This is a genomic window from Kytococcus sp. Marseille-QA3725 (genome assembly GCF_054950055.1).
The window spans coordinates 1,700,499-1,751,899 of sequence record NZ_JBUCLA010000001.1; the positions used below are offsets into that span (position 1 = coordinate 1,700,499).

Here is a 51,401-nt window from a genome sequence, read left to right on the forward strand (position 1 = left end):
GGACGCCTGGCCGTTCCTCGCCCTGGCCCTGGGGGCCGCCGAGATCGCCGGCACCACCAAGGAGGCCGACCCGCCCCGTCGCGAAGAGGCCCTCGGGTCGAGGACCTGAAGGGGCGCACCACCTCGCACGCACGGCGGGCACCGTCGGGGTCTCCCCCCGGCCGGCGCCCGCCGTCGGCGGGCCAGCCAGTGCGTCGGATCAGCCGGTGACGGCCCCCTGCGAGGCCGACCCGACGAGCCGCGCGTACTTGGCCAGCACGCCGCGCCGGGCCCGCTCCGGGGGCTCCGGCGGCTGCCAGGCCTCGCGGCGGCGGGCCAGCTCGGCCTCGTCGACCCCGAGGTCCAGCGTCCCGCGCCCCACGTCGAGGGTGATCGGGTCGCCGTCGGCCACCAGCGCGATCGGCCCGCCGTCCACCGCCTCGGGCGCTATGTGGCCGACGCACAGCCCGGTGGTGCCGCCGGAGAAGCGCCCGTCGGTCACCAGCAGCACGTCCTTGCCCAGCCCGGCGCCCTTGATGGCCCCGGTGATGGCGAGCATCTCGCGCATGCCCGGCCCACCGCGCGGGCCCTCCTGGCGGATGACGACCACGTCACCCGCGGTGATGGTGCCGTCCGCGAGCGCCTCGAGCGCCCCGTCCTCCCGCTCGAACACCCGGGCGGTGCCGCGGAAGACGTCGGACTCGAAGCCGGCGGACTTCACGACCGCGCCGCCGGGGGCGAGCGAGCCCTCGAGCACGGTGATGCCCCCGGTGGGGTGCATCGGCTCCTCCAGACCGCGCAGCACGGTGCCGTCCAGGCCCGGCAGGTCGAGCGCGACCAGGTTCTCGGCCACCGTGCGGCCGGTCACCGTGAGCGCGTCGCCGTGCAGCAGCCCGGCGTCGAGCAGCGCCTTCATGACCACCGGGATGCCGCCGACGCGGTCGACGTCCACCATCACGTGCTGACCGAAGGGCTTCACATCGGCCAGGTGCGGCACCCGGGCACCCACCCGGCGGAAGTCGTCGAGCGTGAGCTCCACCTCCGCCTCGTGGGCGATGGCCAGCAGGTGCAGCACCGCGTTGGTGGACCCGCCGAAGGCCATGGTCACGGCGATCGCGTTCTCGAAGGCCTCCTTCGTGAGCACCTGCCGGGCGGTGATGCCCTGGCGCAGCATGCCGACCACGGCCTCGCCGGAGCGGCGGGCGACGACGTCGCGCCGCCGGTCGGTGGCAGGCGGGGCCGCCGAGCCGGGCAGCGCCATCCCGAGGGCCTCGGCCGCGGCCGCCATCGTGTTGGCGGTGTAGAACCCGCCGCACGCGCCCTCACCGGGGCAGATCGCCCGCTCGATGGCGTCGACGTCCTCGCGCTTCATGAGCCCGCGCTGGCAGGCCCCCACCGCCTCGAAGGCGTCGATGATCGTCACCTCGCGCTCGGAGCCGTCGGAGAGCCGCGCCTGCCCCGGCAGGATGGTGCCGGCGTAGACGAAGACCGCGGCCAGGTCGAGCCGCGCGGCGGCCATGAGCATGGCGGGCAGCGACTTGTCGCAGCCGGCCAGCAGCACCGAGCCGTCCAGGCGCTCGGCCTGGGTGACCGTCTCCACCGAGTCCGCGATGACCTCACGGGAGACCAGCGAGTAGTGCATGCCCTCGTGGCCCATCGAGATGCCGTCGGAGACCGAGATGGTGCCGTACTCCAGCGGGTAGCCGCCGGCTGCGTGCACGCCGTCCTTGACCGCCTCCGACAACCGCTCCAGCGAGAGGTTGCATGGGGTGATCTCGTTCCAGCTGCTGCCCACGCCGATCTGCGGCTTGGCGAAGTCGTCGTCGTCCAGCCCGACCGCGCGGAGCATGCCGCGGGCCGCGGTGCGCTCCAGGCCGTCGGTGACGTCCCGGGAGCGGGGCTTGACGTCGGGGGCATCCGTCGCGTCGTGGGGGGTGCTCATCGGGCGGCCGACCCCTCGGTGTAGTCCTCGTCGCCGGCGGAGATCCACGCCATCGTGCTGCGCAGCTCGCGCCCGACGGACTCGATGGGGTGGGCCGCGGCCTCGGAGCGCATGCGCTGGAACTCCGGGCCACCGGCGGCCTGGTCGTCCATGAAGCGCTGGGCGAAAGCCCCGTTGCGCACGTCCTCCAGCACGGCCTGCATGTTCTGCTTCACGCGCTCGTCCACCACGCGCGCCCCGGAGACGTAGTCGCCGTACTCGGCGGTGTCGGAGACCGACCAGCGCTGCTTGGCGATACCGCCCTCGTACATGAGGTCCACGATGAGCTTCATCTCGTGCAGGCACTCGAAGTAGGCGACCTCGGGCTGGTAGCCGGCCTCGGTGAGGGTCTCGAAGCCCGCCTGGATCAGCTGCGAGACACCACCGCACAGCACGGCCTGCTCGCCGAACAGGTCGGTCTCGGTCTCCTCGGTGAAGGTGGTGCGGATGCCACCGGCTCGCAGCCCACCCAGCGCCGCGGCGTAGCTCAGGGTCAGCGCGTCGGCGTTCCCGGTCGCGTCCTGCTCGACGGCGACCAGCACCGGCACGCCGCGGCCTGCGTCGTACTCGCGGCGCACCAGGTGGCCCGGCCCCTTCGGCGCCACCATGCAGACGTCCACGCCCTCGGGCGGGGTGATGTAGCCGTAGCGGATGTTGAAGCCGTGGCCGAAGAACAGGGCGTCGCCCGGCTGCAGGTTCGGCTCGATGGCCTCGGCGTAGACCTTCGCCTGCGCCGGGTCCGGCACCAGCACGACCACCAGGTCGGCCTCGGCGCACGCCTCGGACGGCGTCACCACGCGCAGGCCCGCGGACTCGGCCTTGGGGCGCGAGCGGCTGCCCTCGGGCAGGCCCACCCGCACGTCCACCCCCGAGTCGCGCAGGTTGAGGGCGTGGGCGTGGCCCTGGCTGCCGTAGCCCAGCACCGCGACCTTGCGCTGCTGCACCAGGGACAGGTCGGCGTCGGCGTCGTAGTACATCGTGGTCATCTCGGTTCTCCTCCGTGGGTGGTGCGGATGGGTGGGGGTGGCCCCGTGGAGCCGGTCTCGGGGGCGGGGCGGGTGGCCCCGCCGGATTCAGGCGCCGGCGGTGGAGAGCACGGCGGTCGGGTCGTTGGCCTCGAGGAGTCGGCTGCGCACGGCCTGGACGTCCTCGATCTGCTCGATGGTGATCACCTCGACGAGGCGGTCGAGCTGGCTGACCACCTGCGGCACCTTCTGCGGCTCGCAGTCCACGACGATCGTCATGCGCGAGACGGTGGGGTCGGCGGTGGGGCCGACCGCCAGGTGGTCGATGTTGTAGTCGCGCCGGGCGAAGAGCACGGCCACCCGGGCGAGGACGCCGGGGTTGTTCTGCACCTGCACGGTCAGGGCGTGGCGGGGCGTCATGGCCTGCTCCTCACTCGTCGTCGAAGTCGGGGCGCTGGTCGCGCGCGTACTGGATGGCGTCGTTGCTCGTGCCGGCCGGGACCATCGGCCAGACCATCGCGTCGCTGCTGACGCGGAAGTCGACGACCACGGGTCGGTCGGTCACCGCCATCGCGGCGCGCAGGGTGTCGTCCACGTCGTCCTCGCTCGTGCAGCGCAGGCCGACGCAGCCCATCGCCTCGGCCAGGCCGACCACGTCCGGCACCTGCTCCGAGGGGAGCACCGAGTGGCTCAGGCGCTGGTCGTAGAAGAGGGTCTGCCACTGGCGGACCATGCCCAGCCCGGCGTTGTTCACCACCGCCACCTTGATGGGGATGCCCTCCACCGCGCAGGTGGCGAGCTCCTGGTTGGTCATCTGGAAGCAGCCGTCGCCGTCGATGGCCCAGACGGTCGCCTCCGGCCGGGCGGCCTTGGCCCCCATCGCGGCCGGGACGGCGAAGCCCATGGTCCCCAGGCCGCCGGAGTTGATCCACGTGTCGGGGTGCTCGTGGTCCAGGAACTGGCTGGCCCACATCTGGTGCTGGCCGACGCCGGAGCAGAAGACGGTGTCCGGGCCGGAGCCGGCGATCGCACCCAGCCGCTCGATGACGTACTGCGGCGACATGCCGCCGTCGGTGGTCGGCTCGTAACCGCGCGGGAAGCGGGCCTTCCAGGCGCCGGTGCGCTCGCGCCAGGCGGTGTGCGCTGCAGCCGTCGCCTCGTCGGTGGGGCGCTCGCGCCAGGCCGAGCAGAGCGCTCCCAGGGTGGCGCGGGCGTCGCCCGGCAGGGCCACGTCGACGGCGCGGTTCTTGCCAATCTCCGAGGGGTCGACGTCCGCGTGCACCACCCGGGCGCCGGGGGCGAAGGAGTCCCGCGCACCGGTGACCCGGTCGTCGAAGCGGGCGCCCAGCGCCACCAGCAGGTCGGCCTTCTGGAGGGCGGTCACCGCGGCCACCGTCCCGTGCATGCCCGGCATGCCCAGGTGCTGCGGGTGGGAGCTCGGGAAGGCGCCCAGCGCCGTGAGGGTGGTGACCACCGGCAGGCCGGTCAGCTCGGCCAGCTCGCGCAGCTCGGCCGTGGCGCCGCTGCGCATCACGCCGCCGCCGACGTAGAGCACCGGGCGCTCGCTGGTTCGGATGAGCTCGGCCGCCTCGGTCACCGCGCCCGGTGGCGTCACCTGCGGCGGGTGGTAGCCCGGCAGCTCCCGCGGGGTGGCCTCGGTGACGGCGGTGAGCCCGGCCAGCGCGTCCTTGGTGACGTCCACCAGCACCGGGCCGGGGCGGCCGCTGGCGGCCAGCTCGAAGGCGCTGACCACGGTGGGGACGATGTCGTCGGCATCGGTCACGAAGAACGAGTGCTTGGTGACCGGCATGACCACCGAGCGGATGTCGGCCTCCTGGAAGGCGTCCGAGCCGATGGCGCTGCTGGCGACGTTGCCGGTGAGCGCGACGACCGGGACGGAGTCCATGTTCGCGTCGGCCAGTGGGGTGACCAGGTTGGTGGCGCCCGGGCCGGAGGTGGCCAGGCAGACCCCAACTCGGCCGGTGGCCAGCGCGTAGCCGGCGGCGGCGTGGCCCGCGCCCTGCTCGTGGCGTACCAGCACGTGGCGCACGTCGGGGGCCGAGTAGAGCGCGTCGTAGAGCGGGAGCACCGCCCCGCCGGGGAGCCCGAACACGTCCTGCACACCGAGCCGCTGGAGCGTGGCGACCAGGGCCTCGGCGCCCGTCAGGGGGCGGTCCGCGATGGTCGCGGTGGCGGTCCGGTGGTCGGTGGTCTCGGTGCTGGTGGTGGTGCCCATGAGGTGCTCCCTGCGAGGTGTCGGCTGCGTCCGGGTACGAAAAAACCCCTCGGCCCGAAGGGCGAACGAGGGGTGGACGCGTCGGCGGTGGTGGTTACCGCTCGGCGCGTCCTGTCATGAGAATTACGGCGACGTAGTGCATGGAGCGAGTATGCGCACGGCCCGATCCGGAGGGTCAAGTGATGACGATCACAACGCCGGGGGCTTTACGGAGCTGTGACCTGGTGGGACGGGCCGGCGCCCGCCCTCACACCTCCAGCGCGTGCACCACCGGCACACCCATGCGGTAGGGGATGTGCATCCAGCTCGGGGCGGCCACCGAGGCCAGGTCGGCCCGCGCACCGACCTTCACCACACCGACGTCCTCGCGGCGCAGCGCCTCGGCGCCGCCCAGGGTGGAGGCCCGCAGCGCCTCGGCCGGGGTCATGCCCATGTCGCGCACGGCGCTGGCGATCATCCACGGCATCGAGGACGAGTAGCAGGTGCCCGGGTTGCAGTCCGTGGCCAGCGCCACCTTCACGCCCGCGTCGATCAGCCGGCGCACGTCCGGGTAGGGCTGCTTGGTGGAGAACTCCACACCCGGCAGCAGGGTGGCCACGGTGCCGCGCCCCGCGGCGTCCACCGAGCCTGCGAGCGCCTCGACGTCGGCGTCGGTCAGGTAGGTGCAGTGGTCCACCGCGGCCGCGCCCATCTCGACGGCCAGCTGCGCGCCCGGCCCCTCGCCGAGCTGGTTGCCGTGCACGCGCAGCTGCAGCCCGGCGTCCTTGCCGGCCTGCAGGATCTGGCGGGACTCCTCCCCGGTGAACGCCCACTGGCTGTGCGGCTCGCAGAACACGTCGATCCACTTGGCGTGCGGCGCGACCGCCTGCAGCATCGGGCCGGAGACGAGGTCCACGTAGTCCTGACGGCCGCCGGCGGGGCCGTCCCGGTACTCCGGCGGCACGGTGTGCCCGCCCAGGAAGGTGACCTCCTCGGTCAGCTCGGTCAGCCGCCGCACGGCCGCGGCCTCACGCTCCACGTCCAGGCTGTACCCGGTCTTGACCTCCACCGTGGTGGTGCCCTGGGCACGCATCTCACCCAGCCGGGCCTCCACGAGCGCGAAGAGGTCGGCGTCCGAGGCCTCGCGCGTGGCCTCCACGGTGGTCAGGATGCCGCCGCCGTCGTACTTCTGCCCGGCCATGCGGGCGGCGTACTCGGCCGAGCGGTCACCGGCGAACCACAGGTGCGAGTGGGAGTCGACGAACCCGGGGATGACGGCCTTGTCCTCCATCGAGACCGACCAGTCGGCGGCCGGCGCGTCGGCCGCCCGGCCGACCCACTGCACCCGGGTCGGCTCCCCCGGGGCCTCGGCGCCCACGACGACCGCGGCGTCGCGGATGGTGCCCAGACCGGCCTGGCCGGCGTCGTGCCCGGTGGCCGCGCCGAGGGCGTCCAGGCTGTCCGGGTGGGTGGGGTCGTTGGTGACCAGTTCAGCGATGTCGGTGATCAGCATGCCCATGCCCGGAAGTGTCTCAGGCGCGGGCACCCTCGCCATGCTCAGGCGTGGCGTCCTCGACATCCGGGTCCTGCCCGTCCGCGGCGCGTGTCTGCCGCTGCCGCTCGCGGCTGGCCGTGGGTGATGCTGCGGACGTCCGTGCGCGAGTCGAAGCTCGACCCCAGCGCACCGGCGATGACGCCGGTGAACAGCAGCCGCCACCACGACAGCGCGTCCGACATCTGCCAGATGGAGTTGTAGAAGATGCCGAACGCCCCGGTCGCCGCCGCGGCGAGCACACCGGAGAGCTGCGGGGCGGTGCGCCAGGGCTGGTTGGTGAGCACCATGCCCTTCATGAGGCGGAAGGAGCCCCAGACACGGCGCGAGACGAGCCGCCTCCCACCATCCGGTTCGTCCCGCCACGAGGCCCACATGAGCCCCTTCAACGGGGGCCGCCGGGTCACGGCGGGCGGCCCCATGGCCATCACACACTCGGCGATGGTCCGCTCGAGGAAGCGCAGGAGACCCACCGCACCGAGGGCCGGGCAGGACACGATCGAGATCTGGTGCCCCCGGGAACACCTCGGCCACGACCGGGACGCCCTCGTCCTGCCGCGGCATCTCGGTGACCATCACCACCACGTCGGCCCGCTGGTGCTCACGCGCCACGGCCTGCGCCGCCTCCATGTCCAGGATGTTGTCCTGGCTCACCCGGATGAAGGACGACTGGATCTCCAGGAGGACCGGGTCGCCCGTCAGCTGCAGCAACCGTGTCTTCACCCGGTTGGCCACGCGGCGCACCGTGCGCTCGGTGAAACCCGGATCGGTGATGAGCAGGACGTGGAGCTCGTCGTTCGCGGCGTCCACAGTCCCCTCCTGGGGCTCGGTGCCGATCGGAGGACCAGTCCGGCACCGAGCCCGCCAGGGCGAACCCACGGCGATACCAACGACGACTGCCCAGCGCGCGGTGAGCGGGGGCCGGTCCGTGGGTGGTCTCGGACCAGCCCCGCTCCCCCTCGACTCAGGCAGCGACGAGGCTGCGCTCGGCCCAGGCCCGGGCCGCGACGGTCTCCGGGGTCACGCCCCGCAGACCGGACTCCGCGAGCACCTGGAGCGCCCGCGACTCGATGGTGCGCATGACGTACTGGTCCACCGCCGCCTGGTCCAGCCGGTCGTAGAGCTCCCGGTCGCGCCACTCGAGCGCGTCGCAGAGCACCGCACCGGAGTTGGCGACGTAGTCCGGCAGGTAGCGGACGCCCCGCTCCTCGGCGATGCGCTGGGCGGCGGGCGTCGCGAACGGCGAGTTGGCCGAGGCCACCACCCAGGTGGGGTTCATGGTCACCGCGATCTCCTCGGTCACCACGCCCGACAGCGAGCAGAGCACCACGACGTCGTAGCCGCCGGTGAACAGCTCGTCGGAGTCGATGCTGCGCACGCCCAGCCGCTCGGCGGCCTCGGGGCGCACGTCGAAGCCGGCGACCTCGTACCCGGCGTTACGGGCCAGGCGCGCCACCTGGCCGCCCACCTTGCCCAGCCCGTGGACGGCGACCCGGGGCTTCTCCCCAGCCACGACGGTGCTGGTCATGGCCGCGAACACGCCGCTGCCGGTGGCGGTGGAGGTGTCGACGGCCTGGTTGGTCAGCGAGTCGAGGACCGCCGGAAAGCGCCCCGCGACCTCCCGCATGTCCGCGCTCGTGGTGTTGAGATCGCACCCGGTGTACAGGGCCCCCTCGTGCTGCCGCAGCACCTCGGCCAGGGCCTCGTGGACGACGCTGCGGTCCTCGAGGTCGGTGGGCCCGTCGACCACCAGCTTGGTGCCGCAGAAGCCGGTGTCGTAGAGGGAGTGCTTGCGCGTCATGCACTGGGCCAGCACCAGCGCCTCGGCCTCGGCCTCCTGCGTGGAGGCGTACTGCAGCCAGCGCGTGCCGCCGTTGCCCGGCAGCTCCGGCGTGGCCCGCGCCTCGTGCGCGACGGTGACGGTGTGCTCGTCGGTGAACCGGTAGGTGGCCACCACGTACCCGGCGGCCTCCCGACGGTGGATCAGCTCGATCATGTCGACCCCTTTCTGCTGCGCCCCTCGGGCCCTTCATGTGTTGTGCGTCACATCGAGGTGATGCGCCACCGTGACACGGGACGGTCGGGGCGTCAATGGTCAGGTCACAGGAGATCCTCCGTCGTTGCCCCGCTCCTCCCGGAAGATCTCCCGCAGGCCACGCACGACGGCGGACACGCTCGGGCGGTCCGCCTGGGCCCGGGTGGTCAGCGCGACGACCGAGCGCGTGCCCGAGCGCTCCGCCGGTCGCAGCGCGAGATCCCGGGAGTGCACCCGGAGCATCAGCGGCGTGAGGAGGGCCCGCCCGACGCCGGCCTCCACCAGCGCCACCATCAGCGCGGTGTCGGTGACGACGTGCACCCCCTCGAGGGCCTCCCCGGCGCGACGCAGGGCCGCCTGCGCGGCCAGCCCGAAGGTCTCGGTCACCGGCGGCACGATCCACGTGGCCGACCCGCCGGGCCCTGCCGACCGGGCCTCCACGAAGGGCTCGGTGAGCAGCTCGATGACCACCACGTCCGCCGGCAGCGCCACGGGCACCAGCTCGTAGTGCACCGACAGCGCGACGTCCACCGTGCCCGCGCGCACCGCGTCCACGCTCGCCTCGACGTCGACCTCCTCGAAGGCGAGGTCGACCGGCGGCGACGCCTCGGCGGCCCGGCGCAGCGCGGGGCGGCAGGCGACCGCGCCCGCGGTCTCGAACACCCCCACCCGCACCGTCGCCCGCCCCGTGTGCAGCTCCGCGAGCGCCCTCCGGGCGGAGCGGTCCTCGGCCAGCACCCGGCGCGCGTGGGGCAGGAAGCCGCGCCCGGTGTCCGAGAGCAGCACCCCGCGCCCGGAGCGGATGAACAGGTCGGCCCCGACGCTGCGGGAGAGGGCGGACATCTGCTGCGACACCGCGCCGGGCGTGTACCCGAGCTCGACGGCGGCGGCGTGCATGCTGCCGGACTCCGCGACGGCGGAGAAGGTCTGGAGCTGCGTCAGGGTCCAGGACACGTCCACTCCTCAGTTCTTCTGATGATTCCCGTCTACTTCTTCTCGCTTGTGTTGATGGTATGGCGCAGATCACGGTGTTCGTACTCGTTCCCCGACCAGCCAGGAGATGCGCCGTGACCGTGGCCCAGCACGAGCTCCGAGCGAGGTTCGCCGCTCGCATGTCCCAGATGTACGGGCAGGAGGTGCCCGCCTACACGACGCTCGTCGAGGTGTCCGAGGGCGTGAACCGCGACCACCTGGCCCGCCTCGGCGGCGAGGCCGAGCGGCTGGGCAGCATCGAGCGCGTGACGGCCGAGCGCCACGGCGCCATCCGGGTGGGCACCCCCGAGGAGCTGGGCCACGTCGCCCGGGTGTTCGCGGCCTTCGGCATGCACCCCGTGGGCTTCTACGACCTGCGCGACTCCGCCTCGGCCGTCCCGGTGGTGAGCACGGCCTTCCGCCCGATCGACCGCGACGAGCTCGCCCGCAACCCGTTCCGGGTGTTCACCTCGATGCTGGTGGCCACCGACCCGCGCTTCTTCGACGAGTCCCTGCAGCAGGAGCTGGCCGACTTCCTGGCGAAGCGCCGGCTGTTCGACGACGAGCTGCTGGAGCTCGCCGACCGCGCCGCCGCGCAGGGCGGGCTGCCCGAGGCCGAGGCCGAGCAGCTGGTGGACCGCGCCACCGCCGTGTTCGAGCTGTCCGAGGAGCCCGTGGACGAGGAGTGGTACCGCCGGCTGGAGGAGATCTCCTCGGTGGCCGCGGACATCGGCGGCGTGCCGACCACGCACATCAACCACCTCACCCCGCGCGTGCTGGACATCGAGGCCCTCTACGAGCGGATGGAGGAGCGCGGCATCGAGATGATCGACCAGATCCAGGGCCCGCCGTCCTGGGAGGGGCCGGACGTCCTGCTGCGCCAGACCTCCTTCCGCGCCCTGGACGAGGAGCGGCAGTTCCTCAAGGCCGACGGCACCGTGGGCCCCGGCACGCTTCGTGTGCGCTTCGGCGAGGTGGAGCAGCGCGGCGTGGCCCTGACCCAGGCCGGCCGCGACCTCTACGACCGGATGCTGGCCGAGGCCGACGAGCTGCTGGCTGCCGAGGGCGGCGAGCGCCCCGACGTGCTGCGCCGCGTGTGGGCGCAGCACCTGCCGGACAGCGAGCTGGGCCTGGCGGAGGCCGAGCTGGCCTACTTCACCTACGAGCTGGCCGAGGGCGTCACCGCGCTGCCCGCCGACCGTCGGGCCCCCGAGCTGGTGGCCTCCGGGCACCTGGTGGCGACCCCGGTCGTCTACGAGGACTTCCTGCCCCGCTCGGCCGCCGGCATCTTCCAGTCCAACCTCACCTCGGCCGGCAGCAAGGACGAGGAGCAGCAGGCCGTCGCCTACGACATGGGCCGGCTGGCCGAGATCTGCGGCGTGGAGATCCACGACCCGTACGCGCTCTACTGCGCCGCGCAGCAGGCCTCTCTCGACGAGATCGAGGAGCGCACCGGGGTGACCGTGCGTCCCTGAGGCGCCCTGGACCCACCCCGACCACCCCGACCACTGAACGACCAGACCCCGAACAGCACCCCAGGAGGGACACCGATGACCCACCCCATCCACGACCAGGTCCGCAAGGCGCTCGAGGCGTGCGGCGCGACCGTGCCCGAGGGCGGCGACCTGACCGCCCGCACCCCGATCACCGGCGAGGAGCTCATGGGGCTGAAGGGCACCACCTCGGCCGAGCTCGACACGATGATCGGCACCGCCGCCGACACGTTCACCACCTGGCGGGACACCCCCGCCCCGGCCCGCGGCGCCATCGTGAAGCGCTGGGGCGAGCTGCTCACCGAGCACAAGGACGACCTGGCCGTTCTGGTGACCGCCGAGGCGGGCAAGATCCCGTCCGAGGCCGCCGGCGAGGTGCAGGAGATGATCGACATCTGCGACCTGGCCCTGGGCCTCTCCCGCCAGCTCGAGGGCCGCACCATCCCCTCCGAGCGCCCCGGCCACCGGATGATGGAGACCTGGCACCCGCTGGGCGTGGTCGGCGTCATCAGCGCCTTCAACTTCCCCGTGGCCGTGTACGCGTGGAACACCGCCATCGCCCTGGTCTGCGGCAACACCGTGGTGTGGAAGCCGTCGGAGGGCACCGTGCTCAGCGCCCTGGGCACGAACGCCCTGCTGGCCCGCGCCGCGAAGGAGGTCGGCGCCCCCGAGGGCCTGCACCACGTGATCGTCGGCGACCGCACGCTGGGCATGCAGCTGGTGGACGACGAGCGCGTGGCCCTGGTCTCGGCCACCGGCTCCACCCGCATGGGCGCCGAGGTCGGCCCGCGCGTGGCCGCCCGCTTCGGCAAGAGCCTGCTCGAGCTCGGCGGCAACAACGCCGCGATCGTGGCCCCCTCGGCCGACCTGGACCTCGCCCTGCGCGGCGTCGCCTTCGCCGCGGTGGGCACCGCCGGCCAGCGCTGCACCACCATGCGCCGCCTGATCGTCCACGAGGACGTGGCCGCCGACTTCACCGACCGCCTCGTGAAGGCCTACGGCACCCTCACCATCGGCGACCCGAGCACCGGCAAGGACCTGGTGGGCCCGCTGGTGAACAAGGCCTCCTACGAGGGCATGCAGAAGGCCCTGGAGGACGCCAAGGCGCAGGGCGGTGAGGTGCTCTGCGGCGGTGGCCGGGTGCTGACCGACGAGTTCCCGGACGCCTACTACGTGGAGCCGGCGATCGTGAGGATGCCCTCGCAGACCGAGGTCGTGAAGACCGAGACCTTCGCCCCGATCCTCTACGTGATGACCTACACGGACCTCACCGAGGCCATCGCGATGCAGAACGACGTGCCGCAGGGCCTGTCCTCGGCGATCTTCACCACCGACGTCCGCGAGGGCGAGCGCTTCGTCTCCGACGCGGGCTCCGACTGCGGCATCGCCAACGTGAACATCGGCACCTCCGGCGCCGAGATCGGGGGCGCCTTCGGCGGTGAGAAGCACACCGGCGGCGGCCGCGAGTCCGGCTCGGACGCCTGGCGCGCCTACATGCGCCGGGCCACCAACACCGTCAACTACTCCGACGAGCTGCCGCTGGCGCAGGGCGTCGAGTTCCTCTGAGGGGGTAGCCGTGTTCGACCTCGTGGACGAGTGGGGACCGGAGAAGGTCGTCACCGTGAGCCACCAGCGCAGCGGCATGCAGGGGGTGCTCGTCATCGACAACACCTCCCGCGGCCCCGGCAAGGGCGGCACCCGCATGCGCGCCGACCTCACGGTGGAGGAGGTGGCCCGCCTCGCCCGCGTGATGACGTGGAAGTGGGCGGCCGTCGACCTCCACCAGGGCGGCGCGAAGGCGGGCATCCGCTTCGACCCGGCCTCCCCGCACAAGGAGGAGGCGCTGCGGGCCTTCGCGCGGATGCTCCGCAACGAGGTGCCCAGCGAGTACGTCTTCGGACTCGACATGGGGCTGAACGAGGCCGACGCGGCCGTTCTCTGCGACGAGCTCGGTGACCGGGGTGCCGCCACCGGCACCCCGGCCGCCCTCGGCGGCGTCGCCTACGACGCCCTGGGCATCACCGGCCACGGGGTCGCCGAGGCGGTGGACGCCGCCGTGGCGCACACCGGCCTGGACGACCGCCGCGTGGTGGTGCAGGGCTTCGGGGCCGTCGGCCACGCCACGGTCCGCCACCTGGCCGAGCTCGGGTACACGGTGGTGGCCGTCTCCACCGCCCACGGCGCGCTCCACGCCCCCGACGGGCTGGACGTCGAGGAGCTGCTCCGCCTGCGCGAGGAGCACGGCGACGCCCTCGTGGACCACGCCTCCGGCGAGCGCCTCGAGGCCGGGCAGGAGCTCACCCTGGACACAGGGGTGCTCGTGCCCGCCGCGCAGCAGGGCGTGCTGGACGCCACCAACGCCGGCGAGGTGCGCGCCCGCCTCGTCGTGGAGGGCGCCAATCTGCCCACCGACGCCGCCGCCCAGCAGGTGCTGGCCGAGCGCGGTGTGACCGTGGTGCCCGACTTCATCGCGAACGCCGGCGGGATCATCGCCGCCGCGTTCGGCATGCGGGACCGCTACTCCCCCTTCGGCGTCGAGACCGAGCAGATCGTCCCCACCGTCACCGAGCGGATGCGGGCGAACACCCTCACCGTCCTGCAGACCGCCGCCGAGACCGGCAGCACCCCGCACGCCGCGGCCGGGCAACTCGCTCGCGACCGCGTCCACGAGGCCATGCGCCTGAGAGGACAGCTGCCCGCCAGCCGGCTCGGCTGAGGCCACCGGCAGCCACCCCATCCACCCCACCGGACGTCGCAGGGCGTCGTCCGGGTGGTTCCGCACACCCGCCCACCACCCATCGCACCCGTCCACCGAGGGGGACCCTGATGATCCTCATCCAAGCCCAGGAGCAGTCCGGCATCGACGCCGCCATCGAGTCATGGTTCGGCCCGGTTGTCGAGTGGCTCTCCTCCGTCGTCTTCGCGACCTTCCCGGTCGGCGGCACCGAGGTGCCCTTCGTGGTGGCATGGCTGCTCCTCGGCGGCCTGGTGATGAGCGCCCTCATCGGCCCCCAGTTCCTGTACGGCATGAAGCAGGTGCCCGGCATCGTCCGCGGCCGCTACAACCGTCGGGACGACCCCGGTGAGATCACCAGCTACCAGGCGCTGGCCACCGAGCTCTCCGGCACGGTCGGGCTGGGCAACGTCGCCGGTGTGGCCGTGGCCATCACCATCGGCGGGCCCGGTGCCACGCTGTGGATCATCCTGGCCGGCCTGCTGGGCATGTCCTTGAAGGCCGGCGAGGCCACGCTGGGTGCGAAGTACCGCCGCATCAACGACGACGGCACCGTCTCCGGCGGGCCGATGTACTACCTGCGTCACGGCCTGGCCGAGAAGGGTCTGGCCCCGCTGGGCATGGTGCTGGCCGGGCTGTACGCGGTCTCCATGGCCATCGGCGTGCTGGGCGCCGGCAACATCTTCCAGGCGAACCAGGTGGCCGTGCAGCTCACCAGCGTCACCGGTGGCGACTCCAGCTTCCTGGCCGGCCGCGGCTGGCTGGTGGGCGTGGTGCTCGCCGTGCTGGCCGCCGCCGTCATCCTCGGCGGCATCAGCTCCATCGCCCGCTGGACCTCGCGCCTCACCCCGGTCATGTCCGTCGCCTACGTCCTGTGCGTGCTGGTGATCCTGGCCGCGAACATCGGTGCCCTGCCCGGGGCCGTCTCGGCCATCTTCGAGGGCGCCTTCACCGGCAAGGGCGTCGAGGGCGGCATCATCGGCGTCGCGATCGTCGGCATGCAGCGCGCGCTGTTCTCGAACGCCGCCGGTGTCGGCTCGGCCGGTATCGCCCACTCCGCGGTGCGCACCCGGCGCCCCGCGCAGGAGGGCATCATCGCCTCGCTGGAGCCCTTCATCGACTCGGTGGTCATCTGCACGATGACCGCGCTGGCCATCATCGTCACCGGGCTGCACACGTCCTCGGAGTCCGACGGCGTGGCCCTGACCTCCGAGGCCTTCGGCACCGTGCACGCGCTGTTCCCGTGGCTGCTGACCATCATCGTGCTGCTGCTGGCCTTCTCCACGGTGCTCAGCTACTCGTACTACGGCAAGAAGGCCGCCGGGTACGTGTTCGGCAACAGCCGCGTCGCGGAGCTGGCCTACGACGTGCTGTGGCTGCTGATGATCGTCGTCGGCGCCGCCGTCTCGCTCGACACCGTCGTCGGCTTCTCCGACTCGATGTTCTTCCTGCTCACGCTGCCGAACCTCCTCGGCCTCTACCTGCTCTCCGGCGTGCTGCGCCGCGAGATGACCTCCCACACGCGGGCGTACGCCAAGGGGGAGATCCCCGAGGTGCCCGAGCACGAGCGCAGCGTCCCCGACCACGTCGCCGCACGCTGACCGACCCCGACCCCATCCAGGAGTGACCATGTCGGACAAGACCTTCCCCACCCGCGCCTCGGTCGTCGTCATCGGCGGCGGAGTGATGGGCCTGAGCACCGCCTACCACCTGGCCAAGGGCGGAACCACCGACGTCGTGCTGGTCGAGCGCGGTGAGCTCGGCGAGGGCTCCACCTGCAAGGCCGCCGGGGGCGTGCGCGCCCAGTTCAGCGACGCGGTGAACGTGGAGCTGGGCATGCGCAGCCTCGAGGTCTTCCGGAGGTTCCCCGAGCTGTTCGACCAGGAGATCGACTACCACGAGTCCGGGTACCTCTTCCTGCTCGAGAAGGAGGAGGACCTGCGCACCTTCGAGCGCACGGTGGAGTTCCAGAACTCGATGGGGCTGGCCAGCCGCATCGTGAGCGTGGAGGAGGCCAAGGCGCTCTCCCCGCTGGCCTCCAGCGAGGACCTCATCGCGGGCGTCTGGTCCCCGGAGGCGGGGCACTGCACGCCGGAGTCGGTGGCGCAGGGCTACGCCCGGGCGGCCCGCGAGCTGGGCGTACGGATCGTGCGCCAGTGCGAGGTGACCGGCATCGTGCGCGAGGGCGACGCCATCACCGCGGTGGAGACCTCGCAGGGGTCCATCGCCACCGACACCGTCGTCTGCTGCGCCGGTGCCTGGTCGCGGGCGCTGGGCGAGATGGTGGGCGTGGACCTGCCGGTGGACCCGGTGCGCCGCGAGCTGCTGGTGACCGAGGCCGTCCCGGACCTGCCCGACGCGCTGCCGTTCACCATCGACTTCAGCACCACCATGTACTTCCACCGCGAGGGGCCGGGGCTGGTCGTGGGCCTGTCCAACCAGGACGAGCAGCCCGGGTGGTCACTGGAGCACACCGACGAGTGGCTCGAGAAGGTGGTGGAGGCCGCCGACAAGCGGGTACCGCTGCTGGAGGAGGTCGGCATGGCCTCGCGCTGGGCCGGGTACTACGAGGTGACGCCCGACCACAACGCACTCATCGGGGAGGCCGAAGGTGTGTCACGCTTCCTGTATGCCACCGGGTTCTCCGGTCACGGGTTCCTGCAGGGGCCCGCGGTCGGTGAGGTGGTGGCCGAGCTCTACCGGGGCGAGACCCCCTCGGTGGACGTCTCGGCGATGCACGGCCGGCGCTTCGCGGACGCCGACCTGCGGCCGGAGTTCAACATCGTCTGAGCCCGGCGACCAGGACCGGCCGGCCCCGGGGAACCCCCTCCCCCCGGGGCCGGTCTGCGTCCCGGCGGGGCGAGGGAAGGGGGCGAGGGGATTCCCGAGGCCTTCGCTCGCCCCTCCCCATCCTCTCTCCCCTTCCCGATTTGGTCCCCTGACAACTGCGGTTTGCCGGAATCCTCGGCGTGTCGCCCCCAGATGGACCACATCAGGGGACCAAATCGGGGAGGCGGGGGTCAGAGGGGGACGGCGGTGCCGACACCCTCCTCACGAGCCCGGCGGAGCACCTCGGTGGCGACCGTCGCGTCCTGCACGGCCACCCCCACCGAGTTGTAGAAGACCACCTCGTCGTCGCCGCGTCGGCCGGGGTGCTGACCGGTGGCGACCTGCCCCAGCGACACCAGGCCCCCGCGCTCCACGGCCCCGGCCTCCATCGCGTCGATCAGACAGCCGGCCTGCGCGCAGGCAGTGTCCACGTCGTCGACGACCACCAGGTCCGCACCCCCGACGAGGTCGACGGACACCTCGCTGCGGTCCGGCGCGAACGACCCGACGCTGATGACCAGCGTGCCGGGGCGCACCGACGAAGCATCGAGCAGCGGGGTGGTGCTGGTGGTGCACAGGGCGATGACGTCGCTCTGGCCGGCGACCTCGGACAGCTCGGTGCCGGCGTCCGCGGCCAGGCCCAGCTCGTCGACCGCCCAGGTGGCCAGCTCCGCGGCGGCCTCCGCCCGGCGGCCGATGACGTGCACCCGCTCCAGCTGGCGCGTGGGCGGCAGGGCACGCAGGTGGGCGCGCGCCTGCACGCCGGCGCCCACCACGGTGAGCACCCGGGCGTCGGTGCGGGCCAGCAGGTCCATGGCCACGGCACTGCCGGCCGCGGTGCGCGGCGTGGTGAGCGCCGGGCCGTCGAGCAGCGCCTCCGGCTGGCCGGTCTCCGGGCTCAGCACCATGACCGCCCCCTGCACGGGATCGAGGCCGCGCTGCGGGTTCTGCGGTTGGAAGCCCACCACCTTCACCACGCCCGGGGCGTCACGGTCGCTGCGCGCGGTGTAGTTGAGCAGGGCCGCCCCGTCGCGGCCGGGCACGGACACCTTGGGGGCGAGCTCGGCGCTGCCCTCCCCCATGCTCTCGAAGGCCTGTCGCTGCGAGCGGTGGGCGGTCTCCAGGTCCAGCAGACGGTCGATCTCCTCAGCCGTCAGCACCAGGATCTGCGGGGTCATCGTTCCTCCTCGAGGACGTCGGCATCGGTGGCGTGGGTGGCGTCGGGATGGGGTGCGGCGTCGGGTGGGCCGCATCGGCCCCGCCGGCGCGCGGGGCGAGCCGCTCGGCCAGCAGCTCCGCGAGGTGCCGGCCCTCGGCCGCGACCAGGTCGGAGGCCTGCAGCCGGCAGGAGAAGCCGTCGGTGAGCAGCACGTCGTGCTCCCCGCGGCGCACGGCCGGCAGCAGGTGCTGCTCGGCGACGGCGACGGACACCTCGTAGTGCCCCTGCTCGACCCCGAAGTTGCCGGCCAGGCCGCAGCAGCCGGCCAGTGCCTCGACGCGTGCCCCGGCCCGCTCGAGCAGGCGCCGGTCGGCCTCCCATCCCATGACGGCGTGGTGGTGGCAGTGCGGCTGGGCGAGCACGCGCAGGTCGTCCAGGGCGGGAGGCTCCCAGCCGATGCGGTCGAGCAGCTCGGCCAGGGTGAAGGTGCTCCGCGCGACCTGCTCGGCTGCCTCGGTGCCGAGGAGCTCCACCGAGTCCTTGCGCAGCACCGCAGTGCACGAGGGCTCGATGCCGACCACCGGCACCCCGGACTCGACGAACGGCAGGAGCTGCTGCACCGTGCGCTCCAGCAGGCGTCGGGCGACGTCGAGCTGGCCGGTGGAGATCCAGGTGAGGCCGCAGCAGGTCCGGCGCGGCATGAGATCCACGGTCAGCCCTGCGGACTCCAGCACCTGCACCGTGGCCTGCGCGGACTGCGGGGTGAACGCGTTGCTGAAGGTGTCGACGAAGAGCACCACCCGGTCGGAGATGGTGGGCCTGGCTGCTCCGCCCCCCTTCCGCCCGAGCCCCCGCCGCCCGAGGAAGGGCCGCGGCGCGAAGGTCGGCAGCCCGCGGCGCCCGTCGATGCCGGCAGCCCGCAGCAGCCCGGGCACCCGCCGGGAGGCCTGCATCATCGTGTTGGCCACCCGCGGCATCCGCGAGGCGAGCAGCGACCACAGCGGCATCCAGCCCAGGCTGTAGTGGGAGACCGGGCGCAGCCGGCGGCGGTAGCTCTGGTGCAGCACCTCGGACTTCAGCGTCGCCATGTCCACCCCCGACGGGCAGTCCGAGGAGCAGCCCTTGCAGGAGAGGCACAGGTCGAGCGCGTCGTGCACCGCCGGCGAGTCCACCTGCAGGTCGCCCTGCCCGCTGACCACCTCCTGCAGCACCCGGGCCCGGCCGCGGGTGGAGTGCTCCTCCTCGCGGGTGGCCAGCCACGAGGGGCACATGACCGTCTGCGCGCCGTCGAGCACCCCGTCGGCCACGCACTTGCCCACCCCGGTGCAACGGTGCACCGCCCGGGAGAAGCTGCCGGCGTCCTCGGGATAGGTGAACGCGGGGTCGGGCAGGTCGCAGGTGGAGGCCGGCACGCGCAGGTCGGCGTCCAGCGGCTGGGGGTCCACCAGGACCCCGGGGTTGAGCAGGTCGTCGGGGTCGCAGGCGTGCTTGACGGCCCGGAACAGGTCCAGCGCCCGCGGGGAGTACATGTGGGGCAGCAGCTCGCTGCGGGCTCGGCCGTCCCCGTGCTCGCCGGACATCGAGCCGCCCAGGCCGCCGACCAGGCGCGCGGCGTCCTCGAGGAACGCCCGGGTGCGGGCCGCCCCGTCCGGCGCCTCGAGCGGCAGGTCGATGCGGATGTGCATGCAGCCCTCGCCGAAGTGCCCGTAGGGGGCGCCGGTCAGGTCGTGCTCCTCCATCAGGTCGTCGAAGCGACGGAGGTAGTCACCCAGCGCCTCCGGCGGGACCGCGGCGTCCTCCCACCCGGGCCACGCAGGCTGGTTGTCACGTGTGCGGCCGGACAGCCCGGCGCCGTCGGAGCGGATGCGCCACAGCGCGGCCGCCTCGGTGGCGTCGCGCACGTCGCGGGCGCCCACGGCATCGACCGCCGCGACGAGGGAGGCGGCCGCGTCGTCGAGCTCGTCGGCGTCCCGGCCGGCCAGCTCGACGAAGAGCCAGGCCTGCCCGTCCGGCAGCGGCGGCACGGCGGAGGGCCCACGGCGGTCGGCGAGCACCTTCACGATGCGGGAGTCGAGCCCCTCGCAGGCGGTGGGCCGGTGCTGCAGGATCGTCGGGACGGCGTCGGCGGCCTCGGGCATGGTGGCGAACCCGAGCACGACCAGCCGGGTGGCCGGCGGAGTCCGCACCAGGCGGACGGTGGCCTCGGTGACGACCGCGAGCGTGCCCTCGGAGCCGACGAGGGAGCGGGCGAGGTCCGGACCGTTCTCCGGCAGCAGGTGCTCCAGGGCGTAGCCGGATGCCTGGCGGCCGAAGCGCGCGAACTCGGTGCGGACGGTGGCCAGGTCGGTGGCGACCACCTCGGAGAGGCGGTGGGTGAGCGTGGGGCCGGAGTCGCTCAGCGAGCTGCCGTCGGCCAGCACGCCCTCCAGTGCGAGCACGTTGTCCGAGGTGCGCCCGTAGGCGAGGCTGCGGCTGCCACAGGCGTTGTTGCCGATCATCCCGCCGATGGTGCAGCGGGTGGAGGTGGACGGGTCGGGGCCGAAGCGCAGGCCGTGCGGGCGGGCGGCGTCCTGCAGGCGGGCCTGGACGACGCCGGGCTGCACGCGGGCGGTCCCCGCCTCGGGGTCGAGGTCGAGCACCCGGTCCATGTGGCGCGAGAGGTCCAGCACGATGCCCGGGCCGATCGCGTTGCCGGCGATGGAGGTTCCGGCACCGCGGGCGGTGATGGGGACGCCCTCGGCGCGCGCGGTCTCCAGTGCGAGGGCGACCTCGTCGTGGTGCCGCGGGAAGACGACGGCGCGCGGGGGGACGCGGTAGATCGAGGCGTCCGAGGAGTGCGTGGCGCGGATGGCCGCGTCGTCGCGGACGTCGGTGAGGCCGGCCTCCGCCAGACGCGCGGACAACGACGCGAAGCTCACGGCGACCAACGAATCCTCCCAGTCAGGTGACGGTGGTCACACGCTGCCCTGCCGGGGGGCCGGATTCAAGCCGACTCGGCCAAGGGGCCCCACTTCCGGGAAACTTTCAGAACCACCACGACGGTGTGGTGGTTCTGAAAGTTTCCCGGAAGTGGGGCGGAGATTCTTGGAGGTCTGTGAGTTCTCAGGTGGTCACACCCTCGACCCACCGGGCGAGGGGAAGCACACCCAGAGGGGACACCGGGTGAGGGGAAGCGCGGCCGGGCGGACACCGAACAGACCAGGGCCGGGGGCGGACACCGAACGGGCCGACCGGGAGAACCCGGACGGCCCGCTGGGCACGCGGTGCGGCAGGGCTACGGATCAGCCCTCGGCCACGTCGTCCTCGTAACTGGCGGCCTTGCGGCGGGCAGCGTCCATCATCGGCACGCGCACGCCGCGCTCGTCGGCCACCTCGATGGCGCGGTCGTAGCCCGCGTCCGCGTGGCGGAAGACGCCCATCGCCGGGTCGTTGGTCAGCAGCGCCTCGAGCTTGCGCTCGGCCAGGTCGGTGCCGTCGGCCAGACCGACCTGCCCGGCGTGGATGGAGCGCCCGATGCCAACGCCACCACCGTGGTGGATGGAGGTCCACGACGCACCGGAGGAGGCCGAGGTCAGCGCGTTGAGCAGCGGCCAGTCGGCCACGGCGTCGGTGCCGTCCTTCATCGACTCGGTCTCGCGGTAGGGGCTGGCCACCGAGCCGGAGTCCAGGTGGTCGCGGCCGATGACGATCGGCGCCGAGATCTTGCCCTCGCGCACGAGCTGGTTGAACAGCATGCCGGCCTTGTGGCGCTCGCCGTAGCCCAGCCAGCAGATGCGCGCCGGCAGGCCCTCGAACTCCACGAACTCCTCGGCGGCGTCCAGCCACTTGTGGAGCTTCTCGTCCTCGGGGAAGAGCTCCTTGAGGGCCTGGTCGGTCACCTTGATGTCCTCCGGGTCGCCGGAGAGGGCCACCCAGCGGAACGGGCCGAGGCCCTCGCAGAACAGCGGGCGGATGTAGGCCGGCACGAAGCCCGGGAACTCGAAGGCGCGGTCGTAGCCGGCCTTGCGGGCCTCGTCACGGATGGAGTTGCCGTAGTCGAACACCTCGGCGCCGGCGTCCTGGAACTCCACCATCGCCTTCACGTGGGCGGCCATGGACTCCTGGGCCTTCTTCGTGAAGCCCTCGGGGTCCTTCTCGGCCTCGGCCTGCCAGTCCTCCACCGAGATGCCCACCGGCAGGTAGCTCAGCGGGTCGTGGGCGGAGGTCTGGTCGGTCACCACGTCGATGTGCAGGTCGCCGGCCCTGTGGCGCTCGAGCAGGGCCGGGAACACCTCGGCGGCGTTGCCGACGATGCCGATGGACAGGCCGCGCTTCTCCTCCTTGGCCTTGTTGGCCCGGGCGATCGCGTCGTCCAGATCGTCGGCGATCTCGTGCAGGTAGCGCTTGCCCACGCGGCGCTCCAGGCGCGCCTTGTCGACGTCCACGATGAGGCAGACGCCGTCATTGAGCGTGACGGCCAGCGGCTGCGCGCCGCCCATGCCACCGCATCCGCCAGTGAGGGTGATGGTGCCGGCCAGGGTGTCGTCGAAGCGCTTGCGACCCACGGCGGCGAAGGTCTCGTAGGTGCCCTGCAGGATGCCCTGGGTGGCGATGTAGATCCACGACCCGGCCGTCATCTGGCCGTACATCATGAGGCCCTCGGCCTCGAGCTTGCGGAAGTGCTCCCAGGTGGCCCAGTCACCCACCAGGTTGGAGTTCGCGATGAGCACGCGCGGCGCCCACTCGTTGGTGCGGACGATGCCGACGGGCTTGCCGGACTGCACCAGCAGGGTCTCGTCGTCCTCGAGCTGCTTGAGCGACTCGACGATGGCGTCGAACGCCTCCCAGGAGCGGGCCGCGCGGCCGGTGCCGCCGTAGACCACCAGGTCGTCGGGGCGCTCGGCCACCTCGGGGTCGAGGTTGTTCATGAGCATGCGCAGCGGGGCCTCGGTCTGCCAGCTCTTGCAGGTCAGCTCGGTGCCGCGCGGTGCGCGGACGGGGCGGGCGCCTTCCATCGGAACCTCCGGGGGTCGGCCGGGCAGTGCCCGGTGAGCGGGGCCGGCGCACGGCGAGGTCGTGGTCCGGCCAGGATGCGTCCATTCCACCAACGGGGTGTGGCCGGCGTCACCAGCATCGAGGGTGGGGTGTCTCATATGTGGGACGGGGTGGGGTGCGGGCCCGGGGCGGCCTCAGCGGACCACCTCGCGCTGCTGACCGTCGACGCGGCGGGTCCAGCCCCGGGAGTCGAGGTGTTCCAGCAGCGGCACGGCCACCCGGCGCGTGGTGCCCAGCGCCTGCCGGGCCGCGCTGAGGGTGAAGGGCTGCTCCAGGGCGGCGAGCTCCAGCATCGCGCGGGCAGGGCCGTCGGGCAGCAGGACGACCTCGCCGGGCAGGCGCAGCAGCCGGCCCGTGCGGGCGGCCGCGGCGAGCTCCTTGGGGCCCAACCCCAGGTCGTCGAGCTCGCGGGCCTCGGGGGCGGCGAAAGGCTCCTCCCGCAGCCAGGCCTCCACCTGCGCGATGCCGGGCTCCGCCGCGCCCAGCCCGCCGGCGTGGGGGTCACGGACTCGGCCAGCGGCCACCTCCAGGCCCGCCGCGGCGACCAGTGCGCTCACGAGGGTGGTGCGCTGCTCGGCCGAGGTGGTGCCGGGCAGCCCGATGCGGTCGGCCGCCTCGGCCACGGGGAGCCCGGCGCTCAGAGGGTCGGCGCCGTGGTGGGCGGTGACGGCTTCGGACAGGGCGGCGCGCCAGCAAGCCCACGCGGCACCGTCCACCGCGAGCTCGCCGACAGCGACCTCGGCCGGCGCCGGGGCATCGGTGAGTGGCTCCGCGGGGGCGGCCGGCGCCGAGTCCCCGGGTACCGAGAGTCCCATGCGCTCCAGGCGGGTGGCCGGTTCCACGTGGCGCGCGGTGAGGCGCAGAGCACGTAGCGCGGCGCGCGCCACCTCACCCGGCGCATCGCCCACCTCTCGGCGCCCCACCGCGTCGGCGAGCGCCTCCCCGCGCTGCCGGGCGGCTCCCCGACGGCGCAGGGGCAGCGGGTCGAGGTCGAGCACCGTCGCCCCGACGATGTGCCGGGTGCCGGGGTCGCGGAGGATCACCCGGTCCCCCACCCGCCAGGGCAGGGCGGTCGGCAGCGTCGCGCGCACCGTGCCGGCGGCCAGCGGGCGCAGACGCACCTCATGGTCGGCGGTGCCGACGTGCAGCATCGCGTGGGTGGGCAGGTCGGCCACGGCGTCGCGGGGACCTCGCGCAGAGACACCGGCCTGACCGTCGGCGCCCCTCCCCCGGCCCGCGCCGTCCACGGCCAGGTCGACCGCCGCGGCCAGCTCCCACGCCCCCGGGGTGAGGAGCACGGCGCCGCGACCCACGGCACCACGCTCGACGCGGCGCAGGTTCACCGCCGCCCGGGAGACGGGGCCCACCTGCTCGACGGCCTCGTCCTGGCTGTGCAGACCGCGCGCGCCGACGGGCACGGGGCGGGCGTCGGGGGCATCGGTGTCGAGCAGCTCCAGCTCGTCGCCCACCCGCAGTTCCCCCGCACCGACGGTGCCGGTGACCACGGTGCCGCTGCCGCCGACGGTGAACGCGCGGTCCACCCAGAGCCTCACCGGCGCAGTCGGTTCGGGCGCGGGCAGGCCGGTGACCAGCGCGTCGAGGGCGGTGCGCAGCTCGTCCAGGCCCTCACCGGTGACGGCCGAGACCGAGACCGCGGGCACCTCCCCCCGGCCCGATGCGGCCAGCCGCGCCGTCGCCTCGGCGAGCACCGGGGCGGGGTCGGCGAGGTCGGCACGGGTCACCACGAGCAGCACGTGCTCGACCCCGAGGGCGTCGACGGCGGCCAGGTGCTCGGTCGACTGCTCCTGCCAACCCTGGTCGGCGGCCACCACGAACACCACCGCCGGCGCGGGGCCCAGCCCGGTGAGCATGGTGCCGATGAAGCGCCGGTGGCCGGGCACGTCGACGAAGGCGACCTCCGCACCCGAGGGCAGCGTGGTCCAGGCGAAGCCGAGCTCGATGGTGAGGCCGCGCTCCTTCTCCTGGTCGAGCCGGTCGGGGTCACGACCGGTGAGCGCGCGGACGAGGGTGGATTTGCCGTGGTCGACGTGGCCGGCAGTGGCCAGGACGCGCCTCACGGGCGGCGCTCCGGCGCGGGGGTGGTGGGTGCGGCGGGCACCGTGGGTGCGGCCTCGGCGGACGCCGGTTCCAGCGCAGCCCGCAGGGCGCGGGCCAGGTCCGAGTCCCGGTCGGCGGGGATGCAGCGCAGGTCCACCAGGCCGCGCCCGTCCTCGATGCGGGCGAGCACGGCGGGGACGTCGGCGGCGCCCGGGGGGCTCCCCGCATCGGGCTGGCGGAGGCGGGCGACGGCATCGGCGGGCACGACGACCGCCCACCCGGGCAGCGGCACGCCGGGGGCACCCCCACCGCCGACGCGGCCCTCGACCGGCACGACCTCCAGGCCGAGCGCCGCGGCGAGCGCCTCGGTGCGCGGGCGGAGGTCCTCGGCGGTGGCGTGCAGGGCGTCGGCCACCGGCGTGGAGGGGCTGCGCAGGGTGGCCTCCAGGGCGGCGACGGTGAGCTTGTCGGTGCGCAGGGCGCGCTGCAGCGGGTGGCGGCGCAGGCGCTCGACGAGGTCGGCGCGGCCCAGGACCAGCCCGGCCTGCGGCCCGCCGAGGAGCTTGTCGCCGCTGGCGGTCACCAGGTGGGCGCCAGCGCGCAGGGCGGTGCGGGCGTCGGGCTCGCCGGGCAGCGCGGCGTCGGGGGCCAGCAGGCCACTGCCGATGTCGTGGACCACCGGGACGCCGAGGGTGGCGAGCTCGCCGGCGGGGACCTCGGCGGTGAACCCGTCGACCCGGAAGTTGCTGGGGTGCACCTTGAGGATGCAGCCGGTCTGGTCGTCCACGGCCTCGGCGTAGTCGCGCAGGTGGGTGCGGTTGGTGGTGCCGACCTCGCGGAGGCTGGCGCCGGTGGAGGCGATGAGCTCCGGCAGGCGGAAGCCGTCGCCGATCTCGACCATCTCCCCCCGGCTGACGATCACCTCGCGCCCGGCGGCCAGAACGGTCGTGGCGAGCACCAGGGCGGCCGCGCCGTTGTTGACCACCAGGGCGGCCTCGCCCTCGGGGACGCGTGCGCGCAGGGCGGCGAGCATCCCGGCGCCGCGGCGGCTGCGGGCGCCGGTGGTCAGGTCCATCTCCACGTCGACGTAGCCGGCGGCATCGGTGACGGCGTCGACGGCGGCCGGTGCCAGCGGGGCGCGGCCGAGGTTGGTGTGGACGACCACGCCGGTGGCGTTGAGGACCGGCGTGAGGCTGCTCGCGCGCTGCGGCAGGGCGGCCAGTGCGACGTCGAGCACCTCCTCCGGCGCGATCTCCCCGGCACGGGCGCGCTGCTGGGCGGTGGTGACGGCATCGCGGACGGTGGTGCGGCCGAGGCGCGCCAGGGCGGGGGCGAGGCGGGGGTCGGCGAGCACCGCATCGGTGCGCGGGATGCGGCGGCGCGGGTCGGGGGCTGCTGGCTCGCCGGTCATGGCACGAGGGTAGGCGGCGGGATCGCCGAGGGATCCACGAAGGGCCACCTCGACGGTCGAGATGGCCCTTGGCGGACCCCTCGGGTGCCGGTCGAGTTCGGCACCGGTGCGGTTCTCGGGGCCGAGGGGGACGGGCGGCACGGCACCAGCAGCGAGGTCCAGCGCACGCTCGCGGACACGGCCCCGCAGGAACTTGGCGGAGGCGGACGGGAATCGAACCCGCCAGGACGAGGTACTCGCCCTCACCGGTTTTGAAGACCGGGGGGCCCACCAGGAACCCAGACGCCTCCACGCCCCAGCGTATGCGGCGCCTCGGACCGAGTGGTCACCTGCCGGTCGGGCCACGGTGCCCGCCCGGGCGCTCCGCTGCCCTCGCCGGGTGCACCCCCGTGCACGGCCCCCGCGCCCCTCACCCATCCCGGCCCACCTCTACCGTGGCGCCATGACCGAGCCGATCCGCCTGACCCAGTACGCCCGCGGCGGAGGGTGCGCCTGCAAGATCCCGCCGGGCGAGCTCGAGGAGGCGATCGCCGGCCTGCGCGCCTCGCTGCCGGGAGCGGGAGCCGCCGGGGGCGGCGCCACGACACCTGGCACCTCCTCCCCCACCGCCACCCAGCCCCCCGACGCCGGGGTGCTCGTGGGCCTGGACGACGGCGACGACGCCGCGGTCGTGCGCGTGACCGACGGGCTGGCCGCCGTCTCCACCGCGGACTACTTCACCCCGGTGCAGGACGACGCCGCCGACTGGGGCCGCATCGCCGCGGCCAACGCGCTCTCGGACGTCTACGCGATGGGCGGCACCCCGGTGATGGCGATCAACCTCGTCGCGTGGCCGCGCGAGGCGCTGCCCACCGAGCTGCTCGGCGAGGTGCTGCGCGGCGGCCTGGAGGTCGCGTCGCGAGCCGGCTGCCCCGTCATCGGCGGCCACAGCATCGACGCCCCCGAGCCGATCTACGGCATGGCGGTCACCGGCACCGTCGACCCCGACCGCCTCCTGCGCAACGACGCCGCCGAGGCCGGACTGCCGATCAGCCTCACCAAGCCGCTGGGCGTCGGCGTGCTGAACAACCACCACAAGGCGACCGGCACGCGTCACCCCGAGGCGATCGAGCTGATGACCACGCTCAACGACGCCGCCAGCCGCGCCGCCGTCGAGGCCGGAGCGCGAGCGGCGACGGACGTCACCGGGTTCGGGCTGCTGGGGCACCTGCACAAGATGTGCCGCGCCTCGGGGGTGGCGGCGCGGCTCGATGCGGCCGCCGTCCCGATGCTGGAGGCCGCCCGCACACTGCTGGCCGAGGGCTTCGTGCCCGGTGGGTCCCGGCGCAATCTCGACTGGGTGCGCCCGCACCTGGCGGCCGAGGGCATCAGCGAGGACGAGCTCATCCTGCTGGCCGACGCGCAGACCTCCGGCGGGCTGCTCGTCGTCGGCGAGGTGCCGGGCGCCCCCGTCATCGGCGAGACGGTGGCCGGCGGGTCGCTCGGCGAGGGGGTCACCGTCCAGGTGGCGTGACCACCTCACCGCTCCCCTTCCCCGGTGGCGGCGCACCCCTCCCCTTGCCCCTGCCTCCCCCCCTCCCCTGTCTCCGCCCCTCCCCAATTTGGTCCCCTGACGACTGCGGTTTGCCGGGATGCATGGCGTGTCGCGACGAGATGGACCACTTCAGGGGACCAAATCGGGGACAGGGGGGCGGAAGGGCGCGACGCTCAGGTGGTGATGGAGTCGCCCGTCCGGCCCGCGGCACGGCGGGCCTCCAGCCGACGGCGCTGCGGCTCGACGGTGTAGCGCGGGTCGCGCGCGGACTCCTGCCCGCCCTCGACGACGGCGAAGCGCGTCAGCGCCGAGGCAGCCGCGAGCGCCAGCCCGGCCCCGACCGAGACCGCCCGCGCCACCCCCGGGGTCGCCGCCAGAACGGCCGCCCGCCGCGGCACCAGCCCCGAGCGCAGGGCCCCGGCCACCAGGGTGCCGACACCACCGGCGACGACGAGCGCCTTGGCCGCCCGCATCATCGTGCCGGGGTGACCGGTGTGCAGCGCCTCCAGCACACCCTCGGACCCCAGATGCTCTTCGAGGCGGTGGACGGCCACGAGGTCGCCCACGACGCCCAGCAGCGCCAGCCGCCGCGCGGGGCCCGCGTGCGTCACCGGCACCACGGCCATCTGGATGCCGCCGCTCGCGAGGGCCGCCGAGGAGACGAACACGAAGGGCAGGTGGCGACGGCTCTCGAACCACAGCGGCGTGGCGGTGTCGGTGAGCAGCACCGCCGTGTAGGCGGCCAGCGGGGCGGCGAAGAAGGCCTGACCGGCGGAACCGACACCGTCAAGCGGGCGCAGCAGGCCGCCGAGCACGGGCAGCCCCGGACCGTCCTCCCGGCCACCAAGCAGTCGGTCGAGCTCGCAGGCCGTGGTCAGCCCGCTGAACGCGCTGAAGCCGCTGAAGATCCAGGTGCCCACCGACATCGGCGAAGTGAGCTTGACCGTCCGCAGCATGTTGAGGAAACGCTCCGGCCGCCCCAGGTCCGCGATGAGCGCGATGCCGCTGAGCCCCGCGCCGACCATCGCGGTGAGGCGGGCGCTGCAGCGCAGCGGACCGTTGCCCACCAGGTGGGCCCCGGCGGCCAGCAGGCCGGCCCCGCCGGCCACGCCACCGAGGAACAGGTAGGCCGGGATCTCGTGCTTCCACGGCACCGGCTTGACCACGCCCTGGCCGTAGTAGCTGGAGAACTCCGCCTGCGGCACCACCGGCTGCTCGCCCCGCCCGGCGAAGGTCCTGGCCGCCTCGCGCGCGCTGCGCACACCACCGGGTCCGTGGACGGCGTTCGCACCACCCTGCTCCCGGCCTCGGCCCCGCTCCTGGGCACCGGCGTCGCGCAGCCGCTTGCGGCGCGGCCCGGAGAACTCGGTCGGGAAGTAGGAGTCGAACTCGCTGGTGCTCACGCGCGGCCTCCCAGGAACGCGACGGCCGCGGCACCCACCAGGCCCAGCCCGGCGGTGACGGCAGTGCGGTACATCTGCAGCAGGTGCGCCGTGGGCACCACCGGGTCCGGCGGCAGGCCGTAGACCTCCGGCTCGTCGAGCAGCAGGAACACCGATCCGGTGCCGCCCACGCCGTCGTCCTCGTTGGCCCCGTAGAGCCGCGCCTCGGGGAATCCGTTGCCGCGCAGCAGGTCCACCCGCTCGTGGGCGCGGCGCACCATCTCCTCGTGGTCGCCGAACTGGATCGAGGTGGTGGGGCAGGTCTGGGCGCACGCCGGCGTCTGGTCGTGGCTGATGCGGTCGTAGCAGAGGGTGCACTTCTGCGCCACGCCGATGCGCGGCACGTCGCCGCCGTCCACGTGGCCCCGCCCGCCGGTCTCGTCCGTGCGGCGTTCGATGACGCCGAACGGGCAGGCACCGACGCAGTAGCCGCAGCCGTTGCAGACGTCGGCCTGCACCACCACGGTGCCGTGCTCGCTGCGGAACAGGGCGCCGGTGGGGCACACGTCCAGGCAGCCGGCGTGCGTGCAGTGCTTGCACACGTCGGAGGACATGAGCCACCGGAAGTCCGGCACGGTCCCCTCGGCGCGGGCCTGCTCGGCGGCCTCCTGGGCGGCGAGCAGGTCGGTCACCGGGCCGCCGGTGGTCCCGGCCGCGGAGGGTGCGTCGCCCTCGACGCCGGGCGCACCGACGGTCGGCATGCCCAGGTCCACCAGCCTCCGCCCGGACTCCCGGGCCACCTCGATGCGCTCGGCCGACTGCTCCACGAACGCCACGTGGCGCCAGGTGCTCGCGCCCAGGTCGTTGGTGTTGTCGTAGGAGTTCCCGGTGGTCGCGAGGTCGTCCATGGGCAGCGCGTTCCACTCCTTGCACGCCACCTCGCAGGCCTTGCAGCCGATGCAGATCGAGGTGTCCGTGAAGAAGCCCTTGCGCGGCGTCGGCTCCCACCCGGCGTCGGTCGCGGGGTCGGTGGGTCCGGCCAGCTGGTTGCCCAGGCTGCTCATCGTCCTGTCCCGTTCCTCTCGTCCGGTCGGTCCTCGGCGCCCGGACCGTCGGCGGGGTCGTCGTCCACGACCTCGGGGGTGTCCGCACCCAGCGGGCCACCTCCCTCGCCGGCGGCCAGCTGCGTGCCCGTCACCACGGCGGCGTGGCGGATGCCCTCGGCCACCCGGGCCCCGGCGCGGCGCCGGTACTCCTCCACCATCCGCGAGGCGTCGGCCCCGCGCGGGCGGCGGCCGGGCAGGATCTCGCAGGACCCCACCTTGCTCTCCTGGATCTGGACGTTCGGGTCCAGTGCCAGGCCCAGCAGGTCGTTCACCGAGTCGCCGCTGACGACGGCCTCGTCACCGACCCCCCAGTGGTACGGCAGGCCGATCTGGTGCACCACCTGCTCGCCCGCCCGCATCGGCCGGACGCGCTCGGTGACCAGCACCCGTGCCTCGATGACGGTGCGCGGGCTGATGATCGTCGCCCAGCCGCCGTTCTCGAGGCCGCGCTCGGCCGCGAGCTCCGGGGAGACCTCGCAGAACAGCTCGGGCTGCAGCTCGGCCAGGTAGGGCAGCCAGCGGCTCATGCCGCCTGCGGTGTGGTGCTCGGTCAGCCGGTAGGTCGTGAACACCACCGGGTAGACGTCCGCCCCCGGCTGCCCCGCGCTGGGCGCGAACAGGTTGTCCCGCCGCGGGAAGACCACGCGCGAGGGGTTGCGCTGCTGTGTGTACAGCGGGCTCGCCACGGGCGACTCCTGCGCCTCGTAGTGCGTGGGCAGCGGCCCGTCGACCATGCCCTTCGGTGCGAACAGCCAGCCCTTGCCGTCGGCCTGCATGATGAACGGGTCGTCGCCCGCCAGCGCCTCGGGGCCGCCGGTGTCCGGGTCCGGCCGGTAGGACGGGTCCTTGTCCACCGGGAAGTCCGGCACGTCCGGGCCGGTCCAGCGCCCTGCCTCGGCATCCCACCAGACGAGCTTCTTGCGCTCGCTCCAGGGGCGGCCCTCGGGGTCGGCCGAGGCGCGGTTGTACAGCGTGCGGCGGTTGGCCGGCCAGGCCCAGCCCCACTGCGCGGCGACCTCGTCCTGCTCCCGGCCCGGCACGCGATTGCGGGAGTGGTTCACGTCGTCGGCGAAGACGCCGGTGTAGATCCAGCAACCGCCGTCGGTGGTGCCGTCGGCCCGCATCTCGTTGAACGAGTTCAGCGCCTGCCCGGCCTTCTCCCCGGTCAGGTGACGGCCGTTGATCTCGCGCAGCACGGCCTCGCCGTCGACCTCCCCGTGCTCGTCGACCGGGTAGTCCCACGTGAGGTCGAGCAGCGGGCGGTCGCGCTCGTCGGTGGAGTCCGCCAGCTTCTGCCGGATGCGCACGCCGAGCTCGTGGAAGAAGTCCAGCTCGCTCTGCGCGTCGCCCGGGGGCCGCACCGCCTGCTCGCGCCACTGCAGCAGCCGCTGCGTCTGCGTGAAGGTGCCGGCCTTCTCGGTGTGGTTGGCCGCGGGCATGAAGAACACCTCGGTGTCGATGTCCTCGGTGCGCCACTCGCCGGACTCGACCTCCGGGCCGTCCTTCCAGAAGGTGGCCGACTCGATGAGCTGGAAGTCGCGCACCACCAGCCACTTCAGGTTGGCGAGGCCCTCGCGCTGCATGCGGCCGTTGGCCGATCCGACCGCCGGGTTCTGCCCGAGCACGAAGTAGCCCTCGACCTCGCCGGCGATCTGCCCCATCACGGTCTGGTAGGTGCCGTGGCTGCCGTTGATGCGGGGCAGGTAGTCGTACGCCCAGTCGTTCCCGGCCGTGGCGGCATCGCCCCACCAGGACTTCAGCAGGCTCACGGTGTACGCGTCCGCCTGCGTCCAGTAGCCCTTCTGGCGCGGCGAGGAGATGTCGCCGAGGTAGTCCTCCAGGGTGTCGTGCTTGCCGGCCGTCGGCATCGGCAGGTAGCCCGGCAGCAGGTTGAACAGCGTCGGGATGTCCGTGGAGCCCTGGATGCTCGCGTGCCCACGCAGCGCCATGATCCCGCCGCCCGGGCGGCCCATGTTGCCCAGCAGCAGCTGGAGGATCGAGGCGGTGCGGATGAACTGGGCGCCCAGGCTGTGCTGGGTCCAGCCCACCGCGTACGCGAAGCAGGTGGTGCGCTCGCGGCCGGAGTTGCTCGTCACCGCATCGGCCAGGTCGGCGAACTGCTCGGGGCCGATGCCGCAGACCTGCTCCACCATCTCCGGGGTGTACCGGGCGTAGTGGCGCTTGAGGATCTGGAAGACGGTCCGCGGGTGCTGCAGCGTGTCGTCGCGCAGGACGTCGGCGTGCTCGAGCGACGCACCGCTGGCGCCCTGGGAGTCGCCCTCGGCGCGGGCGGTGGTCGAGGCGCCGTGCTCGTGGCCGCGCCCCGCCTGCTCGACGCCCTGCTCGTCGTCCTTCGAGGCGTACGCCCAGGTGGACGGGTCGTAGGCGCCCGTCTCGTCGTCGTAGCCCGAGAAGAAGCCGTCGAGGTCCTCGGTGTCCAGGAAGTCGTCCCGCACCAGCGTGGCCGCGTTGGTGTAGGCGCGCACGTACTCCTCGAAGTACAGGTCGTTGCTCAGCACGTGGTTGATCAGGGCACCGAGCAGCACGATGTCGCTGCCGACCCGGATGGGCACGTGCGTGTCCGCCACCGCCGAGGTGCGCGTGAAGCGCGGGTCGACGTGGATGACCCGGGCACCACGCTTCTTGGCCTCAGCGACCCACTGGAAACCCACCGGGTGGCACTCGGCCATGTTCGAGCCCTGGATGATGATGCAGTCGGCATTCGCCATGTCCTGCAGCTGCTGCGTCGCGCCGCCGCGTCCGAACGAGGACCCCAGACTGGGGACCGTGGCGGAGTGTCAAATACGCGCCTGGTTCTCGATCTGCACCGCGCCGGCCGCGGTGAACAGCTTCTTGATGAGGTAGTTCTCCTCGTTGTCGAGGGTCGCTCCCCCGAGGGCCGCGAAGCCCATCGTCCGGCGCAGTGGACGACCGTCCTCGTCGTGCTCCTGCCAGCCGTCGCGGCGGGCCTCCAGCACCCGGTCGGCGACCATGTCGATCGCGGTGTCGCGGTCCAGGACCTCCCACTCGGTGGCGCCGGGGCGGCGGTACATCACCTCGGTCACGCGGGTGGGGCTGTTGACGAGCTGCTCGCTGGCCGCACCCTTGGGGCACAGGCGGCCACGGCTGATCGGGCTGTCCGGGTCACCCTCGATCTGGACGACCTTCTCGTCCTTCACGAAGACGCGCTGCCCGCAGCCGACCGCGCAGTACGGGCAGACGCTCTGCGCCACCCGGTCCGCGGTGGAGGTGCGCGGGGTGGTCTCCCGCGTCACCCGGCTGGTCACGGCCTTGCCGCGACCGAGCACGTCACCCTGGCGGAACTGCCGGACCACCGGCCAGTTCAGCGGTGTGGGGATGCCCATGTGCGTCACCTCGTCTCGTCGTGCGGGCCATCCTGCCACCGGAGGGCGCCGGTCGGCGAGGGCGGGAGCGGCGCCCGGCCCCCTCCCTCAGCGCAGCGGGCCGGTCACGCTCTCAACGGCCGCCAGGGCACGACCGGAGGCGATGAACTCCACCGTCGCCTCGATCTCCGGGGAGAGGTAGCGGTCCTCACCGGCGCCGGGCACGGTCTCGCGCAGGGCGGAGATGACCGCGGCGGTCGCCGGTGACGAGGCCACCGGGGTGTCGCCGGAGCCGGCGGCCTCGGCCCGCTCGATCCCGCGCAGGTCGATGCCGCGGGCGGCGGTGTAGAGCTCGATCGCGAGCACCCGGCGCACGGCGTCGACGGTGCGACGCAGCTTGCGGGCGGCCGACCAGCCCATCGAGACGTGGTCCTCCTGCATCGCCGAGGAGGGGATGGAGTCGACGCTCGCGGGGACGGCCAGGCGCTTGAGCTCGCTGACCAGGGCGGCCTGCGTGTACTGGGCGATCATCAGGCCCGAGTCGGTGCCCGGGTCCTCGGCCAGGAAGGGGTCCAGGCCGTTGTTGCGGGCCGGGTCCAGGAAGCGGTCGGTGCGGCGCTCGGCCATGCTCGCGAGGTCCGCGGCGGGGATCGCCAGGAAGTCCAGCACGTAGGCCAGCGGGGCGCCGTGGAAGTTGCCGTTGGACTCCACCCGGCCTTCGGGCAGCACGGCCGGGTTGTCGACCGCGGCGGCGAGTTCGGCGGTGGCGACAGTCTCGGCGTGGCGCAGGGTGTCGCGCAGGCCGGCCGCCACCTGCGGGGCGCAGCGCAGCGAGTAGGCGTCCTGCACCAGGGAGCAGTCGTCCTTGTGGGAGGCGACGATGGCCGAGTCCGCCAGCACCGCACGCAGGTTGGCGGCCGAGTCCAGCTGGCCGGACTGCGGGCGGAGCTGCTGCAGCTCGTCGGCGAAGACCGCGTCGGTGCCCAGCAGGCCCTCGATGCTCATGGCGGCGGTCAGGTCGGCGACGCTGGCGAGGTGGCGCAGGTCGGCCATCGCCATGAGCAGCTGGCCGAGCATGCCGTCGGTGCCGTTGATGAGAGCCAGACCCTCCTTCTCGCGCAGCTGGGCCGGCTGCACGTCCACGGCGGCCAGGGCGGCACCTGCGGGCTGCGGCTGGCCGGTGGAGACGCCGCGCTCGTCGACCTCGGCGGCCGAGCCGACGCGCACCTCGCCCTCCCCCATCACGGCCAGGGCGCAGTGGGCCAGCGGCGCGAGATCACCGGAGCAACCGAGCGAGCCGAACTCGCGCACCACCGGGGTGATGCCGTGGTTGAGCAGATCGGCGTACACCTGGGCGGCCTCCAGCGAGACGCCGGTGCGGCCGGTGGCCAGGGTGTGCAGGCGCAGCAGGATGGTGGCGCGCACGACCTCGCGCTCGACCTCGGGGCCGGAGGAGGCCGCGTGGCTGCGCACCAGACCCACCTGCAGGCGCGAGCGCTTCTCGGTGGGGATGGAGGTGTTGGCCAGCGCACCGAAGCCGGTGGAGATGCCGTAGTGCGGGGTGGTGTCGTCGGCGAGGGCGTCTACCCGCTCGCGCGCGGTGCGGATGGCGGACTGCGCGTCCTCGCCCAGCTCCACGCGGGCGTCGTGGCGGGCCACGGCGACGACCTCGGCGGGGGTCAGCGGGGCCGGGGTGATGACCACGGTCTCGAGGGCGTCGGTCGGGGCGGGCGTGGCGATCGGCGTCATGGGGGCATTCCACCGTCTCGCGCCGCGGTTCCGCAGCGGGTGTGGCCGGGGCGGTGTCCCAGATCTGGGACACCGCCCCGCACGCCCCCCCCTTGTCTCTTTTACACATCTCCGGGCCCACGCGAACTTTCCACAAATCCCATGCCGGGTTCCTGTTTTAAAAAAAAACGAGTAAGAACTTTTTCCCGCGGTCGGATCACCAGATGGACCACATCAGGGGACCAAATCGGGGAAGGGGCGGCGGGGGGGTGGCCGGGCACACCCGGCACACCGGGCACACGCGCCACCCCGCCCCGGCCGGTCAGGCCAGCTCGCGGGCCTCCCGGCGGGCGAGGCGCGCGGCCTCGTCGAACTCCGCCTCCACCTCGGACCCCGGCGCCGGCGTCATCAGCGAGACGGCCACGGCCACCAGCAGGTTGAGCAGGAAGCCCGGGACGATCTCGTACAGCTCGAAGACACCGCCCTCCAGGTAGCTGCCCCACACGAATGCGACGACCGCACCGGTGATCATGCCCGCGAGCGCACCGGCCGTCGTGAGCCGGCGCCAGTACAGGGACAGCAGCGTGATCGGACCGAACGCGGCACCGAAGCCGGCCCAGGCGAAGGCGACCAGCTCCAGGATCGTGTCGCTCGGGTCCACCGAGAGCAGCGCGGCGACCACGGCGATCAGCAGCACCCCGGCGCGCCCCAGGTGGGCACCGGCCGTGCCGGGCACTTCCCGCCCGGTGATGCCCAGGTAGATGTCCTCCACGAGGGCCGAGGAGGAGACGATCAGCTGGCTGGAGATCGTGGACATGATCGCCGCGAGGATGGCGGCCAGCATCAGCCCGGCCACGAACGGGTGGAAGAGCAGCATGCCGAGGTCGATGAACACGGTCTCGGGGTCGGTCAGCCGGGCGTCATCTCGCTGGAAGACGCCGATGCCCACCATGGCGGTCGCGGCGGCGCCGAGGCAGGCCAGTGCCATCCAGCCCACGCCGATGCGGCGGGCCGACACGGCCTCGTGGGGCGAGCGCAGCGCCATGAACCGCGTGATGATGTGCGGCTGCCCGAAGTAGCCCAGTCCCCAGGCCACCGAGGAGACGAAGCCGAGCATCGTCAGGCTGCCGCCGGTGAGGTGGAAGGCGCTCGCGTCCACCGAGGTGATGGCGTCGACCGTCTGCCCCGGGCCGCCCAGGTGGATGACGCCGGCGATGGGCACGATCACCAGGGCCGCGGCCATCATCAGGCCCTGCACGACATCGGTGTACGAGACGGCCAGGAAGCCGCCGACCAGCGTGTAGAGCACGGTGATGCCGGCGACGATGGACATGCCGGTGAGGTAGCTGGTGCCGAACGAGGCCTCGAAGAAGCGGCCGCCGGCGACCATGCCGGAGGACACGTAGAAGGTGAAGAAGACCAGGATGATGATGCCGGCGGTGATGCGCAGCAGACCGGCGTGGTCGTCGGTGCGGGCGCTGTAGAAGCTCGGCACGGTGATGGAGTTGTCGGCCACCTCCGTGTAGGTGCGCAGGCGCGGGGCCACCATCTTCCAGTTGACCCAGGCACCCAGCGTGAGGCCGATGGCGACCCACATCTCGACCATGCCCGAGAGGTAGAGGGCGCCGGGCAGGCCCATGAGCAGCCAGCCGGACATGTCGGAGGCGCCGGCGGACAGGGCGGAGGCGACCGGGCCGAGGCCGCGGCCGCCGAGCATGTAGTCGCTCTTGTCGTTGGTGCGCCGCAGCGACCAGAAGCCGATCGCGACCATGGCCGCGAAGTACAGGACGATGGCAGCGAGCTGCCAGTTCGAGGAACTCACGAGAGGTCTCCGGAGGTGGGGAACACGAGCCGTTCGGGCCCCGCCGCGGGGTGCGACGTCGGCGGCGGCCGGCCGACACCGTAACGCCGCGGGGCGCCGGGCCTGCCGCAACGCGTCCGCCGCGCGTGGCACCCTCGGGTCGTGCCCCATCCGACACTGCTGGTCCTGCGCGCGATGTCGCGCCACGCGGGCCCCGTCGCGGCCGGGCACCTGCAGCGCGAGACCGGCATCCCCCGGGCATCGCTGTACCGGGCGCTGGCGGACCTGCGAGAGACCGGCTTCGTGACCCACCTGCCCGAGGAAGGGCGCTGGGCGCTGGGGCTGGCCGCGTTCGAGCTGGGCTTCGCGACCTCGAGGCAGCAGGCCGTGCAGCGGCTGGGGCGGCCGGTGGTGCGACGGCTGGCCGACGGCACCGGGCAGAACAGCCACCTGGCGGTGCTCCACGGCACCGACGTGCTCTACCTGGTGGAGGAGCGCGCGCCGCGGAGGCCGTCGCTGCTGTCGGACGTGGGCGTGCGCATCCCGGCGCCGTGGACGGCCAGCGGGCTGGCGATGCTGGCGGGCCTGCCTCGGGAGCAGGTGCGGGCCCTCTTCCCCGATGCAGGGAGCTTCGTCGCCGCCCGGGCCGGGGCCGCACCGGAGACGCCCGCGGCTCTGCGGGAGGCGCTGCGGCACGTGCGGGCCGAGGGGCTGGCCCGGGAGCGGGACAGCGTCACGCCGGGGCTGTCGTCGGTGGCCGCGGCGGTGGTGGGGCCGGCCGGGGTCCCGGTGGCCGCCGTGGCGGTGACCTACGAGCACGACCGGCTGTCGGCGGCGGAGGTGGCCGACGCGGCCGACGCCGTGCAGGCGGCCGCCCGGGAGGTCGGCGCCCGCCTGGGCTGAGGACAGGGGCCGGGGTGGAGGCGGTACGCCGGGCGGCCGAGGAGATCGCACGGCGGCTCGGCCGAGGGCCGGGGCGGCTCAAGCCTCCAGTTTCCGCACCGACCTCCAGATCCCACCGCGGCATCTCCAGACAACTTTCACAACCACCGCGCCGTCGTGGTGGTTGTGAAAGTTGTCTGGAGCTGGAGGTGGACCCGGCGATGGAGATGGCGGTGGCCCGGCGGTCAGGCGCCTGCTCTCACTCAGCCCGGCGGGCGCACGGCCAGAACCCGTCGCCGAAGCTCCTCCACGGCATCGCGCCGCGACACGTCGGACCAGACCACGCGCAACACGCCCACCCCGAGTTCGCGCAGTGCGTCCTCCCGGGCCTTCTCGTGCACCAGCGCGTCCCTCCCCTCGATCCCCTCGTACTTCTGCTTGCCGTCGAACTCCACCACCACCCGTTCGGCCTCGAGGTGGAAGTCCACGCGCTTGTCGCCGACCCGTGTCCGGAAGAGCACCTGGGGCACCGGCGCGAACCCACTCCGCAGCAGTTGCAGACGGGTCACCGTCTCCCCCGGCGACTCGGTGCGGCCATCGGCCAGCTGGACGACCTGCCTCAGCCGAGCGATGCCGCGACCACCCTCCGGGGCGCGGGCCAGCACCTCATCGGGAGTCACCAACGCACGGTGCAGGGCCGCGTCCATGGGCACCATCGCCTCGTCGATGCTGACCCCCGGCCGCCGCGCCAGGTCGGCAAGCGCCTGCGCCACCGGGGACACGGCCCAGGAGAAGGAGCACCCCTCCGGCACGAGGGTGACCGGAGGCGACCCGGCAGGGTGCAGGACGGCCCCGGCCCGGGGGCGCGCCCACGACGTGGAACCGGCCAGGTGGACGGTGCGCGGAAACCGCAGCAGGGGCAGACCGTGGAGGAGCAGTGCGGACTCGTGCGCCGCATGGTGGTCCGGGCGGCGCACCAGGTGAGCCAGCACCGTGGGACGGTCCCGGCCGCCGGGCTCCTGCGGCGCCTGGCCCCGCGCGATCACACCAGGGGCCGCACGCCAGCAATGCCCCGCCCGGACGAGTCAGCTGACCGTTGCCGGCGGGATGCCGTGCGCCTGGGCTTCGCGAACTCGGACGAGCCCGTCCCGCCAGGGAAGAAGAGGAAGCACTGGAAGGGAGGTCATGCGGCGAGGGTGACGTGGGGGGCGGAGCCGCACCGACGCCCGACCGCCGACCTGTGGAGGGATGGCCATGCCGTGGGGGACGACTCCGGATGGCCCACAGACCTCCGGATCTCACCACGTCTCCCTCCGGAAAACTTTCAGAACCACCGCGCCGTCGTGGTGGTTCTGAAAGTTTTCCGGAGGTGGGGTGGGCGGGGCTGCGGGCGGGGCGGCAGGTGGGGTGATCGGGCGGGGCGGCAGGTGGGGTGATCGGGCGGGGCGCGGGACCAGGACCGGCGGGGCGCGGCCCTGCGAGCAGGACCCCCACCCCGCCGCTCAGCCCTCCAGCAGGTGACTCCCCAGGTACGCGTCGGGGTCGTCGGCGGGCACGCCCGGCAGCACGTGGAACACGGCGCTGCCGACGTGCTCGGTCCACTCGTTCAGCGCGTCCTTCTGCGCCATGCGCTCCAGGATCGGCTGGAACTGCTCGGCCGGGTCCTGGCAGAACACCACGAAGAACAGGCCGCTCTCGCCCCCGTCGTCGAAGTTGTACGGCCGCCGCAGGAAGCGGTGCCGCGGGTCGGAGTCCACCACCCGGCGCACGTGCGCGTCGTGCGGGATGACCGGCCGCCCGTCGGGGTGCTTGGCGGTGATGTCGACGGGGTCGCTCTCCTTCGTCCCGGTCAGCGGCGCCCCCTTGGCCAGGTCGCGTCCGATGGCCTCCTCCCGCACCCGCTGCGAGGCCTGCGACCACGTGTTCATGGTGAAGCGCACGCGCCGCACCACCATCGCGCTCGACCCGTCGTCACCGTGCACCAGCCCCGGCAGGTCGCGCTCACCGGGGTTGTTCGTCCCGTCCACCTGCCCGAACAGGTTCCGCATCGGCGCCCCTGGACGCGACATGCCATGGCTGCGCCGGAAGCCGTCCTGCCGCCAGCGCACCAGCGCCAGGTCCCGCACCGAGCCGACGAGCTGCCCCACCGCGTGCCGCACGGTCACCGGGTCGTCGCCGCACACCTGCAGCACGAGCTCGCCGTCCACCCAGTCGGGGTTCATGTCCCCGTCGATGGCCACCTCGTCCAGCGGTCGGCACCACGCCGGACGCTCGCCCTCCAGCCCCGCCGCCAGGTAGGCGCCCATGCCCCAACCGACCGTCACCGTCAGCGATGCCGGCAGCGCGGCCAGCCACGGCTCGGTGTCCGTCAGCGTGCCCTCACCCCGGGTCAGCCGGTCGATGTCGTCGGTCCACAGCCGCATGATGCGGCGCAGCGTCTCGCGGTCGGCCCCCTCGGCGAGGTCGAGGGCCACCCAGGTGGCGTGGGCCGGCGGCGCGGTGAGCACCCCTGCCTGCGTCCGGCCCCGTGGGTCGACCACCGTCCGCGCCTCCACCGAGGCGCCCTCCTCCGGGGAGGCGGCGTCGTCGGGCAGCGTCAGCAGCCGCCGCCGCCCGGGCTCCAGCGCATCGGCCGGGCCGGGGGGCAGCGCCTCGGTGGCGGGCACCGAGGCGGCCTCCCCCTCCGTGGCGCGGGCGCCGACGAACCCCGCCAGGCTGCTGCCGGCGACGACGAGTCCCCCGCCGAGCAACTGGCGGCGCGAGGCCCGGGGCCCCTGTCCGGTGCTCACCTGCGAGTCAGCCATCAGTGCTGGTGGTCGTGCCCGCCGCCGTAGTCCTCGTCGCCGCCCTCGAAGGAGCGGGACTCGGCGGTCAGGTCGTAGGTCTTGCCGTCGGCGTCCTCGAGGGTGATCTCGATGGTGTCGCCGGCGACGATCTTCTCGGGCAGGTCCATGAGCATCACGTGCAGGCCACCGGGCTCGAGGTCCACGCGCCCACCAGCACGGACGGTCATGCCGCCCTCCACCGGTCGCATCTGGTCCTTGCCGTTCTCGGAGGCGACCTCGTGCAGCTCCACGGTGCCCGCGGCGTCGGAGGAGCCGGTGACCAGCGTGATGGTCTTGTCGCTGTGGTTCTCCAGCGTGCCGAACAGGCCGGTCATCTTGTCGTCGGTGGCCTTGACCCAGCCGTCGGTCAGCGTGATGTCGGACTCCCCGGCACCCTCGGACTCCTGACCGGACTCCCCCTCGGGGCTCCCGCTCGTGGCGGCATCGGTCGAGGACTTCCCGGCCCCGGGCTCGGTGTCACCGCCCTCGGCGGAGCCGGAGCACCCGGCGAGCGACAGGGCGAGCAGCGCAGCCACGAGGGCGCGCGGAGCGGTGGACGACACGTTTCCTCCAGATCGATGTCCTCGAGGCACATACGATGCCTCGTCGTATTTCGAGGCACCGTACCCCACTCCGTCTCGGTGACGGGTCCCACCGCGAGCGGCCGCAGAGCACCCGCGACTACCGTGGCGGCCATGCGTGCGATCCAGCTCGACGACAGCCAGGAGAAGCCCACCCTCGCCCTCGGCGAGGCCCCCACTCCCATCCCCGGTGACGACGAGGTGCTCGTGGAGGTGGTGGCCGCCGGCGTGAACCGTGCGGACCTGGTGCAGGCCGCCGGCAAGTACCCGCCGCCGCCCGGGGAGAGCGAGATCATCGGCCTGGAGGTGAGCGGCCGCATCGCGGCCCTGGGGTCCGGTGACACCGGCGACTGGCAGGTGGGCGACGAGGTCTGCGCCCTGCTGGCCGGCGGCGGCTACGCCGAGCAGGTGGTGGTGCCGGTCGGGCAGCTGCTCCCGGTGCCCGAGGGCGTCGACCTGGTGACCGCCGCCGCCCTGCCCGAGGTGGCGTGCACCGTGTGGTCCAACCTCGTGGACGCCGGCCGCCTGGCCGAGGGCGAGACGGTGCTGCTGCACGGTGGTTCGTCGGGCATCGGGACGATGGGCATCCAGGTCGCCCGGGCCCTGGGCGCCCGCGTGGCCGTGACGGCCGGCTCGCAGGAGAAGCTCGACGCCTGCCGCGAGCTGGGCGCCGAGGTGCTCGTCAACTACAAGGAGACCGACTTCCTCGAGGCCGTCAACGACGCCACCGAGGACGGCGTGGACGTGATCCTCGACCTCATCGGCGGGGACTATCTGGAGCGCAACCTCAAGGCCCTGGCCAAGGACGGCCGGCTGGTCATCATCGGGCTCATGGGCGGCCGCGAGGGCGAGATCAACCTTGGCCTGATGCTGCAGCGCCGCCTGAGCGTGCAGGCCACCTCCCTGCGCGGGCGCACCCGCCAGGACAAGGCCCGCATCGTGGCCGCCGTGCGCGAGAACCTCTGGCCGAAGGTGGCCGCCGGCGAGATCCGCCCCGTGGTGCAGGAGGTGCTGCCCTGGGAGAAGGCCCAGGAGGCCCACGGGCTGCTCAAGGCGTCCGAGCACGTCGGCAAGGTCGTGCTGCGCGTGCAGTGAGGTGGGTGCCGGCAAGCTGGGCACTGGGCCTAGCCTCGCCGGCATGAGCACCACCGGCAGCATCACCGACGTCCCCGGCCTGCGGGTCGGCCACGCCCAGCGCACCGACGACGGGTGGCGCACCGGCACCACCGTGGTGCTGCCACCCGCGGGCACGGTCGGCGCCGTGGACGTGCGGGGCGGAGGCCCTGCCACCCACGAGACCGATGCGTTGACCCCGGCCACGCTGGTGCCCACGGTCGATGCCGTCGTGCTCACCGGCGGGTCGGCGTTCGGGCTCGCGTCGATCACCGGCGTGCAGCTCTGGTGCGAGGAGCAGGGCCGTGGCTTCGAGACACCCGGCGGCCGGGTGCCGATCGTGCCCGGGGCCGCGCTCTACGACCTCTCCCGCGGCGGGGCGGCACGGGACTCCTCCGGCACCCCCACCCGACCCGATGCCGCGATGGGGCGGGCGGCTGCCCAGGACGCCGCCGCCCAGCCGGAGCACGCCGAGGTGGCCCGCGGAAGGGTCGGTGCCGGCACCGGCGCCCGGGTGATGGGGGCGACCCGGGCCGGCGGACTGGGCACCGCCTCGGTGCAACTGGGTGACGGCGAGGCGGACCCCGGTGCCGCAGCCAGCGGTGGCCCACGCAGCACCGACCCGGTCGCGGCGGTCGTCGGGGCGCTCGTCGCCGTCAACGCCCACGGGACGCCCGTCACCGTGGACCCTGCCGACCTGTGCGACCCGGTGGAGACGACCGGCGTCATCGGCGACGCACCCACCGACCCGGGCGCGCCGGGCACGAACACGACGCTCGCCGTCATCGCCACCGACCTGGCCCTGAGCGTGGCGCAGACCGAGGCGATCTGCCGCGCCACCCACGCCGGCATGGCCCGAGGGCTCGACCCGGTGCACAGCCTCGTCGACGGTGACGTGGTGTTCGGCCTGGCAACGGGGGTGCGGCCGCTGCCGGAGGACCCGGTGGCCGCCACCACCCTGCTCCTGCAGGCGCAGCAGGCGGCGGCCACCGCCCTCACCCGGGCGATCGAGGACGGGGTCTCCCGCCACCACGGCCGGCTCAGTCGGTGACCAGCAGCACCACCAGCGTCCGCGGACCGTGCACGCCCTCGACACGCTCCAGCTCGATGTCGCTGGTGGCGCTGGGCCCGCTGATCCAGGTCAGCGGGCGAGCCCCCTCGGCGCCGGGGCGCAGCCGCTCCACGGCCTGCGGCACGTCGGGCACCACCTGGTCGGCCCGCACGACGCAGACGTGCGTGTCGGGCACCAGGCTCAGCTCGCGGCGCCCCTGGTCGGCGCGGTGGTCGAGCACGATGGTGCCGGTCTCGGCGATCGCGACCGCCGCCCCCGTCACCACCGCGTCCACGGTGTCGAGCTCGCCGGTGCTCGCCGCGGCCTCCTGCAGGACGCGCAGGTCGGCCGTCTCCACGGCGTCACGCCAGGTCTGCTCGAGCCCGGCCGGCAGCACGGCAGAGGAGCACTGAGCGTCCGCGAGCGCCTGCACGATGGCCTCGGGGACCTCGGCGGCCGTGACCTCCAGCAGACTGGCCCGGTAGTCCTCCACCACCTCCCGGAAGCGCTTGAGCCGGTCGGCCCGGTCGGGAAGTGCGTCGTCCTCGGGCACGGGCATCGCCGCCCAGCCGGCCCCCGGCGCGGGGGGGCCGTCCACGTCCGTCAACGCCCCTCGCAGGCGCTGCAGGATCTCCTCGCGGGCGCTCATGCCTTGCCTCCGTCCGGCTCGTGCGGCGCGCCCTGCCCGGGCGCGTCCGGCTGCTCGTGCTCCTTCGCCCACCACTGCCGGAAGGTCTGGGTGGGTGGTGCGGGAATGTCCCGTGCACTGGTCCAGGCCCCCAGACCGGGCACGGAGTGCAACGGCTCACCGCCCCGGATCACGCCCGCCGTGGTGGCCGCCCGCTGGGCGGCCTCGAGCCGCCGGTGGTCGGACATCACCCAGGTGGCCGCCGCCATCATCGCGGCCTCGGCCCGGTGGCCCCCGGCCTCGACGGCCCGCTCGCGCCCCTCCACCAGCAGGCTGGGGATGTCGATGCGCACCGGGCAGGCGTCGAAGCAGGCCCCGCAGAGGCTGGAGGCGTAGGGCAGCGACCGGTCGACCTCGGACTCCACCCCACGCAGCAGCGGGTTGAGCACGGCGCCGATGGGGCCGGGGTAGACAGAGCCGTAGGCGTGACCGCCCGTGCGCTCGTAGACAGGGCAGACGTTCAGGCAGGCCGAGCAGCGGATGCAGCGCAGCGCCTGCCGCCCGTGGGTGTCGGCCAGGGCGTGGCTGCGGCCGTTGTCCAGCAGCACGACGTGGACCTCCTGCGGACCGTCCCCGTCGTGCACGCCGCTCCAGACGGTCGTGTAGGGGTTCATGCGCTCCCCCGTGCTCGAGCGCGGCAGCAGCTGCATCATCGACGCCAGGTCGTCCCAGCGCGGGAGCACCTTCTCGATGCCGACCACGGAGATGAGCGTCTCGGGCAGCGTCAGGCACATCCGACCGTTGCCCTCGGACTCCACCACCACGAGGCTCCCGGTCTCGGCGACGGCGAAGTTCGCCCCCGAGACCGCGACCTTGGCGCGGAGGAACTTCTCCCGCAGGTGCAGCCGGGCGGCCTCGGCGAGGCGTGCCGGGTCGGCGGGCAGCTCCTCGGGTGCAGGACGCCCCACCTTCCCCATCTCCCGGGCGAAGATGTCGCGGATCTCCTGCCGGTTGCGGTGGATGGCAGGCACCAGGATGTGGCTGGGCAGGTCGCCCCCGAGCTGCACGATGAGCTCGGCCAGGTCGGTCTCCCAGGCGTCGATGCCGGCGGCCTCGAGGGCCTTGTTGAGCTCGATCTCCTGGGTGGCCATGGACTTGACCTTGACCACCTCCTGTGCCTCCTTGGCGCGGGCGATCTCCACCACGACGCGGTTGGCCTCCTCGGCGTCCCGCGCCCAGTGCACGGTGGCACCCCGGGCGGTGAGCTGCTCCTCGAGCTGCTCCAGGTAGTGCGGCAGGTGGTGCAGCGCCTCGTTCTTGCTGGCCTCACCGGCCAGGCGCAGCTGCTCCCACTCGTCGACCTCCCCCACCACGGCGGCACGCTTGGCCCGGATGGTGTGGGTGGCGTGGTGCAGGTTCTTGCGCTGGGTCGGCTTGCCCAGCGCCTCCCGGGCGGCCTCCGGGAACGGCGGCATGCCCAGGAAGGTGGGCGAGGTCGCCTGGGCGGGTCCGGGCGTGGTCGTGCTCATGCCGGGTCCTCCTCGGTCGATGCGAGCACCTCCGCGAGGTGCATGGTCCGGATCCCGGCGCGCTGGCGTCCCAGCACGCCGCCGATCTGGGCGAGGCACGAGTTGTCCCCCGCGACGACCACCTCGGCGCCGCTGGCCGACACGTTGCGTGCCTTCTCCACCCCCATGGCCACCGAGACGTCCGGGTTCTTCACCGCGAAGGTGCCGCCGAAGCCGCAGCACTCCTCGGCGCCGGGCAGCTCCCGCAGGTCGATGCCGCGCACGGCGCGCAGCAGCTGCAGGGGACGGTCCCCCACCCGCAGCATGCGCAGCGAGTGGCAGGTCGGGTGGTAGGTCACCCGGCGCGGGAAGAAGGCGCCGACGTCGGTGACGCCGAGGACGTCCACGAGGAACTCCGAGAGCTCGAAGACGCGGGGCGTGAGCTCCTGGACCTCGCGCGCCAGGCCGGTGTCCCCCACGGTCTCCGCGATGTCGGGGTGCTGGTGCCGGATCGAGCCGACGCAGGAGCCCGAGGGGGCCACCACGGCGTCGTAGTCGGCGAAGGTGTCGACGAAACCCCGGACGAGCCCGGCGGCTCGCGGGCCGTACCCGGTGTTCGTGAACATCTGGCCGCAGCAGGTCTGCTCGCGGGGGAACTCGACCCGGAGTCCCAGCCGTTCCAGCAGCCGGACCGTGGCCCGCGGGGCCTCGGGCCACATCGTGTCGTTGAAGCAGGTGGCGAACAGGGCCACCGTGCGGGGCGGGTTCAGGGTGGTGGTCACGGCATCAATCCTTCCAGCACGGTGGCCTGCAGGCCCACGATGAGGCAGACGACCACGAGCAGCCCGAGGCTCCAGGGCAGCACCTTGCGGAGGATCTCGGACTCGCGCCCGATGAGGCCGACCGCCGTTGCGGCGATGGTGAGGTTCTGCGGGCTGATCATCTTACCGACCACTCCGCCGGTGGTGTTCGAGGCCACCAGGAGCGCCGGGTCCACCCCGGTCTCCTGCGCCGCGGTCTGCTGCAGCGTGGCGAAGAGGGCGTTGGCGCTGGTGTCCGAGCCGGTGACGGCGGTCCCGAGCCAGCCCAGCACCGGGGAGAGGAACGCGAACGCGATGCCGGACCCGGCGATCCAGGTGCCGATCGTCAGCGTCTGGCCGGAGAGGTTCATGACGTAGGCCAGGGCCAGGACGGACGCGACGGTGAGGAAGGCGAAGCGCATCTTCACGAGCGTCTGCACCAGCACCCGCGCCAGGCCGGTCAGGCCGATGCCGTCGACGAACGCGATGACCACGGCCACCAGGAGCAGCAGGGTGCCCGGGGACGAGAGCCAGGCCAGGGAGTAGGTGGTGGCGGTGCTGACCTCACCGGCGGCGGTGAGGACGTGCCCGTCGAGCCCCGGCCACCCGAGGGTCAGGTCGGTGGAGGTCAGCCACGCCTTGACCGGGCCGACCAGTTGCGCGACGGAGAAGACCGCGATGACCAGCAGGTAGGGCAGCAGGGCCAGCACGATGCGGCCGGGAGTCAGCGAGGCCGCGCGCTCCTGCAGCTCGGCGAGGTCGTCCTGCTCGCCGCCCGCCGGGACGGCCGGCGCCTCGCCCGCCCCGGCCGCCTCGACGCCGGACTGCTCCTGCTCCCGGACCAGGGTGAGGAGCGCGTCCTCCGCACCGCGGGGCGTCCACACCCGCAGGAGCAGCACACCGGCGGCCAGACCGGCCAGCGAGGCCACGATGTCGGTCAGCTCGACCGAGAGGAAGGTGGCCGTGGCCCACTGCGCGACGGCGAAGGTCAGGCCGATGACCACGGCGGCGGGCCACACCTGACGCACCCCGCGGCGCCCGTCGGCCAGCAGGACCAGCAGGAGGGGCACGACGACCGCGACAAAGGGGGCCTGGAGGGCCACCAGGGCGCCGATCTCCTCGTACGGGATGCCCGTCAGGCGCCCGGCGGTGATGATCGGGATGGCGATGGCGCCGAAGGCCACCGGCGCGGTGTTCGCCACGAGCACGATGACCGCTGCGCGCAGCGGCGAGTAGCCGAGGGCCACGAGCATCACACCCGTGATGGCCACCGGTGCGCCGAATCCCGCCAGGGCCTCGAGCAGCCCGCCGAAGCAGAAGGCGACCACGACGGCCTGGACGCGCGGGTCCCCGGAGATGAGGTGGAAGCTCGCCCGCAGGTCCTGGAACCGGCCCGAGGCGACCGTCACCTCGTACAGGACGATGGCGGTGAACACGATCCAGGAGATCGGGAACAGCCCGAACGCCGCGCCCTGCGTCGCCGAGAGGGCCGCGAGCCCCAGTGGCATGTCGAACCCGAGCCAGGCGACCAGGAGCGCGACGGCCACGCCGGCCAGCCCCGACCAGTGGGCCTTCCAGCGGAGGACGGCGAGGGTGAGGAAGACCGTGGCCAGCGGGAGGAGGGCCACGAGCGCCGACAGCATCAGGCTGCCGTTGACCGGCGCGAGCTCTGGGCGATGCGTGTCGGCCAGGAGCCCCGGCGGGGAGGTGTGGGAAAGCACTGTCGCTCCAACGGAGTTCGAAGGGGGGGGAGGTGACCACGGAGAGTGGTCAGACCATGTGGTGGGCGCCACAAAATAGAAGGGCCCACGAGAGGCCGTCAAGTGGTCAGACCATTTCTGGACCCGGGTGTGACGTGCCCCCTTCGGTGACCGCCACCGCCCCGCGTGGCACCCTGCGGGCGTGACCCCGCCTCCCACCTCCGCCCAGGGCGCCGCCGCACCGGCCCCCCGCTCCGGCGGCCGCGCCTACCAGGTGGTCCTCGACTGGGTCGAGCGAGGGATCCTGGCCGGTGACCTCTCCGTGGGCTCCCGCCTCCCCGCCGAGCGTGAGCTCGCGGCGCAGCTCGGGCTGAGCCGGGCCGCGGTGCGGGAGGCGATCCGCACCCTGCAGGCACAGGGCATCGTCCGGTCGGCCGTCGGGGCCGGTGAGCACGGCGGGACGACCATCACCCCGGTGGAGGACGGGGCCATGGGCAGGATGCTCCGGCTCCACGTCCAGCTCGGGCACTTCCCCCTCGACCACGTCATCGAGGTGCGCACCACCCTGGAGTGCCTCTCGGCCCGCCTGGCCTGCGCGCGCCGGACCGACGAGCACCTCGCGACCATGGCGGGACTGGTGGAGCAGATGGAGCAGTCGCAGGACGACCGCGACCGCTTCAACGACCTCGACACCCGCTTCCACGTGGCCCTGGCCGAGGCCGCGGGCAATCGACTGGCCACCGACTCCACCGCCGCCCTGCGGGAGTCGATGCGCCAGCCCATCCGCGAGCGGATGCGCAGCAGCCGGGAGTGGGGGCGGATCGCGCCCCGGCTGGTCGAGGACCACCGCGCCATCCTGCGCGCGATCGAGGAGCGGGACGCCGCCGAGGCCGAGCGCCTCCTCGTCGAGCACATCCAGTCGGCCTGGCAGCGCCTCAACCCCTGACGCCGGACACCGCGTCTCAGGCGTCCACGAGCTCCCGGCGTCCGAGGCGGGTGGCCCCGGCGACTCGGGCGGCCCCGGCGAGTTGCGCACCTGACGACTGCGGTTCGCCGGGTTCCTCGGCGTGTCGTGCCGATTCCGTCACCTCAGGTGTCCCTGTCGGTGAGGCGGCCAGGTCACGCTGCACCGCCCTGCCGTCCTGCATCGTCAGCACCCGGTCCATCAGGTGCAGGTAGCGCTCGTCGTGCGTCACCACCACGGTGGCCACGTCGTGCTCGCGGGCGATGGACGTGAGCCGCGCGAAGACCTCCCCGGCCCGGGCGGGGTCGAGCGCCGAGGTGGGCTCGTCCACGAGCAGCACCGACGGGTCGCCCATGATGGCGCGCGCGATGGCCACCCGCTGCTGCTGGCCGCCGGAGAGCTGGTGCGGTCTCAGCCCCTCGACGCCGGGCAGGTCCATCTCGGCCAGCAGGCCACGGGCCCGCTCGCGGGCCGCGGCCAGCTTCTTGCCCCGCGCACCGCGCAGCCGGGCCACCAGCTCCAGCTGCTCCAGCGCGGTGAGAGCCGGCAGCAGCTTGGCCTGCTGGAACACCAGCCCCACGGTCTCGCGGCGCACGGCATCGCGCCGGGCCGCGCCGAGCTCGCCGCCACCCAGGCGCACGCTCCCGGCATCGGGGTGGCGCAGCAACCCGGCCACGGCCAGGGCGGTGGACTTGCCCGAGCCACTGGGCCCGGTGAGGGCGACGATCTCGCCGGGCGCCACCTCGAGGGTGAAGCCGTCCAGCACGTGGCGCACGTCGTCACCGTCGGGGAAGCTCACGGTCACGTCGGTCAGGGAGAGGCTCATCGGGCACCTTCCAGGGCGAGAGCGGGGTCGATGGTCAGGACGCGGCGCACGGCGAGCGCGCCGCCCAGCAGGCCGGCAGCCACCAGCAGCAGCCACGGCACGGCGGTGGTGGTCGGGGTCAGCTCGAAGGGCACGACACCGGTGCGCACCACCCAGGCACCGAGCGCGCCGGCCACCAGGGCGCCAACCCCGCCGCCGAGCACCAGGAGCAGCAGGCCCTGCGTGAGCACGTCGCCCACCAGGGTGCGGCGGCGGGCACCGAGGGCACGCATCACGGCGAGGTCGCCGGTGCGCTGGATGGTCCACACGGTCTGGAAGGCGCTCACCACCACCGCGGAGACCAGCAGCAGCAGGCCGCGGATGAGGTTGAGCGAGCCCTGCTCCGAGGCGTAGGAGCCGACGGCCTGCAGCGCCTCGCCGCGGTCCAGGGTGGTGGCTCCGGCAGGGGCGGGCGCGTCGGCCTCGGGGAGCACCAGCATCGTGGCCGCGGAGCCGGTGGCCATCGGCAGCTCGGCCCAGGTGTCCAGTGGGACCCACACGGCCGGCAGGTGGTTGAAGGACAGGTGCTCGTCCTCGGTGGTCACGCCGGTGAGCGTGCCGCCGCGGCCGACCTCCGCCTCGCACACCAGGTGGCCGTCCGCGGCCTCGGCCAGCGGCCCGTCGGGGTCGATGCCGAGGACCGACACCGTCTCCGTGCCGCCCTCGGTCTCGATGCGGGCGGTCGCGATGCCGACGGCGTGCTCCTGCTCGCCGGCGACCTGCTCCTGCGTGAGCTGGCTGCGGGAGAGCTCGACCTCCTGGCCCGACTGCGGGGCGGCGGCGACGACCGACTCGCCGGGCACGGCGCGCAGGGCCGAGACGCTCTGGGCGCCCAGCCCGGCCGTCAGCCCGGAGAGGGCGACCACCAGCAGCGCCACCAGGGCCACGACCAGCCCCATGACGGCGAACCTCCCACGCGCGAACCACGCGTCGCGCAGTGCCACGAACATCTCGACCTCCTGCCTCCTGCCCGCTCCGTCGGCGAGCAGTCACCAGTCCATCGCGCGGGGAGGCGGATTCACTCGGCTGACCGGTGGGGACCGGCCTCCATCGTTCGGTGGATGGCGCTTCCCCCACGCGGCCGACCCGTGCCCCTACGGTTGCCCCATGGAACGCGTCGCCCGGGTGCTGGTGCAGGTGCTGCTCGTGGCCCTGCTCGCCCTGGCGACCTG

General features: G+C 73.6%; 38 protein-coding genes and 1 tRNA gene (1 of these 39 only partly in view). 11 read left to right on the plus strand and 28 right to left on the minus strand.

The window, feature by feature from the left end; all coding sequences use genetic code 11:
• Nucleotides 1-109 carry the final stretch of a hypothetical protein gene (locus ACY8FT_RS07855; RefSeq protein ID WP_462418331.1) on the plus strand. The gene continues 233 nt to the left of window position 1, outside the view, so 109 of the gene's 342 nt are visible here — the last part of the coding sequence; its start codon lies beyond the left edge, outside the window; it ends in the stop codon at nt 107-109.
• A 90-nt stretch (nt 110-199) separates the two neighbouring features.
• On the opposite strand, the gene ilvD is transcribed toward ACY8FT_RS07855, so the two are convergent.
• The 8 genes from ilvD to ACY8FT_RS07895 form a co-directional block, all read right to left on the minus strand.
• Complete coding sequence (gene ilvD / locus ACY8FT_RS07860; RefSeq protein WP_462418332.1) at nt 200-1,921, minus strand: dihydroxy-acid dehydratase; 1,722 nt, start codon at nt 1,919-1,921, stop codon at nt 200-202.
• Nucleotides 1,918-2,946, minus strand: coding sequence for a ketol-acid reductoisomerase (gene ilvC, locus ACY8FT_RS07865; RefSeq protein WP_462418333.1), 1,029 nt, complete (start codon nt 2,944-2,946; stop codon nt 1,918-1,920). The genes ilvD and ilvC overlap by 4 nt, the downstream gene beginning before the upstream one ends.
• Before the next feature lie 87 nt (nt 2,947-3,033).
• A complete protein-coding gene (gene ilvN / locus ACY8FT_RS07870) occupies nt 3,034-3,345 on the minus strand; it encodes an acetolactate synthase small subunit (RefSeq protein WP_462418334.1) in 312 nt (103 codons plus the stop codon).
• A 10-nt stretch (nt 3,346-3,355) separates the two neighbouring features.
• Nucleotides 3,356-5,161 carry an acetolactate synthase large subunit gene (locus ACY8FT_RS07875; protein ID WP_462418335.1) on the minus strand — a complete coding sequence of 602 codons (1,806 nt, stop codon included), beginning with the start codon at nt 5,159-5,161 and terminating at the stop codon, nt 3,356-3,358.
• A 247-nt stretch (nt 5,162-5,408) separates the two neighbouring features.
• The gene (hutI, locus tag ACY8FT_RS07880; RefSeq protein WP_462418336.1) at nt 5,409-6,659 is read right to left on the minus strand and encodes an imidazolonepropionase; all 1,251 of its coding nucleotides are present in this window, start codon (nt 6,657-6,659) and stop codon (nt 5,409-5,411) included.
• A gap of 38 nt (nt 6,660-6,697) precedes the next feature.
• Entirely contained in the window at nt 6,698-7,189 is a 492-nt protein-coding gene (locus ACY8FT_RS07885; RefSeq protein WP_462418337.1) for a hypothetical protein, read from the minus strand.
• A 467-nt stretch (nt 7,190-7,656) separates the two neighbouring features.
• Nucleotides 7,657-8,688 (minus strand): Rossmann-fold NAD(P)-binding domain-containing protein, encoded by a 1,032-nt coding sequence (locus ACY8FT_RS07890; protein ID WP_462418338.1) that lies wholly within the window; start codon nt 8,686-8,688, stop codon nt 7,657-7,659.
• Between the two features lie 99 nt (nt 8,689-8,787).
• On the minus strand, nt 8,788-9,681 hold the full coding sequence (locus ACY8FT_RS07895) for a LysR family transcriptional regulator (RefSeq protein ID WP_462418339.1): 894 nt from the start codon (nt 9,679-9,681) through the stop codon (nt 8,788-8,790).
• A 113-nt stretch (nt 9,682-9,794) separates the two neighbouring features.
• On the opposite strand from ACY8FT_RS07895, the gene hglS reads away from it, so the two are divergent.
• The 5 genes from hglS (at nt 9,795) to ACY8FT_RS07920 (ending at nt 16,716) form a co-directional block, all read left to right on the plus strand.
• The gene (gene hglS / locus ACY8FT_RS07900; protein WP_462418340.1) at nt 9,795-11,174 is read left to right on the plus strand and encodes a 2-oxoadipate dioxygenase/decarboxylase; all 1,380 of its coding nucleotides are present in this window, start codon (nt 9,795-9,797) and stop codon (nt 11,172-11,174) included.
• Between the two features lie 75 nt (nt 11,175-11,249).
• Entirely contained in the window at nt 11,250-12,758 is a 1,509-nt protein-coding gene (amaB, locus tag ACY8FT_RS07905; protein ID WP_462418341.1) for an L-piperidine-6-carboxylate dehydrogenase, read from the plus strand.
• Between the two features lie 10 nt (nt 12,759-12,768).
• Nucleotides 12,769-13,908 (plus strand): Glu/Leu/Phe/Val family dehydrogenase, encoded by a 1,140-nt coding sequence (locus tag ACY8FT_RS07910; RefSeq protein ID WP_462418342.1) that lies wholly within the window; start codon nt 12,769-12,771, stop codon nt 13,906-13,908.
• Nucleotides 13,909-14,018: 110 nt separating this feature from the next.
• Nucleotides 14,019-15,527, plus strand: a complete 1,509-nt coding sequence (locus ACY8FT_RS07915; RefSeq protein ID WP_462418343.1) for an alanine/glycine:cation symporter family protein — start codon at nt 14,019-14,021, stop codon at nt 15,525-15,527.
• A gap of 28 nt (nt 15,528-15,555) precedes the next feature.
• On the plus strand, nt 15,556-16,716 hold the full coding sequence (locus ACY8FT_RS07920; protein WP_462418344.1) for an NAD(P)/FAD-dependent oxidoreductase: 1,161 nt from the start codon (nt 15,556-15,558) through the stop codon (nt 16,714-16,716).
• A 230-nt stretch (nt 16,717-16,946) separates the two neighbouring features.
• On the opposite strand, the gene ACY8FT_RS07925 is transcribed toward ACY8FT_RS07920, so the two are convergent.
• From ACY8FT_RS07925 to ACY8FT_RS07950, 6 genes are all read right to left on the minus strand, one after another.
• Complete coding sequence (locus tag ACY8FT_RS07925) at nt 16,947-17,933, minus strand: ornithine cyclodeaminase family protein (RefSeq protein ID WP_462418345.1); 987 nt, start codon at nt 17,931-17,933, stop codon at nt 16,947-16,949.
• Nucleotides 17,902-20,832, minus strand: coding sequence for an FAD-binding and (Fe-S)-binding domain-containing protein (locus ACY8FT_RS07930; RefSeq protein WP_462418346.1), 2,931 nt, complete (start codon nt 20,830-20,832; stop codon nt 17,902-17,904). The genes ACY8FT_RS07925 and ACY8FT_RS07930 overlap by 32 nt, the downstream gene beginning before the upstream one ends.
• A 363-nt stretch (nt 20,833-21,195) precedes the next feature.
• Nucleotides 21,196-22,908 carry a urocanate hydratase gene (gene hutU / locus ACY8FT_RS07935; RefSeq protein ID WP_462418347.1) on the minus strand — a complete coding sequence of 571 codons (1,713 nt, stop codon included), beginning with the start codon at nt 22,906-22,908 and terminating at the stop codon, nt 21,196-21,198.
• 174 nt (nt 22,909-23,082) lie between these two features.
• The gene (locus ACY8FT_RS07940) at nt 23,083-25,026 is read right to left on the minus strand and encodes a SelB domain-containing protein (RefSeq protein ID WP_462418348.1); all 1,944 of its coding nucleotides are present in this window, start codon (nt 25,024-25,026) and stop codon (nt 23,083-23,085) included.
• The gene (selA, locus tag ACY8FT_RS07945) at nt 25,023-26,417 is read right to left on the minus strand and encodes an L-seryl-tRNA(Sec) selenium transferase (RefSeq protein WP_462418349.1); all 1,395 of its coding nucleotides are present in this window, start codon (nt 26,415-26,417) and stop codon (nt 25,023-25,025) included. The genes ACY8FT_RS07940 and selA overlap by 4 nt, the downstream gene beginning before the upstream one ends.
• A 194-nt stretch (nt 26,418-26,611) precedes the next feature.
• Nucleotides 26,612-26,707 (minus strand) — tRNA-Sec (locus tag ACY8FT_RS07950).
• Between the two features lie 152 nt (nt 26,708-26,859).
• On the opposite strand from ACY8FT_RS07950, the gene selD reads away from it, so the two are divergent.
• Nucleotides 26,860-27,930 carry a selenide, water dikinase SelD gene (gene selD, locus ACY8FT_RS07955; protein ID WP_462418350.1) on the plus strand — a complete coding sequence of 357 codons (1,071 nt, stop codon included), beginning with the start codon at nt 26,860-26,862 and terminating at the stop codon, nt 27,928-27,930.
• 194 nt (nt 27,931-28,124) lie between these two features.
• On the opposite strand, the gene nrfD is transcribed toward selD, so the two are convergent.
• The 5 genes from nrfD to putP all read right to left on the minus strand — a co-directional run bounded on the left by nrfD (nt 28,125) and on the right by putP (nt 37,333).
• Complete coding sequence (gene nrfD, locus ACY8FT_RS07960) at nt 28,125-29,354, minus strand: NrfD/PsrC family molybdoenzyme membrane anchor subunit (protein WP_462418351.1); 1,230 nt, start codon at nt 29,352-29,354, stop codon at nt 28,125-28,127.
• Nucleotides 29,351-30,397, minus strand: coding sequence for a 4Fe-4S dicluster domain-containing protein (locus tag ACY8FT_RS07965; protein WP_462418352.1), 1,047 nt, complete (start codon nt 30,395-30,397; stop codon nt 29,351-29,353). Before ACY8FT_RS07965 ends, nrfD begins: the two co-directional genes overlap by 4 nt.
• Complete coding sequence (gene fdh, locus ACY8FT_RS07970; RefSeq protein ID WP_462418353.1) at nt 30,394-33,804, minus strand: formate dehydrogenase; 3,411 nt, start codon at nt 33,802-33,804, stop codon at nt 30,394-30,396. The genes ACY8FT_RS07965 and fdh overlap by 4 nt, the downstream gene beginning before the upstream one ends.
• A gap of 87 nt (nt 33,805-33,891) precedes the next feature.
• Nucleotides 33,892-35,532: a histidine ammonia-lyase gene (gene hutH / locus ACY8FT_RS07975; protein ID WP_462418354.1), complete on the minus strand. Its 1,641-nt coding sequence runs from the start codon at nt 35,530-35,532 to the stop codon at nt 33,892-33,894.
• A 301-nt stretch (nt 35,533-35,833) separates the two neighbouring features.
• Nucleotides 35,834-37,333 carry a sodium/proline symporter PutP gene (gene putP, locus ACY8FT_RS07980; protein WP_462418355.1) on the minus strand — a complete coding sequence of 500 codons (1,500 nt, stop codon included), beginning with the start codon at nt 37,331-37,333 and terminating at the stop codon, nt 35,834-35,836.
• A gap of 141 nt (nt 37,334-37,474) precedes the next feature.
• Here putP and ACY8FT_RS07985 point away from each other — a divergent pair, with 141 nt between their 5' ends.
• Entirely contained in the window at nt 37,475-38,215 is a 741-nt protein-coding gene (locus ACY8FT_RS07985; RefSeq protein WP_462418356.1) for an IclR family transcriptional regulator, read from the plus strand.
• A gap of 242 nt (nt 38,216-38,457) precedes the next feature.
• On the opposite strand, the gene ACY8FT_RS07990 is transcribed toward ACY8FT_RS07985, so the two are convergent.
• The 3 genes from ACY8FT_RS07990 to ACY8FT_RS08000 form a co-directional block, all read right to left on the minus strand.
• Nucleotides 38,458-39,186 carry a DUF559 domain-containing protein gene (locus tag ACY8FT_RS07990; RefSeq protein ID WP_462418357.1) on the minus strand — a complete coding sequence of 243 codons (729 nt, stop codon included), beginning with the start codon at nt 39,184-39,186 and terminating at the stop codon, nt 38,458-38,460.
• 510 nt (nt 39,187-39,696) lie between these two features.
• Nucleotides 39,697-40,998 carry a Dyp-type peroxidase gene (locus ACY8FT_RS07995; RefSeq protein ID WP_462418358.1) on the minus strand — a complete coding sequence of 434 codons (1,302 nt, stop codon included), beginning with the start codon at nt 40,996-40,998 and terminating at the stop codon, nt 39,697-39,699.
• The gene (locus tag ACY8FT_RS08000; protein WP_462418359.1) at nt 40,998-41,582 is read right to left on the minus strand and encodes a copper chaperone PCu(A)C; all 585 of its coding nucleotides are present in this window, start codon (nt 41,580-41,582) and stop codon (nt 40,998-41,000) included. Before ACY8FT_RS08000 ends, ACY8FT_RS07995 begins: the two co-directional genes overlap by 1 nt.
• A 132-nt stretch (nt 41,583-41,714) precedes the next feature.
• Between ACY8FT_RS08000 and ACY8FT_RS08005 the strand changes: the two genes are divergently transcribed.
• Entirely contained in the window at nt 41,715-42,695 is a 981-nt protein-coding gene (locus tag ACY8FT_RS08005) for an NAD(P)H-quinone oxidoreductase (RefSeq protein ID WP_462418360.1), read from the plus strand.
• Nucleotides 42,696-42,738: 43 nt separating this feature from the next.
• Nucleotides 42,739-43,764 carry a P1 family peptidase gene (locus ACY8FT_RS08010; RefSeq protein ID WP_462418361.1) on the plus strand — a complete coding sequence of 342 codons (1,026 nt, stop codon included), beginning with the start codon at nt 42,739-42,741 and terminating at the stop codon, nt 43,762-43,764.
• Here ACY8FT_RS08010 and ACY8FT_RS08015 read toward each other — a convergent pair.
• Genes ACY8FT_RS08015 through ACY8FT_RS08030 form a run of 4 tightly spaced genes read right to left on the minus strand, consistent with a single transcriptional unit; the run spans nt 43,754 to nt 48,343 of the window.
• Entirely contained in the window at nt 43,754-44,413 is a 660-nt protein-coding gene (locus ACY8FT_RS08015) for a LutC/YkgG family protein (RefSeq protein WP_462418362.1), read from the minus strand. The genes ACY8FT_RS08010 and ACY8FT_RS08015 overlap by 11 nt on opposite strands.
• The gene (locus ACY8FT_RS08020) at nt 44,410-45,921 is read right to left on the minus strand and encodes a lactate utilization protein B (protein WP_462418363.1); all 1,512 of its coding nucleotides are present in this window, start codon (nt 45,919-45,921) and stop codon (nt 44,410-44,412) included. The genes ACY8FT_RS08015 and ACY8FT_RS08020 overlap by 4 nt, the downstream gene beginning before the upstream one ends.
• Entirely contained in the window at nt 45,918-46,682 is a 765-nt protein-coding gene (locus tag ACY8FT_RS08025; protein ID WP_462418364.1) for a (Fe-S)-binding protein, read from the minus strand. The genes ACY8FT_RS08020 and ACY8FT_RS08025 overlap by 4 nt, the downstream gene beginning before the upstream one ends.
• On the minus strand, nt 46,679-48,343 hold the full coding sequence (locus ACY8FT_RS08030; RefSeq protein ID WP_462418415.1) for an L-lactate permease: 1,665 nt from the start codon (nt 48,341-48,343) through the stop codon (nt 46,679-46,681). Before ACY8FT_RS08030 ends, ACY8FT_RS08025 begins: the two co-directional genes overlap by 4 nt.
• A gap of 259 nt (nt 48,344-48,602) precedes the next feature.
• Here ACY8FT_RS08030 and ACY8FT_RS08035 point away from each other — a divergent pair, with 259 nt between their 5' ends.
• Nucleotides 48,603-49,346: a FadR/GntR family transcriptional regulator gene (locus ACY8FT_RS08035; RefSeq protein ID WP_462418365.1), complete on the plus strand. Its 744-nt coding sequence runs from the start codon at nt 48,603-48,605 to the stop codon at nt 49,344-49,346.
• A 16-nt stretch (nt 49,347-49,362) separates the two neighbouring features.
• Here ACY8FT_RS08035 and ACY8FT_RS08040 read toward each other — a convergent pair whose 3' ends face one another.
• Nucleotides 49,363-50,190 (minus strand): ABC transporter ATP-binding protein, encoded by an 828-nt coding sequence (locus ACY8FT_RS08040; protein ID WP_462418366.1) that lies wholly within the window; start codon nt 50,188-50,190, stop codon nt 49,363-49,365.
• Entirely contained in the window at nt 50,187-51,179 is a 993-nt protein-coding gene (locus ACY8FT_RS08045; RefSeq protein WP_462418367.1) for an FtsX-like permease family protein, read from the minus strand. Before ACY8FT_RS08045 ends, ACY8FT_RS08040 begins: the two co-directional genes overlap by 4 nt.
• Nucleotides 51,180-51,401 lie beyond the last annotated feature (222 nt).

Coding starts and splice junctions, on each gene's coding strand:
- ACY8FT_RS08010 (WP_462418361.1), top strand. CDS start 42,739: ATGAGCACCACCGGCAGCATCACCGACGTCCCCGGCCTGCGGGTCGGC.
- selA (WP_462418349.1), bottom strand. CDS start 26,417: ATGACCGGCGAGCCAGCAGCCCCCGACCCGCGCCGCCGCATCCCGCGC.
- ilvC (WP_462418333.1), bottom strand. CDS start 2,946: ATGACCACGATGTACTACGACGCCGACGCCGACCTGTCCCTGGTGCAG.
- ACY8FT_RS07915 (WP_462418343.1), top strand. CDS start 14,019: ATGATCCTCATCCAAGCCCAGGAGCAGTCCGGCATCGACGCCGCCATC.
- hutI (WP_462418336.1), bottom strand. CDS start 6,659: ATGGGCATGCTGATCACCGACATCGCTGAACTGGTCACCAACGACCCC.
- ACY8FT_RS08005 (WP_462418360.1), top strand. CDS start 41,715: ATGCGTGCGATCCAGCTCGACGACAGCCAGGAGAAGCCCACCCTCGCC.
- ACY8FT_RS08020 (WP_462418363.1), bottom strand. CDS start 45,921: ATGAGCACGACCACGCCCGGACCCGCCCAGGCGACCTCGCCCACCTTC.
- ACY8FT_RS07890 (WP_462418338.1), bottom strand. CDS start 8,688: ATGATCGAGCTGATCCACCGTCGGGAGGCCGCCGGGTACGTGGTGGCC.
- ACY8FT_RS07965 (WP_462418352.1), bottom strand. CDS start 30,397: ATGAGCAGCCTGGGCAACCAGCTGGCCGGACCCACCGACCCCGCGACC.
- ACY8FT_RS08030 (WP_462418415.1), bottom strand. CDS start 48,343: ATGCTGTCGGCGCTCGTGGCCCTCCTCCCGCTGGCCACGGTCTTCCTC.
- hutH (WP_462418354.1), bottom strand. CDS start 35,532: ATGACGCCGATCGCCACGCCCGCCCCGACCGACGCCCTCGAGACCGTG.
- ACY8FT_RS07995 (WP_462418358.1), bottom strand. CDS start 40,998: ATGGCTGACTCGCAGGTGAGCACCGGACAGGGGCCCCGGGCCTCGCGC.
- ACY8FT_RS08040 (WP_462418366.1), bottom strand. CDS start 50,190: ATGAGCCTCTCCCTGACCGACGTGACCGTGAGCTTCCCCGACGGTGAC.
- ACY8FT_RS08015 (WP_462418362.1), bottom strand. CDS start 44,413: ATGAGCGCCCGCGAGGAGATCCTGCAGCGCCTGCGAGGGGCGTTGACG.
- ACY8FT_RS07925 (WP_462418345.1), bottom strand. CDS start 17,933: ATGACCCCGCAGATCCTGGTGCTGACGGCTGAGGAGATCGACCGTCTG.
- selD (WP_462418350.1), top strand. CDS start 26,860: ATGACCGAGCCGATCCGCCTGACCCAGTACGCCCGCGGCGGAGGGTGC.
- amaB (WP_462418341.1), top strand. CDS start 11,250: ATGACCCACCCCATCCACGACCAGGTCCGCAAGGCGCTCGAGGCGTGC.
- hutU (WP_462418347.1), bottom strand. CDS start 22,908: ATGGAAGGCGCCCGCCCCGTCCGCGCACCGCGCGGCACCGAGCTGACC.
- ilvD (WP_462418332.1), bottom strand. CDS start 1,921: ATGAGCACCCCCCACGACGCGACGGATGCCCCCGACGTCAAGCCCCGC.
- ilvN (WP_462418334.1), bottom strand. CDS start 3,345: ATGACGCCCCGCCACGCCCTGACCGTGCAGGTGCAGAACAACCCCGGC.
- ACY8FT_RS08045 (WP_462418367.1), bottom strand. CDS start 51,179: ATGTTCGTGGCACTGCGCGACGCGTGGTTCGCGCGTGGGAGGTTCGCC.
- ACY8FT_RS07875 (WP_462418335.1), bottom strand. CDS start 5,161: ATGGGCACCACCACCAGCACCGAGACCACCGACCACCGGACCGCCACC.
- ACY8FT_RS07920 (WP_462418344.1), top strand. CDS start 15,556: ATGTCGGACAAGACCTTCCCCACCCGCGCCTCGGTCGTCGTCATCGGC.